This is a genomic window from Streptomyces paradoxus (assembly GCF_014202475.1).
Taxonomy (GTDB): domain Bacteria; phylum Actinomycetota; class Actinomycetes; order Streptomycetales; family Streptomycetaceae; genus Streptomyces; species Streptomyces paradoxus.
Genome location: NZ_JACHGV010000005.1, coordinates 506241 through 561610, shown reverse-complemented (window position 1 = coordinate 561610; position 55370 = coordinate 506241). Strand labels below are relative to the sequence as shown.

Below are 55370 nucleotides of genomic sequence, written 5' to 3'. Positions count from 1 at the left end.
GCCATCGGCTACGACGACCGGATCGGCAAGAAGTTCCTGCGGGCCGGGATCGGCTTCGGCGGCGGGTGCCTGCCGAAGGACATCCGGGCGTTCATGGCGCGCGCCGGTGAGCTGGGCGCGGACCAGGCGCTGACGTTCCTGCGGGAGATCGACTCGATCAACATGCGCCAGCGCGGGCAGATGGTGGAGCTGGCCCGGCAGGCGCTGGGCGGCGGGCCGTTCCTGGGCAAGCGGGTAGCGGTGCTGGGCGCGACCTTCAAGCCCGACTCGGACGACGTGCGGGACTCCCCCGCGCTGAACGTCGCCGGGCAGATCCACCTCCAGGGCGGCCAGGTCACGGTCTACGACCCGAAGGGCATGGACAACGCCCGCGGTGTGTTCCCGACGCTCGGCTACGCCGACTCGGCGCTGGACGCCGTGCGCGGGGCCGACATCGTGCTGCACCTGACGGAGTGGCGGGAGTTCCGCGAGCTGGACGCCGAGGCGCTCGGCGAGGTCGCGGCGGCCCGCCTCATCCTGGACGGGCGCAACGCCCTCGACCCGGAGCGCTGGCGCAAGGCCGGCTGGACGTACCGGGCGATGGGGCGTCCGAAGGCCTGAGCGCGCGAGGGACGCGGAGACAGGTGACGCCGGTTCGGCCGAGGCTCAGTCGGCCGAACCGGCGTCATCGTGCATTCTGCACCACCGGGCCGTGCGGCGGGGCGGGCACAGGGCTTCCGGCGGAGCTCCCTGGAAGGAGCGGCGGCGTCCGGCACGGGCTCCCGGCGGGCCGCCGGAGTGTCCTGTAGGGGAGCCACCTCGTCTTTCGTCCGCTGCGCGGCGAGTGCGGTGGCGCGGCGAGCGCGTGCCGGGCGGCGGCGGGAAGCGGACCGGCCGCGGCCGGAGGGCGTGCCGGGCGGCGGCACGAGCGCAGACCGGCTGCGGCCCGAGCGCGTGTCGGGTGGCGCAGGAACACAGGCCGGCGGTCCGCCGGAGCGCGTGCCGGGCAGCGGCGGGAACGCGGACCGGCTGCGGCCGGTGGGCGTGCCGGGCGGATGCACGAGCGCAGACCGGCGGTCCGCCGGAGCCCACGGGCGACGGCACGAACGCAGGCGCGACGGCCCGAGCATGTGCCGGGCGGTCGCCGCGCCGCTGGTCCGCCGGAAGCCTCCTATGTCTCCTTGGCCCGGTAGCGGCGCATCTTGGCGCGGGCCCCGCAGACCTGCATGGAGCACCAGCGGCCGCGGCCGGCCGGGCTGCGGTCGTAGTAGGCCCAGTGGCAATCGGCGGCCTCGCAGGCCTTGAGGCGGGTCCAGGTGCCGGCGACCAGGGCCTCGGCGACGGCGGTGGCCACGCGTGCGTGCAGGGAGCGGTCGTCGGCGGGGGCGAGGGCGGCCGAGCCGTCCGCCGCGTCGACCGTGACGAGGAGCGGGGCCTCGGCCAGGAGCGCGCCGAGGGGGGTGACCTCGTGGTGCGGCGGGTGGCCGGCGTGGGCGAGGAGGGTCGCGCGCAGCGACTCGCGCAGGGTGCGGGCCCGGTCCGTCCCGTCCGCGGTGATGCCGAGGCGCGCCCGCCCCTCGGGGGTGTCCAGCGCGTCGGCGCCGGACTCCAGGTCCAGCGTGTTCACCAGGGCCTCGACCAGGGCCAGGCCGCCGGGCGCGGGCGATCTCTCCGTCATGGCTGGACCGTACCTCTCGCGATTTCCCTTGCGAGGTTACCTCCTATGGGGGAGCATGCAGTAACGGTTACTGGTTGCCCACCTCTGTGGGTAACGGCGGCTTCAAGGAGGAAGTCATGACTCTCGCCAAGTTGGGTGTCGTCGTCCTGGACTGTCCGGACCCGCGCGCGCTGGCCGGTTTCTACGCCGAGGTGCTGGGCGGCACGCCGACGGTGGAGACCGACGGGGAGGAGGAGTGGGTCGATCTGAAGGTGCCGGGCGGCACGCCGCTGGCCTTCCAGTCCTCCCCCGGGTACGTGCCTCCGACGTGGCCGTCCCCGGACGGCGCGCAGCAGTTCCACCTCGACCTCGTGGTGGAGGATCTGGACGCGGCCGAGAAGGGCTTGCTGGCGCTCGGGGCGAAGCCGCTGGACGCCGAGGACCGGGAGCGGAGCTTCCGGGTTTACGCCGACCCGGCCGGGCACCCGTTCTGCCTCTGCGCCTGCTGACCTCCGGAGGCCCCATGTCCGCCGTGGCACGTTTCCGTTCCGTCGTAGTCGACTGCCCCGACCCCCGCGAGCTGGCCCGCTTCTACGCGCGGGTCGGCGGCGGCACGCCGGAGGACGCCGACCCCGACTGGGTGGTGCTCCGCGTCCCCGGCGGGCCCCGGCTGGCCTTCCAGCGTTCCCCCGGCCACACCCCGCCGGAGTGGCCGCGGGAGGACCGCAACTCCCAGCAGTTCCACCTGGACTTCGACGCCGGGTCGACCTGGGACGAGATCGACGCGGCCGAGGAGCGGGTGCTGGCGCTGGGCGCACGGGTGCTGGACAAGGAGGACGACGTGAAGAAGGACTTCCGCGTCTACGCCGACCCGGCGGGACACCCGTTCTGCCTGTGCCGGATCGAGTCCGGCTGATCAGAAGCCCCTAGGTGTCCAGCTCCGAGATCGTCGCCGTCGACGCTTCGCGGCGCTGCTGTGCGGCCCGGGCCGTGAAGTCGGCGCCGCGCAGCACGCGCTGGACGTTGTTCCAGGTCAGCAGGGCCACGTCGGCTTCGTCCCAGCCGCGTCGCAGCAGCTCGGCGATCAGCCGCGGGTAGCAGGAGGTGTCGCCGAGCTCCTGCGGGTGGGCGGCGCCGGAGTCGTAGGTGCCGGACAGCCCGACGCAGTGCGCCCCCGCCACGGCGCGGATGTGGTCGAGATGGTCGGCGACGTCGCGGACGGTGGGACCGGTCTGCTCGGCGGTGAGCGGCACCAGGCACAGCCCCTTGGCCGCGCCCAGCTCCGCCAGCAGGTCGTCGGGGAGGTTCGCCGGATGGGGGCGCAGAGTGCGGGCGGCGGAGCGGCTGAACAGCACGGGCGCCCGGGACAGGCTCAGGACGCGGCGGACGGTCGGGGCGGAGGCACCGGAGAGGTCGGCGATCACGCCGAGGCGGTTCATCTCGCGCACGACCTCCTCGCCGAACCGGGTCAGCCCCGCGTCGCCGGCCCAGGACACCCCGGTCAGCGTGAGGACGCGCAGGCCGAGCAGGTGCAGCTGGCGCAGGATGCCGAGCGAGTCACCGAGGGCGGGGGCCCCGGCGGGGCCGAGGAGCACGGCGACGCGGCCGCGGTTGCGGGCGTCCGCGACCTGCCCGGCCGTGCAGGCCGGCCGCAGGCCCTCCTCGCAGCTCCGGACGACGGTCTTGGCCAGGTCCAGCTGCTCCAGGGTGGCGCCGACGGCCCGGTCGCCGTCGAGGCCCTCGGGCAGGCGCAGCGACCAGAACAGGGCACCCACATGGCCGCTGCGCAGCCGGGGCACATCCGTGTCGACGGTGCTCTCGCCCTCCTCCAAGTCGTACCAGGGCAGACGCTTGAGCGCCCAGGGCAGTCCGTTGTAGCCGTCGGCGACGGGGTGCGCGGCGAGGATGGCACGGGCCCGGGTCATGGGCGCGCCGTCCGGGTCGGAGACGGGCTCGTAGAACTCCGCCGTGACGATGCCCTCGTCGGGGAACAGCGCGGCCGGCTCGTCGAAGTCGGCCGCGGCGGTGGGGCGCAGGTCGTCCTGGAGGTCTGCCATGGCGGCTCCGTACGGTCGTTCGTGAGGTACGGTCACCGTCACACGGAGCGGGATGCGGTTCCTGGTGGGCGGGGCGTTCGGAGTACGGATCCGGCCGGGCGCGCAGGTGCTCTCAGGGCAGCCGGACCGCCTCGATGACCTCGTCCAGGGTGTCCTGATCGCCCTGGGCAGGCCCTTCCTGGCCAACCCCGACCTGGTGACCCGGCTACGGCTCGGAGCGCCGCTCAACGAGCCGCGCGACCGGTATTTCATGTACGTGGGCGGGGCGGCCGGCTACACCGACTACCCCGCCCTCGACGATCAGCCGGCGGGTGCGTCCAGCGACTCGATCGTGGCGTTGGACGGCGGCCGCGTCGCCTGAAGCCCCCGGGCCACGTCCTGTGCCGCGTCCAGGACCCGGACCGCGTTCTTCCAGGTCAGCTTGGCCAGATCGGCCTTGGACCAGCCGCGGTCGAGCAGTTCCGCGAGGAGGTTCGGGTAGCCGGAGACGTCCGCGAGGCCCTCGGGGGTGAAGGCCGTGCCGTCGTAGTCGCCGCCGATGCCGACGTGGTCGATGCCGGCCGCCTCGCGCATGTGGTCCAGGTGGTCGGCGACCGTCGCCACCGTCGCGAGCGGGCGCGGCCGCCGCTCCTCGAAGGCGCGGTGGACCTTCATGGCCTCCGCGGTCGTGTCGAGGGGGTGGAAGCCGTGGGCGCGCATGTTCTCGTCGGCCGCGGCCGTCCAGTCGACCGCCGCCTGGAGCACGAACTTCGGCACGAACGTCACCATCGCGACGCCGCCGTTGGCGGGCAGCCGTTCCAGGACGTCGTCCGGGACGTTGCGCGGGTGGTCGCACACGGCCCGTGCGGAGGAGTGGGAGAAGATCACCGGGGCCGAGCTCGCGTCGAGCGCGTCCCGCATGGTCGTCGCGGCCACGTGCGAGAGGTCGACGAGCATGCCGAGCCGGTTCATCTCCCGGACGACCTCGCGGCCGAACGCGGTGAGGCCGCCGGCCTTCGGCTCGTCGGTCGCGGAGTCCGCCCAGTCCACGTTGTCGTTGTGGGTGAGGGTCATGTACCGCACGCCGAGGCCGTACAGACCGCGCAGGGTGCCCAGGGAGTTGGCGATGGAGTGGCCGCCCTCCGCCCCCATGAGCGAGGCGATGCGGCCCTCCCCGCGCGCGGCCTCCATGTCGGCGGCGGTGAGCGCCGGGTGCAGGTCCCCGGGGTGACGCGCCAGCAACTGCCGTACGCAGTCGATCTGTTCGAGCGTGGCGGCGACCGGGTCGGGCGAGTCCGTGCGGACGTACACCGACCAGTACTGCGCGCCGACCCCGCCCGCGCGCAGCCGGGGGATGTCGGTGTGCAGGTGGGCGCTCTGGTCGGCGGCGATGTCCCGCGCGTCGAGGTCGTAGCGGACCTGCGAGCGCAGCGCCCAGGGCAGGTCGTTGTGGCCGTCGACGACCGGGAACTCGCTCAGGAGTTCCCGGGCCGCCTCCAGGGAGGTCACCGTCGTCACTTCCCGGCGCCGAAGCCGAACCCGCCCGCGCCCTCGACCTTGGAGCGCAGGCGCTTGCCCTTCTCGGTGGCCTGGTCGTTGAGCTCCTGCTGGAACTCGCGCATGCGGCCGCGCAGTTCCTCGTCGTGCGCGGCGAGGATGCGGGCCGCGAGCAGACCGGCGTTGCGGGCCCCGGCGACGGAGACCGTGGCGACGGGGACACCGGCCGGCATCTGCACGATGGACAGGAGGCTGTCCATGCCGTCGAGGTACTTCAGCGGCACGGGCACGCCGATGACCGGCAGCGGGGTCACGGAGGCGAGCATGCCGGGCAGGTGGGCGGCGCCGCCCGCCCCGGCGATGATCACCTTGAGCCCGCGGGCGTCGGCCTGCTCGCCGTAGGCGACCATCTCGCGCGGCATGCGGTGCGCGGAGACGACGTCGACCTCGTAGGCGATCTCGAACTCGTCGAGGGCCTTGGCGGCGGCCTCCATGACGGGCCAGTCGGAGTCCGACCCCATGACGATGCCAACAACAGGGCTCATTCGGTGATGGTGCCTCTCAGGTAGCCGGCTGCGTGACGGGCGCGCTCCAGCACGTCGTCCAGGTCGTCGCCGTAGGTGTTGACGTGACCGACCTTGCGGCCGGGCTTCACGTCCTTGCCGTACATGTGGATCTTGAGCTGGGGGTCGCGGGCCATGCAGTGCAGGTACGCGGAGTACATGTCGGGGTAGTCGCCGCCGAGGACGTTGACCATGACCGTCCACCCGGCGCGCGGGCGCGGGTCGCCGAGGGGCAGGTCGAGGACCGCGCGGACGTGGTTGGCGAACTGGCTGGTGACGGCGCCGTCCATCGACCAGTGGCCGGAGTTGTGCGGGCGCATCGCGAGCTCGTTGACGAGGATCCGGCCGTCGCGGGTCTGGAACAGCTCGACGGCGAGGTGCCCGACGACGTCGAGCTCCTTGGCGATGTTCAGGGCCATCTCCGAGGCCCGGACCGCGAGGCCCTCGTCGAGGCCGGGGGCCGGGGCGATGACCGTGTCGCAGACCCCGTTGACCTGGCGGGACTCGACCACCGGGTAGGCGACGGCCTGGCCGTGCGGGGAGCGGACGACGTTGGCGGCGAGCTCGCGGAGGAAGTCGACCTTCTCCTCGGCGAGCACCGGGACTCCGGCCTTGAACGGGTCGGCTGCCTCCTCGACGGAGTCGACGACCCACACGCCCTTGCCGTCGTAGCCACCGCGGACGGTCTTGAGGACGACCGGGAATCCGTCGCCCTCGGCCGCGAACGCGGCCACGTCCTGCGGATCGGAGACGATCCGGTGCCGGGGGCAGGGAACGCCGATCGCGTCGAGCTTCGCGCGCATCACCCCCTTGTCCTGGGCGTGCACGAGCGCGTCGGGGCCGGGGCGCACGGGGATGCCGTCCGCCTCCAGAGCCCTGAGGTGCTCGGTGGGCACGTGTTCGTGATCGAAGGTGATCACATCGCACCCACGGGCGAACTCGCGCAGCGTGTCGAGGTCGCGATAGTCGCCGATGACGACATCGCTCACGACCTGCGCAGCGGAGTCCTGCGGGGTGTCACTGAGGAGCTTGAACCTGATGCCCAGCGGGATGCCCGCCTCGTGTGTCATACGAGCGAGCTGGCCACCGCCGACCATGCCGACTACCGGGAACGTCACTCCCCCAGGGTAATGGCCGAGCCGGAGTGGCCGGTTTCCCGTCCCTCCCCGGGGCCGCCCGGACCATCTCCGGCCGTGCCCCGGCATCCACAGGAAGATCGCGCGGGAGGGTGGTTAGCATGGCTGGGTTGACGCCGACACACGGACGGGGGCCTGCACGGCCATGGGACATGGTGCCTCTCGGCTCCGGCGGCTCGTTCACGAAGTCGCCAAATTCGGCGCGGTGGGCGGTGCCGGGGTGCTGGTCAACCTCGTCGTCTTCAACCTGGTGCGGCACACCACCGACCTCCAGGTGGTGCGCGCCAGTGTCATCGCGACCGTCGTCGCGATCGTCTTCAACTACGTGGGCTTCCGTTACTTCACGTACCGCGACCGCGACAAGAGCCGCCGTACCCGTGAGATGACCCTGTTCCTGCTGTTCAGCGCGATCGGCCTGGTCATCGAGAACGGCGTCCTGTACGCGGCCACGTACGGCTTCGGCTGGAACACCCCGCTCCAGAACAACGTCTTCAAGTTCCTCGGCATCGGCGTCGCGACCCTGTTCCGCTTCTGGTCCTACCGCTCGTGGGTCTTTCGCGCGCTCCCCGCCCGGGAGACACCGGCGGCGACGGGCCCGGCTGCCCGGGTCCCGCAGAACGACGCGGCCGGCCCCCGGAAGACGAAGCAGCAGGTCCCGTAGCCCCCTAGCGGACCATCGGCTCCTCGTCCTGGGGCTTGGGCAGTGCCGTGCGGGACAGGAACAGGCCGAAGACCGGGGGCTTGGTCTGGAGCATCTCCAGGCGGCCGCCGTCGGCCTCCGCCAGGTCACGGGCCACCGCCAGGCCGATGCCGGTGGAGTTGCGGCCGCTGATCGTCCGTTCGAAGATGCGGGCGCCGAGGTCGGCGGGGACGCCGGGGCCCTCGTCCGTGACCTCGATGACCGCCTGGTTGCCGGTGACGCGGGTGCGCAGGGCGACCGTGCCGCCGCCGTGCATGAGGGAGTTCTCGATCAGCGCGGCCAGAACCTGCGCGACCGCGCCGGGCGTGCCCACCGCGCGCAGATGCCGCTTGCCGGAGCTGACGATCGCCCGACCCGCGCTGCGGTACGCCGGGCGCCACTCGGCGAGCTGCTGCTGGATGACCTCGTCGAGATCGAAGGAGACCGCGGAGCCGGTGCGCGGGTCGCGGGAGTTCGTCAGCAGCCGCTCCACGACGTCCGTCAGCCGCTCGACCTGCGTCAGCGCGATCGTCGCCTCCTCCTTCACGGTGTCCGGGTCGTCGGTGAGGGTGATCTCCTCCAGCCGCATCGACAGCGCCGTGAGCGGGGTGCGCAGCTGGTGGGAGGCGTCCGCGGCCAGCCGGCGTTCGGCGGTCAGCATGCGGGCGATGCGCTCGGCGGAGCCGTCCAGCACGTCGGCCACCCGGTCCAGCTCGGGCACCCCGTACCGCTTGTGCCGGGGGCGCGGATCACCCGAGCCGAGCCGCTCTGCGGTCTCCGCGAGGTCGGTCAGCGGCGACGCCAGCCGGTTCGCCTGGCGGACCGCCAGCAGCACCGCGGCGATCACAGCCAGCAGCGCGACCAGCGCGATGATCAGCAGCGTCCGGCCGACCTCCCGGGTCACCGAGGAGCGCGGCTCCTGGACGGTGACCGTCTCGCCCTCCTCACCGGGGGCGGTCGCGCTGATGACGTCCCCGGCGGGCTTCGTGCCGACCTCGATCGGCGCCTCGCCGGGGAGGCGGATCACCGCGTAGTAGTGGTCCTGGGTGACCTGGTCGCGCAGCACCTCCGCGTCGACCTGCTGCGCCCCGAAGAGCCGGCTGTCGACGATGCTGGCCAGCCGCACCGCCTCGGACTCCACCCGCTCCTGGGCGCTGTTGCTGATCGTCCGGGTCTCGACGATGACGAGCGAGACGCCGAAGACGGCGATCACGACCAGCACCACGGCGAGCGTGGACTGGATCAGTCGGCGGCGCATGTCCTGTTACCCGATCGCCCGTGCCTGCCTCACGGCTCAGCTCTTCTCGAAGCGGAAACCCACACCGCGCACGGTGGCGATGTAGCGCGGGTTGGCCGCGTCGTCGCCGAGCTTCTTGCGCAGCCAGGAGATGTGCATGTCGAGGGTCTTGGTCGACGACCACCAGGTCGTGTCCCAGACCTCGCGCATCAGCTGGTCGCGAGTGACGACCCGGCCCGCGTCGCGCACCAGCACCCGCAGCAGGTCGAACTCCTTCGCGGTGAGCTGGAGCTCCTCCTCGCCCATCCAGGCGCGGTGGGACTCGACGTCGATGCGCACGCCGTGGGTGGCGGGCGGCTGCTGCGGTTCGCTGGCGCCGCGCCGGAGCAGGGCCCGCACGCGGGCGAGCAGCTCGGCGAGCCGGAACGGCTTGGTGACGTAGTCGTCGGCGCCCGCGTCGAGACCGACGACGGTGTCCACCTCGTCGGCCCGCGCGGTGAGGATGAGGATCGGGATGGCGTGGCCTTCGCCCCGCAGGCGGCGGGCCACCTCCAGACCGTCCATGCCGGGCAGGCCGAGGTCGAGCACGACCAGGTCGATGCCCCCCTGCAGTCCGGCGTCGAGAGCGGTGGGTCCGTCCTCGCGGACCTCGACCTCGTAGCCCTCCCGGCGCAGAGCGCGGGCCAGCGGCTCCGAGATGGACGCATCGTCCTCGGCGAGCAGTACACGGGTCATGAGGTGATGGTAGACCTGCGACGCCCTGAGCTGGGGTGTGACCGGAAGCCTTGATTCTTACCGTAGGCATACCCGCTTCTTACGTTGCCGGGGTAGGCACACGAACCTCTGCCTCTGGGGTGCGATCCTGGTAAAGACCATGGAAACGTGGTGTGCAGTTCCCCCTCCACCTGTGATCCGTGTCTCAAGTCCTTCCATATGCGGCGGTGTCCTGCCGTATGGTGAATCGACGCCTGTAGCACCACGGCGACCTTCGGAGGCCATGTGCCCTGGAGGTCTCTTTTGTGTGCGGGCCGGTTCCCGCCGGCCCCCGAGAGAAACGACCTGTGGCCGGGCCTCGATGTGCGGCGACGCGCGTAGAGGCGTGGATCCCGGTGGCGACCGCCCACCGCTCCGTGACCCGGAGCGGACCCCCCGCAGGCGTCGGGCGGACGGCCGTACGCACCGGTGCCGGCAGCCCCCCACCGGGCGCACCACCGCTGCCGCGGGGCGCGTCCCGAGCAGCAAGGAACGACCATGGCGTCCAGCCTGACGAAGGACTCGGCCCGACCGGGCACCCCCGGTTCCGAGAAGACCTTCTTCGGCCACCCCCGCGGACTGGCCACTCTGTTCATGACCGAGATGTGGGAGCGCTTCTCCTACTACGGCATGAGGGCCCTGCTCCCGCTGTACCTGGTGGCCCCGGGTGGCCTGCACCTGAGCGCGGGCACAGCGACGGCGATCTACGCCGTGTACCTGTCGCTGGTGTACCTGCTCACCCTGCCCGGCGGCTGGTTCGCCGACCGGGTGCTCGGCCCCCGCAAGACGGTCGCCGTCGCGGGCCTGGTCATCATGCTCGGCCACCTGTGCCTGGCGCTGCCCGCCGCCGCGAGCTTCTACGTCGGCCTGGGCCTGGTCGCCATCGGTTCCGGTCTGCTGAAGGCCAACATCTCCACGATGGTCGGCCACCTCTACGACGGCCCGGAGGACCCGCGCCGCGACGGTGGCTTCACGGTCTTCTACATCGGCATCAACCTCGGCGCCTTCATCGCGCCGCTGGTCATCGGCACCGTCGGCGAGAGCGTCGACTGGCACCTGGGCTTCGCGCTGGCCGCACTCGGCATGGCGCTGGGCCTCGTGCAGTTCCTGCTCGGCAGCCGCCACCTGGACGCGAAGAGCAGCGAGGTCCCGACCCCGCTGTCGCCCGCCGAGAAGGCGTCCACCCTGCGCAAGGGCCTGATCTGGCTGGCCGTCGCCGTGGTCTTCTACGGCCTGGTGGGCGGCACCGGCCACTTCACCCTGAACTGGGCGCTCATCCCTCTGACGCTGCTCGGCCTGATCGTGCCGATCCTGGTCATCACCCGCATCCTGCGCGACAAGGACCTGGACTCCGGCGAGCGCTCGAAGGTGTCGGCCTACATCTGGTTCTTCGTCGCCGCCGCCGTGTTCTGGATGATCTACGACCAGGGCGGCTCGACCCTGTCGCTGTTCGCCGAGAAGAAGGCCGACAACACCGTCTTCGGCTGGGAGTTCCCGGTCTCCTGGTACCAGTCGGTCAACCCGGTCCTGATCATGGCGCTGGCGCCCGTCTTCGCCTGGCTGTGGCTGTGGCTGAACCGGCGCGGCAAGGAGCCGAGCACCATCGTGAAGTTCGCCTCCGGCCTGGTGCTGGTGGGTGCGTCCTTCTTCCTGTTCCTCGCCCCGCTGTCGATCGCGGAGGGCGGTCACAAGGCGGCCGCGATGTGGCTGGTGGCGATCTACTTCGTGCAGACCGTCGGTGAGCTGACCCTGTCGCCGGTGGGCCTGTCCGTGACGACGAAGATGGCACCGGCGAAGTACGCCTCGCAGATGATGGGCGTCTGGTTCCTCGCGGTCACCGCGGGCGACTCCGTCACCGCGCTGCTGTCCAACCCGGCCGTCGGCGGGATCAACCTCGACCGGACGGGCTTCGTGGCGCTGGAGGCGGCGCTGGCCGTGGTCGCCGGCTTCGCGGTGTACATGTACCGCAAGAAGGTCAAGGCCATGATGGGCGACGTCCGCTGACGCCGGTCACCGGATCCTGACGAAGGGCCGCCGCACCCCCCGGTGCGGCGGCCCTTCGTCGTGGCCTGCGCGGTCACGGCCTTCGCGCCTCGGACCGGTCGGCTTCCGGGGTGAACCAGGGCGGGGCCGACGACCTGCGGACGGCGGGCAGCCGCGTACGGCGGGCCGGCCGGGCCGCGTGGCCGGGGCGGGGCGGGTGCACCCGGTCGACCACGGCCAGCGCGGCACGCAGCAGCGCCGCCGGGACGACCAGCAGGACGAGGGCCCAGAACAAGGTCACGCCCCACGGGCGGCCCACGCCCCAGGGGTGTTCGGCGAGCACTTTGCCGCCGTACTTCAGCGACACGGTGTAGTCGCCGTGCGCCCCGGCCGCGAGCTCCACGGGCAGTTCGATACGGGCCTTGCCGCCGGGCCGGATCGTGCCCCGCCACCGCTGGTCCTGCCACTCGGGGGCGAACACGCCGTGCGAGGTGCCGACCTGGAAGACCGGGTCGCGCACAGGGGACGTGCCGACGTTGCCGACGGTGACCACGAGCGTCCGGGAGGGCGGGGAGCCGAACCAGGTGAGCAGACCGCCGGAGCCCCGCAGCCTGGTGTCGGCGAGCAGGGACAGCCGCCCACCGGCCGCGTCCGCGGGCAGCGGCTCGACGGCGTGCCCGGCGACCTGGAGGGCCGCGTCGTCCTCGGCCCCCGCTCCCGTCACGGTCGCCACGTGCACCACGCAGGGGCACGGCACCGGCGGCTCCACGACGGGCAGTTCACGGCGGAAGCGCCCCTGTGCGTCGGTGGTGACGGCCCGGCCGTCGGCATTGGCACAGGAGTTGGTGCCGCCGGTCACCCCCCGCTTCGGCTCGGCCTGCCCGCACACGAGCAGCGTCAGCAGGGCACGGGGCCGCCAGCCGCTGCCGCTGACGGTCACCGAACCGCCCGTCCCGGCCTGGGACGCGGACAGCTCGACCACGGGCCGCTCGACCGCCCCCGCGGGCCCCGCGCCCGCCAGGACCAGCAGCAGCGCGAGCAGAACCGGCAGTGACCCGAACACAGGACGGACGGCGGGCGGCATCGGCGGCTCCAGCGGTTGTGCGCTCAGCGGTTCACCTGCCAGGAGGGGTGCGCGGCGGTCAACGGCCCGCCCGGGCTCCCTGGTGACGCCGGGTCAGCCACAGGGCACCTGCCGCTCCGGCGAGCAGGACCGTGCCGCCGAGGGTGCCGAGGGCGACGGCCGAGTCCTCGGGTCCGGTCTGCGGAAGTCCGGCACCGGTGTCCGGACCGGAGCCGCCGCCCTGGGCGGAGCCGGTGGTGCCGCCGCCGGCCGTGACGTCGAGGGTGAGGGAGGGACCCGGGTCGTTCGTCGGAGTGCACGTGGTCGTCGTGCCGAGCGCCTTGATGGTGAGCACCCCTGCCGTGAAGGTGACCTCGCCGCTCTTCTTCGGCGTGTACGTGCCGCTCAGGTCACTGATCTTGATGGGCGTGTTGGCCGGGATCGCGGCGTCGTTGGCGGGGCCGGTCACCGACAGGGTGCCGCTGTCGGCGCCACCCAGGGCGATGGTGGCACTCGGCGTCATCGCGCCCTTGCCCAGTTCGACCGGGCTGGAGGAGACGCCCTTCTGCCAGGACATGGTGATGCGGTAGCCGCCGCCGCTCCTGACGCCCTTGATGTCGATGGGCGAGACGGCGCTCTTGTCGCCGATCGGCGTCTTGCACTGGTAGTTGACGTCGACGACCTCGGCCCGGGCGACGGGGGCGGCCATCCACACCGCCGAGCCGGCCAGGGCCGCGGCGGACGCGAGCACGGCGGTTCGTTTCCGGTACGACACGGTGCCGCTCCCCTTCCTGTTCCTGACGGCGCATCAGATAGGGCCGTCAAGGTACGCCCGGGGCGTCGAGGAAGGAAGAGACAGTGCGGGCCGGATCCACGGCGGGACGGTCACCCGTTCGGACGCACCATGGGCGTCCGCACAGGCCGGGAACCCGACAGGCCCGCACAGGACCGGACAGGTATGCACATAATCAAGCTGGTATGCCTGAAACGCCAGGCAATGCCCGAAACAGGGAAAGGCGCCCGATATCAGGCAGGTGCGCCCAGTTCCGCCCAGACCGTCTTGCCGGAGACTCCCGGCGTGCGGACGACCCCCCAGTCCAGGCACAGGCGCTGGACGATGAACATGCCATGACCACCCGGGCGACCGGCGCGGTGCGGGGTGCGGGGGGCCGGCTGACCGGTGCCCCGGTCCGTGACCTCGACGCGGATCACCTTGTTGTCGCAGGTGATGCGCAGCTGGTCCGGCCCCTCGGCGTGCAGGCAGGCGTTGGTGACCAGCTCGGAGACGACCAGCAGCACGTCCTCGGCGGCGGCCCGCTGATCGGCGGAGGCGGCGGGCAGCCAGCCCCACGCGTACAGCGCCTGGCGGGTGAAGTCGCGGGCCAGCGGAACGACGCCACTCTCCCCGTCGAAGCTCAGCCGGCGCACCTGCGGGCCCCCCGGCGGCGCCACGGCCCCGGACGGCGCACCCACGCCCTCGCCGGACGCACCGGCCGCCGCTACGCCACCCTCGGACGCCCCGGAAGCGCCGCCGGGCTCCGGCCCGCGGTCGCCCGGCGAATAAGGCCGGGTGGTGCTCATCAGCGCTTCACCTCACCGATTCACCAGTTCACGATTCAAAAAATTCACTGCACAGTCGGTCACACGGTCGGTCACACAGTGCGCGGGGCGTCGGTTTCGCGGCGCCCCCGCCACCCGGACGACCGACAGGTTCAGGATGTCTCCTGCCCTGGCGGGCGGGTGGAACACCCATGTATTCCGCACGAATGACGTGACAGGCCCGACACACCGGTCACAGGGGGATGGCCGAGGCGCCGCGCACCGACACACCGCCGGTCAGCCCGACTCGTCGGCCAGGGCCGCCTCGAGCGAGTCGTGGACGCTGAAGACCGCATCCGCGCCCGTGATCTCGAATACGCGTGCCACCACCGGCTGCATGCCGGCGAGCGAGACGCCGCCACCGGCGGCCTCCGCCTTCAGCCGCGCCCCGAGGAGCACGTTGAGCCCCGTGGAGTCGCAGAACTCCAGGCGCGCGCAATCGATGACCAGGCGCTTGAATCCCTTGGCGAGGCAGTCTTCGAGTGGCTCACGCAACAGATCGGCGGTGTGGTGATCCAACTCACCCGCCGGGGTCACGACGGCACTAGAGCCCTCTTCCCGCACCTCCACCAGAAGCCGGCCAGACTGTGCGCTGCCGACCGTCCCGCGGTCCATGCCGTCTCTCTCTCCCGACGTCGAGGTGGTTGCTGACGCCCTCGAACACTACGCCTTCCCAGCACGCTTCGACACCCGAACAACTACACACAAACGGACATATGCCCACAGAACGCACTTGCGGTGGGCTCGGGAAAGCGGGTAGGCCTAGTAAGGACACGTACCCGACACGGCCGGCTTTGGAGGCGCCGCACACCGCAGTGCACCTAACGGCTCCGGCAGCCATATGCCGAGAACGATGGAGGACATCATGTCACCCCGGCTCGACGCATCGCGTACCCAGAAAGCGACGTCGACACCCCCTCCGGAACATCTGGATCCCATCGAGCAGGACGAGATGCTCGTCACACAGGCCGGCCTTCTCGCCGGACTTCCGGACATCCCCCCGTACGAGGAAGTCGACGCGGTCGACGCCCGGGCCCTGTCCAAGACCCTCTTCGAGCGTCTGGAGACGCTGGAGGAAGGGACCCACGAGTACTCGTACGTCCGCAACACGCTCGTCGAACTGAACCTCGCGCTGGTCAAGTTCGCCGCCTCCCGGTTCCGCTCCCGCAGCGAGCCGATGGAGGACATCATCCAGGTCGGCACCATCGGCCTGATCAAGGCGATCGACCGCTTCGAGCTGTCCCGCGGTGTGGAGTTCCCCACGTTCGCGATGCCGACGATCGTCGGCGAGATCAAGCGCTTCTTCCGCGACACCTCGTGGTCCGTGCGCGTACCGCGGCGGCTCCAGGAGCTGCGGCTCGACCTGGCCAAGGCCGGGGACGAGCTGGCCCAGAAGCTGGACCGCGCCCCCACGGTGGCCGAACTGGCCGAGCGCCTCGGCCTCTCCAACGACGAGGTCGTCGAGGGCATGGCCGCGTCGAACGCCTACACCGCCTCCTCGCTGGACGCCCAGCCGGAGGAGGACGACTCCGAGGGCGCGCTCGCGGACCGCATCGGCTACGAGGACCACGGGCTCGAAGGCATCGAGTACGTCGAGTCGTTGAAGCCGCTGATAGCCGAACTGCCGCCGCGCGACCGCAAGATCCTGTCCCTGCGGTTCGTCGCGGGCATGACGCAGTCGGAGATCGGCGAAGAGCTCGGCATCTCGCAGATGCACGTCTCGCGTCTGCTGTCGCGGACGCTGGTGCGGCTGCGCAAGGGGCTGACCGTCGAGGAGTGATCCCCGGCCGGGGTGTACGTGTCCCTCGGGGGCGGGCCGGACGGCCCGCCCCGGGGCGCGTGACACCCGTGGTCCCGGCGGCTCTTCAGGAGCTCAGGAACAGCGCGGCCGTCGGCAGCAGCGGGGCCGTCAGGCTCAGCGGCCGGTAGGTGTGCGGAGCGAGGGTCGTCCCGCGCCGCAACGGCCTGTTGGCGAGCCACCAGACCAGGCCGTAGAGCGTGACGACCGGGACCACGATCACGAGCCACAGGGCCATGCCGTCGTTCTCGGTCGGTTCCCGCGTGGTCCAGCCGGCCGCGGCGAGCGGCCCGTTCGCCGCGAGGTACCACAACAGCCAGAACGGCACCACGCCCGGTATTCCGAGCAGTACGTTGACCACGAGTGGTGCCGACCAGTGCTTCGTCATCCGTCCCCGCCCTCCGCTGCTGCCGGTCGTCCTGCGACGCGGCATCGCATCATCGCGGGGCCGGTGATCACATCACGCGCTCTCCGCGCCGCCACACCCCACTGACCAGCGGGACGCCGGGCCGGTAGGCCAGGTGGACGTGGCTCGGGGCGTCGAGGAGCGTCAGGTCCGCGCGGGCGCCCGGCGTGAGACGGCCGACGTCGTCGCGCCGCAGGGCCGCGGCCCCGCCCGCCGTGGCCGACCACACGGCCTCGTCGGGGGTCATCCCCATGTCACGTACCGCCAGCGCGATGCAGAACGGCACGGACGAGGTGAAGGACGAGCCGGGGTTGCAGTCCGTGGACAGCGCGACGGTGACACCGGCGTCCAGCAGCCGCCGCGCGTCCGGCCACTCGGCCCGCGTGGAGAACTCGGCGCCCGGCAGCAGGGTGGCGACGGTACGGCTGCCGGCCAGGGCGTCCACGTCGGCGTCCGTGAGGTGGGTGCAGTGGTCGGCGCTGGCGGCGTCGAGCTCGACCGCGAGCTGCACGCCGGGGCCGTACGACAGCTGGTTGGCGTGGACGCGGGGGTGCAGGCCCCGGGCCTTGCCGGCGGTGAGGATCGCGCGGGCCTGGTCGCCGTCGAAGGCGCCCTTCTCGCAGAACACGTCGATCCAGCGGGCGTGCGGGGCGCAGGCGTCGAGCATCTCGCCGGTGACCAGGGCGACATAGCCGGCCGGGTCCTCGGCGTAGTCCGGCGACACGATGTGGGCGCCGAGGTAGGTGACCTCGTCGGTGTGGGCGGCGGCGATGCGCAGGGCGCGGGCCTCGTCCTCGACGGTCAGGCCGTAGCCGGACTTGGTCTCGAAGGTCGTGGTGCCCTGGCGCAGGGCCTCGCGGAGGTAACGGGTGAGGTTGGCCTCCAGTTCCCCGTCGCTCGCCGCCCGCGTGGCCGCGACGGTGGTGCGGATGCCGCCCGCGCCGTACGGCCGCCCGGACATCCGGGCGTTGAACTCCTGCGTCCGGTCGCCCGCGAAGACGAGGTGGGAGTGGGAGTCCACGAAGCCGGGCAGGACCGCCCGGCCGCCGGCGTCGACCCGATTGTCAGTGGCGGGTGCTTTCCTGTGATCACCGGTCCACGCGATGCGGTCGCCCTCGATGACGACGGCCGCGTCCTGGATCAGTCCGAGGGGGGAATTGTCACCGAGGGAGGGGTCGTTGGTGACCAGGGCTGCGATGTTGGTGATGAGCGTGCTTGCGGTGCTCGCGGAGTGGGCGGGGCTGACGGTCGTCGCGTTGCTCATGGCGTCCTTGGTGGCCTGGTCGGCGGTGGGGGCGGGTTCGCTGCCCGGTTTCTTCGGCTTCATCCGCGCAGGGCTGCGACGGCGTCCGCGAGGGCTTTCGGCACATCCGGTACGAGGGAGTGGACCCCGTCCCGTACGACATGCCGACCTGCCACGACCGTATGCGACACGTCCGCTGCCGACGCGGCGAATACGGCCGTCTCGGCCCCGAGCCGCGGAAGCGGCCCTGCCGTCCTGACCGAGTCGAGCGCGATGGTGGTGAAGTCGGCGAGCGCGCCGGGCTGAAGGGCGCCGGCCTCGTCCCAGCCGAGGGCCGCGTGGCCGTCGGCCGAGGCCGCCCGCAGGAGGGCCGCCGCCGTCCAGTGACCGCGGGTGCGGGTGCGCAGCCGCTCGTTCAGCTCCATGGCCCGCGCCTCTTCGAGCAGGTCGATCACGGCGTGGCTGTCGGAGCCGAGACTGAGCGGCGAGCCCTCGTTCTGGAGGGCGGAGGCCGGCCCGATGCCGTCCGCGAGGTCCCGCTCGGTGGTCGGGCACATGCAGGTGCCGGTGCCGCTGCCGCCGATGAGGGAGATGTCCTCGGCGGTGAGGTGGGTGTTGTGGACGCCGGTGGTGCGCGGTCCGAGGACGCCGTGCAGGGCGAGGAGCTGGGTCGGGGTGCACCCGTGGGCCTCCCGGCACGCCTCGTTCTCGGCGGTCTGCTCCGAGAGGTGCACATGGAGCGGGGCTCGCCGCTCCCCGGCCCAGCGTGCGACGGTCTCCAGCTGCTCGGCGGGCACGGCCCGTACGGAGTGGATCGCCGCGCCGATCCGTGCGTGATCCCGTTCCTTGAGAAGTGCAGAGCGGGCGGCCCAGGCCTCGGCGTCCCCGTCGGAGAAGCGGAGCTGATGGGTGGTGGGCGGCTGCCCGAAGCCGGAGGAGAGGTAGGCGGTGTCGAGGAGGGTGATGCGGATGCCGGCTTCGGCGGCGGCCGCGATGAGGGCCTCGCCCATCGCGTTGGGGTCGGCGTAGGGGGCGCCGCCGGGGGCGTGGTGGACATAGTGGAACTCGCCGACCGCCGTGATGCCGGCCAGGGCCATCTCGGCGTACACGGCGCGGGCGAGGGCGTGGTAGCTGTCCGGGGTGAGCCGGGCGGCCGTGGCGTACATGACCTCGCGCCAGGTCCAGAAGGTTCCGGAGCCGACCTGGACGGTGCCGCGCAGGGCGCGGTGGAAGGCGTGGCTGTGGGCGTTGGCCAGGCCGGGCAGGGTGAGCCCGCGCAGCACCTCGGCGCCGGGGGGCGGGGCGGGGGTTCCGGTGCGGACGGCGGTGATGCGGCCGTCCGCGACGTCGAGGGCCACGCCCGGCTCGACATGTGCGCCGAGCCAGGCGTGCTCCAGCCAGTACGTCCACCGGGCTGCTGTCGTCACCTGCACGCCAGTCCTTCCAGTACGTCGGCCAGTGCGAGTACCCCGGCCACGCAGTCGTCCTCGCTCGCGGACTCGGCCGGGGAGTGGGAGACGCCGGTGGGGTTGCGCACGAACAGCATGGCGGTCGGGATGCTCCCCGACAGGATCCCGGCGTCGTGTCCGGCGCCGGTGCCGAGGACGGGGACGGTGAGGCCGGTGTCCGTGCCGAGGATGCGGGCGAGTTCGTCGCGCAGGGCGTGGTCGAACTCGACGACGGGGGTGAAGGACTCCCGGACGACGTCGAGGTCGATGCCGTGCGCGTCCGCGTAGCTCCGGGCCGCCTTCTCGATGCCGCCGACCACGGTGTCGAGGCTCGTCTGGTCCTCGGCGCGGGAGTCGAGCCAGCCGCGCACCAGTGAGGGGATGGCGTTGACGCCGTTGGGCTCCACGGCGATCTTGCCGAAGGTGGCGACGGCTCCGGCGAGTTCGGCCTCGCGCCGCGCGGCGAGGACGGTCTCGGCGTAGGACAGCATGGGGTCGCGCCGGTCGGCGAGGCGGGTGGTGCCGGCGTGGTTGGCCTCGCCGCGGAAGTCGAACCGCCACCGGCCGTGCGGCCAGATGGCGCTGGCGATGCCGACCCGGTCGCCGGACAGGTCCAGGGCCCGGCCCTGCTCGACGTGCAGTTCGACGAAGGCGCCGATGCCGGCGAGCCGTTCGGGGTCCGGCCCGATGGTGTCAGGGTCGTAGCCGGCCGCTTCCATGGCCCGGGGCAGCGTCACTCCGTCACCGTCGGTGAGCCGGTGCGCCTGCTCGCGGGTGAGCTGCCCGGCGGTGAGCCGGGATCCGACGCAGGCGAGCCCGAACCGGGCGCCCTCCTCGTCACCGAAGTTCACGATGCCGAGGGGCCGGGTGAAGCGGGCGTTCCTGCCGCGCAGTTCGTCCAGCGCTGCGAAGGCGGACACCACTCCGAGGGGGCCGTCGAAGGCGCCGCCGTCCGGCACGGAGTCGAGGTGCGATCCGGTGACGACGGCGTCGCCCTCGGCGGGGTCGCCGAGCCAGGCCCACTGGTTGCCGTTCCGGTCGACCTCGTGGGCGAGGCCGCGCGCGCGGGCCTGGTCCTCGAACCAGGCGCGGCAGTCGGCGTCGGCGTCCGTCCAGGCGAAACGGCGGTAGCCGCCGGACGCGGAGCTACGGCCGACCGGCAGCAGCTCCGCCCACATGCTGTGGAAACTCACGCGCCGTCACCCTCGCGCATCGGGACGCGCACGCCCCGCTCCCCCGCCACCGACTCCGCGATGTCGTATCCGGCGTCGACATGGCGGATGACGCCCATGCCGGGGTCGTTGGTGAGCACCCGGCGGATCTTCTCGCCCGCGAGCGGCGTACCGTCGGCCACGGTCACCTGCCCGGCGTGGATCGACCGGCCCATGCCGACGCCGCCGCCGTGGTGGATCGACACCCAGGACGCCCCGGACGCCACGTTCACCATGGCGTTCAGCAGCGGCCAGTCGGCGATCGCGTCGGACCCGTCGAGCATGGCCTCGGTCTCGCGGTAGGGGGACGCGACGGAGCCGCAGTCGAGGTGGTCGCGGCCGATGACGACCGGCGCGGCCAGCTCCCCGCTCGCGACCATGTCGTTGAACCGCTCACCGGCCTTGTCCCGCTCGCCGTAGCCGAGCCAGCAGATCCGGGCGGGCAGGCCCTGGAAGTGGACGCGTTCACCGGCCATCTTGATCCAGCGGGCGAGGGACTCGTTCTCCGGGAAAAGGTCGAGGATCGCCTTGTCGGTCTTGGCGATGTCGGAGGCCTCGCCGGACAGGGCGGCCCAGCGGAACGGGCCCTTGCCCTCGCAGAACAGAGGCCGGATGTAGGCGGGGACGAAGCCGGGGAAGGCGAAGGCCCGGTCGTATCCGGCGAGCTGGGCCTCCCCGCGGATGGAGTTGCCGTAGTCGAAGACCTCGGCGCCGGCGTCCATGAAGCCGACCATGGCCTCCACGTGCCGGGCCATGGACTCGCGGGCCCGGGTGGTGAAGCCGGCCGGGTCCTTGGCGGCGGCGTCGGCCATGTCCTCGAAGGCGGTGCCCAGCGGGAGGTAGGCCAGCGGGTCGTGGGCCGAGGTCTGGTCGGTGACGATGTCGATGGGCGCGCCCAGGGCGAGGAGCTGCGGCACCAGTTCGGCCGCGTTGCCGAGGACGCCGATGGAGAGGGGGCGGCGGGCGTCGCGCGCCTCGGTCGCCAGCTTCAGGGCATGGTCGAGGCTGTCGGCCTTCACGTCGAGGTACCGGTGCTCGATGCGCCGCTCGATGGCACGCGGGTCGCAGTCGATGCAGATCGCCACGCCGTCGTTCATGGTCACGGCGAGGGGCTGGGCGCCGCCCATGCCGCCGAGGCCGGCGGTCAGGGTGATGGTCCCGGCCAGCGTCCCGCCGAACTTCTTGGCGGCGACGGCGGCGAAGGTCTCGTAGGTGCCCTGGAGGATGCCCTGGGTGCCGATGTAGATCCAGGAGCCGGCGGTCATCTGCCCGTACATGGTCAGGCCGAGCTGTTCGAGGCGGCGGAACTCCTCCCAGTTGGCCCAGTCGCCGACGAGGTTGGAGTTGGCGATGAGGACGCGCGGGGCCCACTCGTGGGTCTGCATGACGCCGACCGGGCGGCCGGACTGGACCAGCATGGTCTCGTCCTGCTTCAGCCCCTTCAGCGTGCGCACCATGGCGTCGAAGGAGCGCCAGTCGCGTGCCGCCTTGCCGGTGCCGCCGTAGACGACGAGCTTGTCGGGGTGCTCGGCGACCTCCGGGTCGAGGTTGTTCTGCAACATCCGCAGGGCGGCTTCCTGCTGCCATCCCAGGGCGCTCGGTTCCGTGCCGCGCGGTGCTCGGACGGGGCGGGGTCCTGACATGGTCTGCCTCCTGGGTGGGTGCTCCCGGCGGGATGTTGCTGTTCCTATTCACATCCTGGACTCATGAATAGAGCTAGTCAATACGTCGGGGCGTCGGCGTGGCGGTGCCATGGGTGTTTGGCTGGATGCATGGGCGCACACAGCGAGGCGGCAGAGGCGGACGACAGCGGGGCCGGACGGGCGGCCCGGCGGGACGAGGCGGTGCGGGCCGCCGTGGAGCAAGGGCTGCTCGGGCCCGACAGCCCCATCGTCGGGTTGCTGGACGTCACCGGCATCCGGGAGTCGGCGGCCCGGCTGCGGGCGGCGTTCGCCGCGGTGGTGGCGCCGGGCACGCCCGTGCTGCACGCCTTCGCGGTGAAGGCGACCCCGCTGGTGCCGGTGCTGCGGCTGCTGCGGGAGGAGGGCGTCGGCGCGGAGGTGGCGAGCCCGGGTGAGCTGGCCCTGGCGCGGGCGGCGGGCATGCCGGTGGAGATGACGGTGCTCGACTCCCCGGCGAAGACCCCGGCCGAGCTGCGCGAGGCGCTGTCCCTGGGCATCGCCGTCAACGCCGACAATCCGCAGGAGCTGGACCGCATCGATGCCCTGATGCGGTCACGGACCAGCCGCTCCCCTCTGGGAATCCGGGTGAACCCGCAGGTCGGCGGGGGTTCCATCGAGGCGTTGTCCACGGCGACGGCCACCTCGAAGTTCGGCGTGGCGCTGCGCGACGAGGGGGCCCGGGAGTGGGTCGTCCAGGCGTATCTGGACCGGCCGTGGCTGACCCGGCTGCACGCGCACACCGGGTCCCAGGGGATCCCGTTGGCCCTGATGGCGCGGGGCGTGGCGGAGACGTACGCGCTGGCGGAGGAGATCAACCGGCGGGCCGGGCGGCGGCAGGTCGACACGCTCGACATCGGCGGCGGCCTGCCGGTGAACTTCGCGTCGGAGGCGACGGTCCCGACGTACGCGCAGTACGCGCGGCTGCTGGCCGAGGAGGTGCCGGGGCTGCTCGACGGGCGGTACGGGCTGGTCACCGAGTTCGGACGGTCACTGCTGGCGAAGCACGGGACGGTGGTGGCGCGCGTCGAGTACGCGAAGGCCTCCGGCGGGCGGGCGGTGGCGGTGACGCATGCCGGGGTGCAGGTGGCCGCACGGACGGTGTACGCGCCGGGGAGCTGGCCGTTGCGCATCGCCGCCTACGACGCGAAGGGGCGGCCGAAGGAGGGGCCCGACGTCGTGCAGGACGTCGCGGGGCCTGCCTGTTTCGCGGGGGACCTGCTGGCGGAGGGCCGGTCCATGCCGCTGCTGGAGCAGGGGGACTACGCGGCGGCGCTGGACACCGGGGCGTACTACTTCGCGCACCACTACGGGTACAACTCGCTGGTGCGGCCGGGGGTGTACGGCTTCGGGCCGGGCGGGCGCTTCGCGGTGGTGCGGCGGGCGCAGACCGTGGAGGAGGTCGTCGCCGAGTCGGGTGGGGCGCAGGTGGACGCGCTGACGCGAGCGCGGTGGGAGGTTCCGTAGGACCCGGCCGCGGGCGCGGTGTGGCTTGTCGCGCCCGCGCGGCGGAGCCGCACATCGATACGGCCCCGCGTCCCTGAAACGGGCGTCACACCAGCGCCGGTGACTTCCTCCGGGCTCCTCCCGGCGCCGCGTCCCCCGCCGCGATGCCGGTGCTGCGGTACGCCTTGACGCGCTTGCCGGCCGGGTGGGCCGCTCCCCCGCGCAGCCAGTCCACGCGGACCCACAACAGTGCCTCGTCGGCCTGCTCCCGGCGGCCCAGCCAGGCCGACTTCAGCCACAGCCCCGCCCCGCAGCCGGCCAGCAGCATGCCCCCGGCCGCCGGGGCCGCGAAGGCGCTGCCGAGGGCTGCGAGGAAGGCGATCAGGAGCCACCAGCGGTGGCCCCGGCGCCAGTTGCGTACCGTGACCGCGCGGTCCTGGAGCACGTCGTGCTTTCCGGCCCGGGACGCCGATGCGGCCAGGGCCGCGTAGCGCCGGCGACGGCTGTACGCCACGGCGGCCGTCGCCAGGACGAAGAGGGCCGCTCCGGCCAGGACGCCGATGCGGCGTCCGGTCAGGCCCGGTGCGAGCAGGCCGATGCCCGCCGCGAGAACGCCCAGCCACCACAGCGGGGCCGCCCCCGCCCGTACGACGACGGCCACCCGGGCCAGTCCCTGTCCTCCGCGTGTCACGCTAAGCCTCCGTCCGGTCTGCGAAGCCTTGGGAAGACGTACGGTAGCCACGCAACGTGAGACGAGTCTGAGAAGACGCCGGACGTGGCGTCAGTCGACGAACAGGCCCCGCGCCGCCGCCTTCGTGTCGAACTCCTCCAGGCGGGACTGGGCCTGGGGCAGGTCGTCGCACATGGCCTCCAGCAGGACCCGGCCGAGCAGCATCGGCGCACAGGCCGTGTCGAAGGCGAGGCCGGTGCCCACCGCGGCGGGCAGCAGCAGGTCGGACACCTTGGCGACGGGTGCGAACGCGGAGTCGGCGACCGTGACGACGGTCAGCCCGGCCTCCTTGGCGTAGGCGAGGGTGTCGACGACCTCGCGGGGGTGCCGGGGCAGCGCGAAACAGAGCAGTGCGCTCGCGCCGGCCCGGACGGCGGCGTCGATGCGGTCCTGGACCATCGTGCCGCCCTCGCCGAGCAGCCGTACGTCGGGGTGGACCTTGGCGGCGAAGTAGGCGAAGCCGTGCGCCTGGGCGGCGGCCGCCCGCAGGCCGAGGACCAGCAGCGGGCGGGAGGCCGCGAGGACCTGCCCCGCGCGCCGGACGGGCGCGGGGTCGGCCAGTGCCTCCGCCAGGTGCCGCAGGTTCTCGATCTCGGCCTCGACGGCCTGCTGGTACTCGTTGTGGGCCCCGGTCTCCGCGGCGGGCTCGGCGGGGGCGACCTCGCGCAGATGGCGGCGCAGGGCGGGGTAGCCGTCGAAGCCGAGGGCGACGGCGAAGCGGGTCACGGACGGCTGGCTGACCCCGGCCAGCTCGGCGAGCTCCACACTCGACAGGAACGGCACGTCGGCGGCGCGCCGCACCATGCTGTGCGCGATGCGCCGCTGGGTCGGCGTCAGCCGGTGGCCCTCGAAGAGCGCCTGGAGCCGCGCGGCAGGGCTGTCGGTCACGCTCATGACGTGCTCCCCCTCGCCTATTCAGTAGCTGAGGATTCTGCATGAGCATATGCAGAGCGGCAAGCCGGGCCGGAGGACGGCGGCGGTACGGAGGGTGGGCGGCCCTCCTGCACGCTCGACAACTTCATCGTGACGGACGGCTGTCAGGCCGCGTCCCAGCCGCACCGGTCAGGAGACAGGCCCCTCGGTCACGTGTACGTCGGGGTGTCCGCGGACCGGCCGGCCGTGGTCGGGGCAGGCGCCGGGCCCGCGATCAGAAGCGGCCGGCCATCCCCGGGATGCCCGGCGGTGTCGGGAGCGGCAGCCGGTTGGGGGTGTGGCGTTCGTCCGCGGCCGGAGCGGCCTTGCAGGTCACGTCTTCAGTGGGGAGTTTGCCGGTGGTCAGGTAGGTGGTGGCGGTCTTGTCGGCGCACGACTTGTTGCCGTAGATGCCGTGTCCGACACCTCCGGCGACCGTGACCATCTTCGAGCCCTTCATGGCGCGGCGCAGGCCCTGGCCGCTGGTCAGCGGCGTCTGGGAATCCCACTCGTTCTGGAGGATCAGCGCGCGCACCTTGTTGCCGATCCTGGTGGCGGGCTCACTGCCGGTCTTCTTCCAGAAGGCGCAGGGCTTGATGTGGGAGGCGAAGTCGCCGTACAGCGGGTACCTGGCCTTGTCCCGGATCGCATCCTTGCGGTACTGCTCGGGGTCGCGAGGCCAGGCGCGGGTGTCGGCGCAGACGACGGCCCAGAAGCCGGCGTCGCCGTTGTCCTCGGGCACGGTCCGGCCGAAGGCCGGCGCAACGGGCTCGGGTGTCCTGAGTTCCCGGTCGGCGGACTGGGGAGCTCCGGCGGCGGCCTTCTTGACCTCGGCGACCGCTTCGGCGGCGTCGCGCGTGCCGAAGAACATGCCCCGGAAGCCTTGGCGGATGTCGTCACCGGTCAGCAGCGTGCCGTCGAGGTCGATCGGCTTGCGGTCGGCCTGGGCGACCAGGCCGTAGAAGGTCCCCCGGACCGCCTCGGGAGTCCGGCCCAGCTTGTAGGTGCTGTGCCGCGCGGCGGTCCACTCGGTCCATCGGGTGAAGGCGGGCTCGGCGCCCTCCGCCCAGACCTGGATCATCCCGCGCCAGATGCGGGCCGGGTCGACGGCGCTGTCCAGTACGAAGCGGTCGGTGCGCTTGGGGAACATCTGCGTGTACACGGCGCCGAGGTAGGTGCCGTAGGAGTATCCGAGGTAGGAGATCTTCTTCTCGCCGAGCACGGCGCGGATGACGTCCATGTCCCGGGCGGTGTTGCGGGTGGTGATGTGGCGCAGCTTGTCGCCCTGCTTCTTGTCGCATTTCTCTGCGACGGTCCGGGCCCACTTCACGTCCTTGGTGAACGTCTCGGCTTTGTACGGCCGGTCCCAGTTCCGCTCGTCGGACGTCAGGCCACAGCCGACGGGGGAACTTAGGCCGATGCCCCGCGGGTCGAAGCCGACGAGGTCGTACTTGTTCTTCACGGCCTTGGGAAGCTCGTCGGCCATGTACTGAGGCATGTCGACTCCAGGCCCGCCCGGGCCACCGGGGTTGAGAAGAAGCACACCGCGCCGTTCCTTCTTGGTGCTCGTCTTCATCCTGGATATCGCGAGGTCGAGCTTCTTGGCGCCCGGTCTGCCGTAGTCGAGCGGCACTTTGATCGTGGCGCACTGAAGGGAGGCGGGCAGCTCCCTGTCGCAGCGGTGCCAGGCCGGTTTCTGCTGGAGGTAGGGGCGAAGGGGGTTCTCCGCGGCGGCCGCAGTGGCAGGGGCCAGCACGGGGACCAGCGGGGTGACGGCACTGACCGCGAGAAAGAGGGCTATTCGACTGTTGCGCACGCGAGTTGGGTCCTTGAGTCGATGCGTAGGGGACGCACCCACCCTGCCGCGCGCGCAATGCGGATTGATCCCTCCACGGGGCAGTGTTTCTCTCCCACCTGGGGTGTACGGGGAGTTGGGGCGGATAGTGCTGGAGTCGGACAACCGCGACCGGCTGTTTGCCATCTATCAAACTTGCTGTTCCGCAAGGAAGTTGACTCATGAGCGGCGGTGGCCGGTCGGTCGGCACCTGGGGGCTCTCAGCGGTACGACCGGTAGCCCCCCGCGGAACCGGGGGGCTAACCCCAGTGCGGCCGGTGCCGCCCCTTCCTACCGTGGACGGCATGACGGGAATGGACGCGCGGGACGCCGACCTGAAGAGGGAGCTCGACGCCACCCTGCACGCTCGCAGGGATCTGGGCGAGGAGTACGAGTCGGCGCTGGTCGACTCGTTCCTGGAGAAGGTCGACCAGCGGATCGACGGCGCGGTGGAGCGCCGGGTGCGCCGGCAGCTCGCCGAACAGCAGATGCAGCTGGCCCGGGACTCCCGGTCGCCGAAGGCCACGGACTACTGGGGCGAGCGGTTCGGCTTCGGAATCGTCTCCCTGGTCCTCGCGGTGCCGCTGTCGGCGATCGCCGGGGGTGTGGGGCGCCTGCCCGGCCTGCTCGTCGCCTGGGCGGGCATCGTCGGCGTCAACATCGTGCAGGCGGTCCGGACCGATCCGAACCTCTTCGGCCGCCGCAAGTCCTCCCAGGGCGGTGACTGGGAGGACTGAGACCCCCGTCCAGCCCGCGCCCGGGTCAGACCTGACGCGTCGGCAGCGCGACGATCTGCCGCAAATTGACCCGCCGCGGCCGGCTCGTCACGTAGGCCACCAGGTCGGCCAGCTCCTCGGCGGACAGTGCGCCCACCGCGTCGAGCATGCCCTCCACCTGCCGGGACAGTTCGGCGTCGGAGATGTGGGTGCGCAGCTCGCTCTCCACGAACCCGGGCTCGATGTTGGTGACCCGGACGTCCCGGGGCCCGAACTCCCCGCGCAGTGCTTCCGACAGGTAGGTGACCGCCGCCTTGGTCGCGCCGTACACCGCGTAGTTCGGGAAGCTGAGGTGCGCGGCGATGGACGAGATGTTCACGATGTCGGCCGTACGGCCGTCCGCGGCGGCGTCCACCAGGTCGCCGGTGAAGGCGCCGATCATCCGCAGCACCCCGGCGACGTTGGTGTCGAGCATCCGCTGCCACTCGTCGGCGCGCCGGGCGTCCACGGGGTGGGGCAGCATGACGCCGGCGCAGTTCACGACCAGGTCGGCGGTCCCGTACTCCGCGTGGACGCGGTCGGCGGCGTCCGCCACGGCCGTCTCGTCGGTGACGTCCGCGACGACGGCCAGGGCCTGTCCGCCGTCGGCCCGGATCTTCCCGGCGATCGCCGTCAGCCGTTCCGCCCGCCGGGCCACCAGGGCCACCCGGGCCCCGTGTGCGGCCAGCAGCACGGCGACGGCCTCGCCGATCCCGCTCGCGGCTCCGGTGACGACGGCGGTACGGCCGGCCAGGTTGTCGTACGACATGGGGTACCCCCTCGGTGACGGCCGGGGCGTCTCCCCGGCCTCGGCCACCACCCTCGGCGGCTTCGGCCGCGCCACCCAGGGCTGCGCTCATCCTGGGTCCGGCAGTACCAGGTTCGCCGGGCCCGGGCGGCCTAGGCTCGGACCCATGGACGGAGAACTGGGAGACTTCCTGCGCTCGCGCCGCGCCCGGATCCGGCCGGACGAGGTGGGGCTGCCCTCGTACGGCCGTCGCCGCGTCCCGGGTCTGCGCCGCGAGGAGGTGGCGCAGCTGGCCGGGGTGAGCGTCGACTACTACGTCCGCCTCGAACAGGGCAGGGGGCCCGGGGACCCCGGCCGGACCAAGTCCGGGGGTGTCTCGGACGCCGTACTGGACGCGATCGCCCGGGTGCTGCGGCTGGACGAGGCCGAGCACGCGTATCTGCGGGCGGTGGCCCGGCCGCGCCGGCAGGACGGGCACGGGCCCGCCGCGTCCCGGGTGCGCCCGGGTGTCCGGCTGCTCCTGGACGGCATGGACCGCAACCCCGCCTACGTCCTGGACCACCGCATGGAGGTCCTCGCCTGGAACGCCCTCGCCGACGCCGTGCTCGGCTTCAGCGGCCCGGGCGACCTCAGCCTGCCGCGCCGGCTCTTCCTCGACCCCGCCTCGTACGAGCTCTACCCGGACCGGCCCGCGATCGCCGCCCAGACGGTCGCGCACCTGCGCCTCCAGGCGGGCCACCATCCCGGTGACCCCGCGACGGGCGAACTCGTCGCCGAACTCACCCGCGCCAGCGAGGAGTTCCGCCGTCTGTGGGCCGACCATCTGGTCCGCCCCTGCGACCACGGCGTGAAGGTCCTCCGGCACCCGGTAGCGGGCCTGCTGACCCTCCCCTACGAGACCCTCACGATTCCGTCGGCCCCGGACCAGACGATCGTGGCTTACACGCCCGAGCCGGGCTCGGAGACGGCGGAGCGCCTGGCACTGCTGGGGAGCTGGTCCTCAGTCGTCCCCGAAGCCCCGGAACGTGCCTGAGGGGCCCGCGGCGTCGGCGTACTCGGCGAAGTCCATGTTCGCGATGCTGAGGTTGGCGGATATCTCCGGGTACCAGCGGACCGGGACGCGGAAGGTCCGCCCCGGCTCCGTGAAGAGGTCCACGGCCAGCAGCGGGTGCTCCGGGCCGGCCAGGGCCGTGGCGTCGGCGAGGAAGACCTCGCAGATCCGCTCGTCCTCCCCGGCCGCCGACTCCTCGGCCAGCAGCGCCTGAATGCCGGCGCCGGCGAAACGCGGATCGCTGACGGGGGTGGCACACGGATACGCGTCGGCCCCGTCGAGAGCGGCGCACAGCGCCTCCCACGCCGCGTCGTCGCCGAAGTCGGTGCGCAGGACGAGCGTGGTGAGGTCGTGGGGCTGGGGCAGTGGCATGCCGGGATCCTGCCATCCGCCACTGACAGCCCCGCGCCCGCAGGGCCGGGAAGGAAAATGCGCGGGGACCGCCGCACCCCCGTGAACGGGGGGCGGGACGACGGCGGTCCCCGCGAAGGACGCGGGCCCGGTCAGGGCCGGGCGTGCGCGTCCATGGCGTCCGTGGAGGTCCGGGAGCCGCTCCGGAGGTCCTGTGACGCCGTTCGGCGCCGGCCGGGGCGGGGAGCCGCTCCCGCCCTTGCCGACATCCACCAATGTGCAGGACGCGTGTTAAGCGGGTGCTGCGCGAACGTGACACCCGCGTACCGGTTCCGCGACGTCCGCGAAGATCACGGACGCCGCAAATTCACCCGGTTCACGGGCAGTTCACCGGGGGTTGGCCGTCACTTCCCCGTGCGGGCGAGGAAGGACAGCAGGTCCTGCCGGCTGACCACACCGGTCGGCTTGCCCTCGACGAGGACGATCGCCGCGTCCGCCTTGCCCAGCACGGCCATCAGGTCGGCGACGGGTTCGCCGGAGCCGACCTGGGGCAGCGGGCCGGACATGTGCTTCTCCAGCGGGTCGTCGAGCGAGGCGCTCTTGCTGAACAGCGCGTCCAGCAGCTCGCGTTCGACGACGGAGCCGACGACCTCGGCCGCCATCACGTCGGGGTGGCCGGCGCCCGGCTTGACGACCGGCATCTGCGAGACGCCGTACTCGCGCAGCACGTCGATGGCCTGACCGACCGTCTCCTCCGGGTGCATGTGGACGAGGGAGGGCATGCGGTCGCCCTCCTTGTCGTTCAGCACGTCGCCGACGCGGGCGCTGGGGCCCGCGTCCTCCAGGAAGCCGTAGTCGGCCATCCACTCGTCGTTGAAGATCTTGCTGAGGTAGCCGCGGCCGCTGTCCGGCAGCAGCACCACCACGACGTCGTCCTCGCCGAGCCGCGCGGCGACCTCCAGCGCGGCCACGACGGCCATGCCGCAGGAGCCGCCGACGAGCAGGCCCTCCTCCTTGGCGAGGCGGCGGGTCATCTGGAAGGAGTCCTTGTCGGACACGGCGACGATCTCGTCCGCGACGGTCCGGTCGTAGGCGGTCGGCCAGAAGTCCTCACCGACACCCTCGACGAGGTAGGGCCGGCCGGAGCCGCCGGAGTAGACGGAGCCCTCGGGGTCCGCGCCGACGGCCTTCACCGAGCCGTCGCTGACCTCCTTGAGGTAGCGGCCGGTCCCGGAGATGGTGCCGCCGGTGCCCACGCCCGCCACGAAGTGGGTGATCTTCCCCTCCGTCTGCTCCCACAGCTCGGGGCCGGTCGAGTGGTAGTGGGAGAGCGGGTTGTTCGGGTTGGAGTACTGGTCGGGCTTCCAGGCTCCGGGCGTCTCGCGGACCAGCCGGTCGGAGACGTTGTAGTAGGAGTCCGGGTGCTCGGGGTCGACGGCGGTCGGGCACACCACGACCTCGGCGCCGTACGCGCGCAGCACGTTGATCTTGTCGGTGCTCACCTTGTCGGGGCACACGAAGATGCACTTGTACCCCTTCTGCTGGGCGACGATGGCGAGCCCGACACCGGTGTTGCCGCTGGTCGGCTCGACGATCGTGCCGCCGGGCTTGAGCGCGCCGCTCTCCTCCGCCGCCTCGATCATGCGCAGGGCGATGCGGTCCTTCACGGAACCGCCGGGGTTGAAGTACTCCACCTTGGCCAGGACGGTCGCCCTGATGCCCTTGGTCACGCTGTTGAGCTTCACCAGCGGGGTGTTGCCGACGAGGCTGATCATCGAGTCGTGGAACTGCACCGTTGTCTCCGGATGCCGCAGAAGTGGTCTTAGTGGTGCCGCCAGCCTATGTGCTGCCGGTGGTCCGTGACGGTCGTTCACTCCCCGTTGAGATTGGACGACGGGCTGTACGGGGCAAGCACTGGGTGTACGGGTTCGAGGAGGTGGCGGCGACGCATGACGAGCATGTCGAGGGCGAGGGTGGCCCGGCGGATCGCGGCCGGCGCGGCTTATGGCGGCGGCGGAATCGGTCTGGCCGGAGCGGCCACGGTGGGGCTGGTGCTGGCGGAGGTGCAACTGGCGCGGCGCCGGGTGAGCAACGGCACGTCACCGCACGTGCCGCAGGCGGACGGGCTGTACGGCCGTATGTACGCCGGTCCGGCCGAGGCACCGCTGCGGCTGACGATGCTGGGCGACTCCACGGCCGCGGGCCAGGGCGTGCACCGCGGCGGGCAGACCCCGGGGGCGCTCCTGGCTTCGGGGCTCGCGGCGCTGGCCGAGCGCCCGGTGGAGCTGCGCACGGTGGCGACCCCGGGCGCCTGTTCGGACGACCTGGACCGCCAGGTGGCCCTGGTGCTGGCCGCTCCCGATCCCGTGCCCGACATCTGCGTGATCATGGTCGGCGCGAACGACGTCACCCACCGCATGCCCGCGACACGCTCGGTGCGCCATCTGGCCTCGGCGGTTCGCCGGCTGCGCACGGCCGGTGCGGAGGTCGTGGTCGGCACCTGCCCCGATCTCGGCACGATCGAGCCGGTGCGGCAGCCCTTGCGCTGGCTGGCCCGGCGGGCCTCGCGCCAGCTGGCGGCCGCCCAGACGATCGGAGTCGTCGAACAGGGCGGCCGCACCGTGTCGCTCGGTGACCTGCTGGGCCCCGAGTTCGCCGAGAACCCGCGCGAGCTGTTCGGCCCCGACAGTTACCACCCTTCCGCCGAGGGCTACGCGACGGCGGCGATGGCGGTCCTGCCGACCGTCTGCGCCTCCCTGGGCCTGTGGCCGGCCGAGGAGGAGCGCCCGGACGCATCCCGCCGCGAGGGCTTCCTGCCGGTGGCACGGGCGGCGGCGGAGGCTGCCTCGGAGGCGGGCACGGAGGTCGCGGCAGCGATGCCGAGCGGACCGCGCGGGCCCTGGGCCCTGCTGAAGCGCCGGCGGCGCCGGCGGGTACCCGAGCAGGAGCCGGCCCCCGCTACTCCCACGAACTAGGAGCAGACAAAGCAAGCGCTTGGAAACTGCGGCCAGGGTCACACCGCGACACCAGTGACCCAGCCCATACGTACGGGTAACTTCCCAGACAGCCCAAGCAGACCACCCGGTACGTCAATGGAGCCGTGATGCCCGAAGCCGTGATCGTCTCAGCCGCCCGCTCCCCCATCGGCCGCGCCGTCAAGGGCTCCCTCAAGGACCTCCGCCCGGACGACCTGACCGCCACGATCGTCCAGGCCGCCCTGGCCAAGGTCCCCGAACTGGACCCGAAGGACATCGACGACCTGATGCTCGGCTGCGGCCTGCCCGGCGGCGAGCAGGGCCACAACCTCGGCCGGATCGTCGCCGTGCAGATGGGCATGGACCACCTGCCGGGCTGCACCATCACCCGGTACTGCTCCTCCTCCCTGCAGACCTCCCGCATGGCCCTGCACGCCATCAAGGCCGGCGAGGGCGACGTGTTCATCTCCGCGGGCGTGGAGACGGTCTCCCGCTACGCCAAGGGCAGCTCCGACGGCCTGCCCGACACGCACAACCCGCTCTTCGCCGACGCCGAGGCCCGTACGGTCGCGACCGCTCAGTCCGAGGGCTCCACCTGGCACGACCCGCGCGAGGACGGCCTGCTGCCCGACCCGTACATCGCGATGGGCCAGACCGCCGAGAACCTGGCCCGCGCCAAGGGCGTCACCCGCCAGGACATGGACGAGTTCGGCGTCCGCTCGCAGAACCTCGCCGAAGAGGCCATCAAGAACGGCTTCTGGGAGCGCGAGATCACCCCGGTGACCCTCCCCGACGGCACGGTCGTCTCCAAGGACGACGGCCCCCGCGCCGGCGTCACCCTGGAGGGCGTGCAGGGCCTCAAGCCGGTCTTCCGCCCCGACGGCATGGTCACCGCCGCCAACTGCTGCCCGCTGAACGACGGCGCCGCGGCCCTCGTCATCATGTCCGACACCAAGGCCCGCGAGCTCGGCCTCACCCCGCTCGCCCGCATCGTGTCGACCGGCGTCTCCGGCCTGTCGCCCGAGATCATGGGCCTCGGCCCCGTGGAGGCCAGCAAGCAGGCCCTGCGGCGCGCCGGGCTGACCATCGACGACATCGACCTGGTCGAGATCAACGAGGCGTTCGCCGCGCAGGTGATCCCCTCCTACCGCGACCTGGGCATCCCGCTGGAGAAGCTGAACGTCAACGGCGGCGCCATCGCCGTCGGCCACCCCTTCGGCATGACCGGCGCCCGCATCACCACCACGCTGATCAACTCCCTGCAGTTCCACGACAAGCAGTTCGGCCTGGAGACGATGTGCGTCGGCGGCGGCCAGGGCATGGCCATGGTCATCGAGCGCCTCAGCTGAGCGGCGCACCGTAGCCGCCATAGCACCCGCTGTGAGCCCCCGGCCCAGAACCCTGAAAACACCAGGGTTCTGGGCTGTTTTGTGATCCAATCTCCCCCAGGATGTGACCTATCTCCCTCCGCCAGGGGAGAACCCCAGGTCACAGCAGCCCCACCCCCTCCCCCGGCACCGAAGCCCTGTCCGTTTCGTGACGCTACGCACTGACAGCTGGTTAGTCCGCCCTTCAAGCTGATGTAGGAAGTCGGGGGTCGACTTTGAACCGGGAGTACGTCAGTGAGCGCCATGCCGATCGCGTTGCTGGTCACCACGGCCGCCACGGGCGCCGTGGGCGTCGCCGTCCTGCGCACCGTCCTGCAGCTGCGCCGGCAGGTCGCGGCCCTGCACACCGCGCTGGCCGAGAGCCGCGCCGCCACCACCCGTGCGCTGCTGCCGGCCGCTCGTGCCACTGCCGACACCGATGAGATACGTGCCGCCGTGGCGGCCGCGCTCGCCGAGGAGCGGGAACGGGAGCTCGCCGAGGCGCGGGCGTTCTGGGCCGCCCAGGAGGTCCGTGACGCCTCCGACACGCCTTCTCTGCTGGGCCTGCCCGAGACCGATCTGTTTCTGCCCCGGCAGGCCGATTTCGCGGGTCTGGAGCCGGTGTCCGAGCCCGGCGCGGAGGCCGAGGAGCCGGCCGCCGAGTCCCCGGAGCTGGCCGCGGCCCGCCGCCGCCACCCCTCCCACCCGGACTTCGTGCCGGCGCAGTCGCCGGTCGTGAACGACCACGAGCGCACCGTCGCCACCCTGGAGGAGCTGGCCTCCTCCCGCGTCGAGCTGACGGACGTCCGCCCCGGCCCGCTGGGCACTCTGGACGTGTACGTCTTCGCCGACGGCACGACCCTGTGCATGACCCCGGGCCACCGGGAGACGGCGGAACACCTCGCGGCGGCCCTGCGCACGGGCAAGACCCCGGTCCTCCTGGGCGGCTCCGGCATCTCCGGCGCCTACACCCTGACGTTCGAGTGCGGCGAGGAGAACGTCTACATCCTGGCCGACCGGGTCATCGCGTCCCTGTAGTCAGGGGCGCGGGGAACTGCGCGAGCAACCACACGAAACCCGCACCCGCAAGCGCCGCTCAGACCCCGGCCCGCTTCTGCGCCTCCTCCACCAACGTCACCGCTTCCGCGACGTCGGCGTCACCAGGAACCACAACGGCCAGATCATGCCCGGCCACGGTGATCTGATCTGCCGCTGCAAACATCCCCGCATCCGGCATCTCCCGGGGCTCCACGCCCTCGAGGACCTGCGCCCTCCGGGCCAGCTCCCTGGCCAGCTCCAGAGCCTCGGCGGCAGCGCCCCGCTGCAACCGGCTCTGGGGCGCGGCCCTCAAACGATCGGCGAAGTGCTCCACCGCACGGGTCAGAGGCGTCGTATCAACCACGCCGCGAGCGTACGCGTCGCACCGGGACTGTTGCCAACGGGCGAACACTCAGGCACGGTGACCTGAAGGACCGGCTTACATCCCAGCGTCCGGAGGCGCCGATGTCCCAAGTCTTCTCCGAAGAGACCCATCGCAACATGCTCGCCCGCATCCCGCACTGCACCGGTCGTGAGATCTCCGACTGGTTGCGGACCGTCGAGGACGGCCCGTCACTCTTCCGCTTCGAGGAAAAAGTCAGCTGGCTCCGGCACGAACACAACCTCGCGTACGGCCACGCCAAGGCGATCATTCACGAGTACGACCTGAGGAGGGCCGCGCGCAAACTGCTCTAGGCGCGCACCGCTCCGGGCCCGTACGCCTGGACGACGAAGGGCCCCGGCCGAAGCCGGGGCCCTTCGCGCTACGACCGTCGAAGCTAGTCGTTGCTGTTGAGGATCGAGATGAGCCTCAGGAACTCCAGGTAGATCCACACCAGCGTCAGCGTGAGGCCGAAGGCCGCGAGCCAGGCCTCCTCGCGCGGGGCGCCGTAGGCGACGCCGTCCTCGACCTGCTTGAAGTCCAGGGCGAGGAAGCAGGCGCCGAGGATGATGCCGATGACGCCGAAGACGACGCCGAGGGCACCACTGCGGAAGCCGAGGCCGTCACCGCCGCCGAACACCGCGAACAGCAGGTTCACGGTCATCAGCAGGATGAAGCCGAGCGCGGCCGCCATCACGAAGCCGTAGAAGCGGCGGTTGACGCGGATCCAGCCGGCCTTGTAGGCGATGAGCACACCGGCGAAGACCGCCATGGTGCCGATCACGGCCTGCATGGCCGCGCCGTCGGCGATGCGGTTGTCGACGATGTTGGAGATGACGCCGAGGAAGACACCCTCGAACGCGGCGTACGTCAGGATCAGCGCGGGCGAGGCCTTGCGCTTGAAGGACTGCACGAACGCCAGGACCATGCCGATCAGGGCGGCGCCGATACCGATGCCGTAGCTACGGCTGATGTTGGCGTCGTCGACCGGCAGCAGGGCCCAGGAGAGCGCCGCGGTGAGGATGAGCACGCCGAGGGTGCTCGCCGTGCGCAGGACGACGTCGTCGATGGTCATCCGGCCGGTGGTGGCCGGTGCCTGCGGCGGCGCGCCGTGCTGCAGGTCCTGCTGGGCGTAAGGGTTCTGCGCGTACGGGTTCTGCGCGTACGGGTTGCCCGTGGGCTGCGCGTACGGGCTGCCCTGGGTGGCGACAGCGGGACCCCCGGCCTGCGGCGCGGTGTTGAAGCCCGCGTAGCCGTTGTCGCGGCTGAACCCCCGTCGCGAGAAGACCGGGTTTCTGCTCCTCATTTCACTCCTCCATGGCCACCAGGCGTGGCCTTGGCTCAAGAGTAATAGGTAGGCAAAGGAATGACCCTACTGCTTGGGGAGGATCTTTCCCTCGTCATGCTGCGCAACACGCTACGTGGCGTCGTGATTCCCCTCACCGGAGGGGGTCATTCACCGGCTGGCCCGAAAGGGAAGCCCGTGTACGCCTCCGCCAGGTCCGTCTCGGCGGCACGGGAGGAGGCGATCCGCTCCAGCCGGGCGAGCTGGAGCCGGTCCTCGAAGGCGGTCGCGCCGGGCGCGCGGTGCAGCAGGGTCGTCATGTCGTAGGAGAACCGCTCGGCCTGCCAGACGCGGCGCAGGCAGGTCCGCGAGTAGGCGTCGAGCAGCTCGGGCGATCCGGTCTCCTGCCGGTGGATCAGGGCCCGGGCGAAGGTGACGACGTCGCCGGCGGCGAGATTCAGCCCCTTCGCGCCGGTGGGCGGCACGATGTGCGCGGCGTCGCCGGCGAGGAAGAGGCGGCCGTGGCGCATGGGCTCGTGGACGTAGGAGCGCATGGGGGTGACCGTCTTCTGGGTGATCGGGCCGCGCTGGAGGTACCAGTCGTCGTCGGTCTCGAACCGGCGCTCCAGCTCGTCCCAGATCTCCTCGTCGTCCCACGCCCCGGGGTCGGTGCCGTCGGCCACCTGGAGGTAGAGGCGGGAGACGGCCGGCGAGCGCATGGAGAGCAGGGCGAAGCCGCGGTCGTGGCGGGCGTAGACGAGCTCGTCGTGGGAGGGCGGCACGTCGGCGAGGATGCCGAGCCAGCCGAAGGGGTACGTCCGTTCGAAGACCTGGGTGAGTCCGGCGGGGATCGCCTTGCGGGCCACGCCCCAGAAACCGTCGCAGCCGACGACGTAGGAGCACTCCAGGACGTCCTCGCGGCCCTCGTGCCGGAAGCGGATCCGCGGGGCGTCGGTGCCGGCGTCCTCCACGGCCAGCGCCTCCGCCTCGAAGAGCAGGGGCCCGCCCTCCCGGAGCTGGAGGGCGATGAGGTCCTTGCACACCTCGGTCTGGGCGTAGACCATCACGGACCGGCCGCCGGTGAGCCCGGGGAAGTCGACGCGGTGGCGCGTGCGGTCGAAGCGCAGCTCGATGCCGTCGTGGCGCAGCCCCTCGCGGTCCATGCGCTCCCCGGCGCCGGCCGCGCGCAGCACGTCCGCCGTGCCCTGCTCCAGGATCCCGGCGCGCTGCCGCCGCTCCACGTAGGCCCGGTCGCGGCTCTCCAGGACCACGGAGTCGATGCCGGCGTTGTGGAGCAGCCGGGCGAGGAGGAGGCCGGCCGGGCCCGCTCCGATGATGCCGACGGTGGTACGCATCGGGCGACCTCTTCTCATCCATCCGCGTTCGTCTGGTGAAATTTCCTTCACCATGTGTCTGTGAGTTTCCGACGGCATGCGGTCGCTGTCAACGGGCACGCCGTGAACTCTTCAATGGACCACGCAGGGATCGGAAGGTGCCCGGAGCCGGACTTGAACCGGCACGCCCGCGAAGGGGCAGCGAGGTTTAAGCTCGCCGTGTCTGCATTCCACCATCCGGGCAGGCCGTGGGCTCCGCATCGAGGTTCCGAGACTATCCGGACGGGTCCCCCGAACAGCGGAAGCGTGGACCGATGTTGTCTTATTTTATTGACGTCTGAGGGTGCATCAGCACACGGAACACGCCATCCGCACTTGCCAATAGCCTTGCGTGCGACGGTCGGCCGCGCATGCGGAATGACGGAATTTCACCGCCCGAACGAGGGCACTCCACCTGTTCTTGACACCCGGACGCATCGGTTCCCGACACCCGCGCCCCTCGGGGGTGTTCGTCATCCCCAGGTATGACACCGCCCACGCGCGGTCAGACCGCAGTCGGCCTCCGGAACCGGAGCAACGGGTGACTACACGGCGGCGTGGGACCCGGACGATGGAACACGTCCTTCCCCGAACCCAGCCGTCCGACAGGAGAGCCATCCCGTGACCACCGCACCCCTCACCGACCGGGCCACCACCGCGGCCGCGCGCGCCACGGATCTTTCGAAGATCTACGGGCAGGGTGAGACCCAGGTGGTCGCCCTGGACCGCGTCTCCGTGGACTTCCGGCAGGCGGAGTTCACCGCGATCATGGGCCCCTCCGGCTCCGGCAAGTCCACGCTGATGCACTGCGTGGCCGGTCTCGACTCCTTCTCCTCCGGGTCGGTGCGCATCGGCGACACCGAGCTCGGCTCCCTGAAGGACAAGCAGCTGACCAAGCTGCGCCGGGACAAGATCGGCTTCATCTTCCAGGCGTTCAACCTGCTGCCGACCCTGACGGCGCTGGAGAACATCACCCTCCCGATGGACATCGCGGGGCGCAAGCCGGACAAGCAGTGGCTGGACTCCGTCATCCGGATGGTCGGTCTGGCGGACCGGCTCGGCCACCGCCCGTCCCAGCTCTCCGGCGGCCAGCAGCAGCGCGTCGCCGTGGCCCGGGCGCTCGCGTCCCGGCCCGAGATCATCTTCGGGGACGAGCCCACCGGAAACCTCGACTCGCGCTCCGGCGCCGAGGTGCTGGGCTTCCTGCGCAACTCCGTGCGGGAGCTGGGCCAGACGGTGGTGATGGTGACGCACGACCCGGTGGCCGCGGCCTACGCGGACCGGGTGATCTTCCTGGCGGACGGCCGGATCGTCGACGAGATGCACGGGCCGACGGCCGACTCCGTGCTCGACCGCATGAAGGCGTTCGACGCCAAGGGCCGCACCAGCTGATCCCCCGTCAGGACCGACAGGACTGAGAAGAAGAACCCATGTTCCGTACCGCCTTGCGCAACGTGCTCGCGCACAAGGCCCGGTTGCTGATGACCGTGCTCGCCGTGATGCTCGGCGTCGCGTTCGTCTCCGGCACCCTGGTCTTCGCCGACACCCTCTCCAACGCCTTCCGCAACCAGTCGGCGAAGAGCTATGACGACGTCGCCGTCTCCGTCAGCTCGTACGCCGACCCGGACAACCCCGAGGAGGTGCCCGGCCTGACCGGCAAGGACCTCGACCGGATGTCGGCCGTGGACGGCGTCGCCGGGGTGTACGGCCGCGTCGAGGGCTTCGCCGGGGTCGCCGACCCAGACGGGAAGCTGATCGGCGTCGGCTGGTCCAACAAGGGCTCCAACTTCGCCCCCGGCAAGGACGGCAAGGACCCCGCCTACACCTTCACCGACGGCTCGGGCCCGGTGCGGGACGACCAGATCGCCCTGGACAAGGACTCCGCGGCCAAGGGCGAGTACCGGGTCGGCGACCGGGTGCGCGTCGCGACCAACGGCCCGGTGAAGGAGTACACCCTCAGCGGGGTGTTCACCACCGAGGACGGCGCCGTGAACGCCGGCGGCAGCCTCGTCCTCTTCGACACCGCCGTCGCCCAGAAGCAGTACCTGAAGCCGGGCTACTTCGAGAGCGCCACCGTCACCGCCGCCCCCGGTGCGAACGACACGGCGATCCTGGACGCGGTCAAGCCGCTGCTGCCCGGCACCGCCGAGGCGCAGACCGGCCAGGCGCTCGCCGACGAGCAGGCCGAGCAGATCGAGCAGGGCATGGGCAACCTCAAGCAGGTCCTGCTCGGCTTCGCGGGCATCGCGCTCTTCGTCGGGATCTTCCTGATCTCCAACACCTTCACGATGCTGGTCGCCCAGCGCACCAAGGAGATCGCCCTGATGCGTGCCGTCGGCGCGTCCCGCAGGCAGATCACCCGCTCGGTGCTCGCCGAGGCCGCGCTGGTGGGTCTGGTCGCCTCGGCCGTCGGCTTCGTCCTCGGCATCGGCCTGGCGGTCGGGCTGCGCTCCGGCATGGCCGCCTTCGACATGAAGATGCCGGACGGTCCGCTGGTGCTGTCCGCCACGCCGGTGATCGCGGCGTTCGCGGTGGGCGTGCTGATCACGACGTTCGCCGCCTGGCTGCCCGGCCGCCGGGCCGCGAAGATCCCGCCGGTGGCGGCCATGAACAGTGTCCACGCGGTGGCCACCACCAAGTCCCTGGTGCTGCGCAACTCCATCGGTGCGGCGGTCACCGCCCTCGGCGCGGTGGGGATCGTGGCGGGTGCATCGACCGGCGGCGACGACGGCCGGATGTACATCGGGGCGGGCGCGTTCCTGGCGCTGATCGGCGTGATCATCCTGATCCCGCTGCTGTCCCGGCCCGTGATCGCGCTCGTCCGCCCGCTGCTCGTCGGCCCCTTCGGGGTGGCGGGCAAGCTCGCCGGCCAGAACGCCGTCCGCAACCCGCGCCGCACCGGAGCCACCGCCTCGGCGCTGGCCATCGGACTGACGCTGGTGACCGGTCTGTCGGTGCTCGGCGTCACGGTCGGCACGGCCATCGACAAGATGACCACCGACAACATCAAGGCCGACTACATGGTCTCGATGGCCAACGGCGGTGGCCTCGACCGGTCCGCGCTGTCGGCCCTGGAGAAGGCGAAGGGCGTGTCCGCGGTCTCGCCGCAGCAGGACGCCTACTTCAAGGTCGACGGCGACGACTTCGTGTCCGCCTCGGCCGTCACCCCGGGCGACATCGAGAAGGTCCTGACCGTCGACGTCGTCAGCGGCAGCGCCGCCTCGCTCGCCGAGGGCCGGATCGCGGTCGCCGAGAAGACGGCGAAGAACAGGGGCTGGAAGACCGGCGACAGGCTCCCTGTCACCTTCGGCGACGACAAGAAGGCCACGCTGACGGTCGGCGCCGTCTACAAGGACAGCGAGTTCCTCTCCCCCGTCCTCGTCGACCGGAAGGTCGTGGACCGGCACGAGACCAAGCCGTCCATCATGCAGATCTTCGTGAAGATCGACGGCGGCCAGTCGGCAGCGAACGAGAAGGTCCTCGTCGACGCCCTGGGCGACAACCCGGCGATCACCGTGATGGACAAGCAGGACATCCGCAACGAGTTCGGCGGCGCCATCAACACCCTGCTGAACGTCATGTACGGCCTGCTGGCGATGGCCCTGATCATCGCGGTGCTGGGTGTCGTCAACACCCTCGCCATGTCGGTCTTCGAACGGCAGCAGGAGATCGGCATGCTGCGCGCCATCGGTCTGGACCGGCGCCGGGTGAAGCGGATGGTCCGGCTGGAGGCCGTGGTCATCTCGGTGTTCGGCGCGGTGGTCGGCATCGGTCTCGGGGCGTTCCTCGGCTGGGCCATCGGTGAGACCTTCGCGGACCAGATCCCGGGCTACGCGCTGGTCCTGCCCTGGGACCGGATCGGGATCTTCCTGGTGCTGGCCGGTTTGGTGGGTGTCTTGGCCGCGATGTGGCCGGCCCGCAACGCCGCCCGGCTCAACATGCTGAACGCGATTAAGGCCGAGTGACCCGGCCGCGCCGCGGCACACCGAAGGGCCGGCTCCCCCGCTGCGGGGAGCCGACCCTTGCCGTCGGTACGGGTCAATCGCGGCCGGCCGCACCCCAGGTGCGGGCCCGCAACGGCATCCCGGAGGCGCCCGACTCCGGGGTCCGGACGGCCAGGACCTGGTTGACGCCGATGCGGTTGCGTTCGAAGGCCAGCGCGGACGCCGCCATGTACAGGCGCCAGACGCGGGCCCGGCCGGGGCCGGCCAGCTGGGCGGCACGCTGCCAGTCGGCCTCCAGGCGGGACACCCACTGGCGCAGGGTGAGGGCGTAGTGCTCGCGGATCGCCTCGACGTCGCGCACCTCGAACCCGGCGCGCTCCAGCTGGGCCACCGTGCCGCCGATCGGCTGGAGCTCGCCGTCGGGGAAGACGTAGGAGTCGATGAACGCGTCGACGCTGTACGACGACTCGTCCCGCTGGGGGCGGCGGGCGATCTGGTGGTTCAGGAGCCGCCCGCCGGGCTTGAGCAGGTTGAACAGGTCGTCGGCGTACTCCAGGTACCGCTCGGCGCCGACGTGTTCGGCCATGCCGATGGAGGAGATCGCGTCATAGGGGCCGTCGCGGACGTCGCGGTAGTCCTGGACGCGGATCTCGACCTTGTCGGTGAGGCCCTCGCCGGCGACGCGCTTGCGGGCGTAGGCGGCCTGCTCCTGCGAGAGCGTGACGCCGACGACGCGCACGCCGTGCTCGCGGGCGGCGTGGATGGCCATCGAGCCCCAGCCGCAGCCGACGTCGAGGAGCCGCAGGCCGGGTCTCAGACCGAGCTTGCGGCAGACGAGTTCGAGCTTGTCCCGCTGGGCCTGCTCGAGGGTGCTGTCCGGGGTGGGCCAGTAGGCGCAGGAGTACACCATGGACGGGCCGAGGACGATCTCGTAGAAGTCGTTGCCCACGTCGTAGTGGTGGCTGATGGCGCGCCGGTCGGTGCGCTTGGTGTGCAGGTGGCGGCGGGGGCTGCGGGCCTCTTCGCGGGGCGGGGCGGGCGGCAGCGGGGGTCCGGCGAGTCTGACCAGCCCGCGGACGGCGGCGCGGACCTCGGGGTCGCGCAGGGCCTGGGCGAGGGTGCGGGCGTCCTCGCCGCGCTCCCAGATGAGACCCGCCAGCAGATCGAGGGCCGCGTAGAGGTCGCCCTCGATGTCGAGGTCCCCCGCCACCCAGGCGCGGGCCAGGCCCAGTTCGCCCGGCTTCCACAGCAGGCGACGCAGCGCTCGCCGGTTGCGTACGACCAGGGCCGGGGCGCCCGGCGGGCCGGCCTGCGAACCGTCCCAGGCGTGGATGCGCACCGGCAGCGGTGCTCCCAGCAGCTGTGTGAAGAGGCCCTGCAGCCGCGGCGCGGCGTCTGCCATGGTGTACACCTCCGTGACAGGTAATCCCGGAATGTCGGACACCACGTAAACACCTGTGGGGCTTCGGCGCAGTCCCCGGCACGCGTCATGTCTGGGCAAAACACGCCGAAGGGCCTCCCGCACCACGGATGGCGGGAGGCCCTTCGTCAGGCGGATGACCGACCGGAGGTCAGGAGGCCTTGGCCTTCTCCTCGGTCTTCTCCTTCGGCGCGGCGGCGACCGGGGCCGGCTTGGCGGCCTCGTAGAACTCCTCGCGCGGCGTCTCCATCGCGCCGAGCGAGACGACCTCGCGCTTGAGGAACATCGCCAGGGTCCAGTCGGCGAAGACGCGGATCTTGCGGTTCCAGGTCGGCATCGCCAGGCCGTGGTAGCCACGGTGCATGTACCAGGCGAGACGGCCCTTGAGCTTGATCTTCATCTTGCCCATGACGATCATCGCGACGCCCTTGTGGAGGCCGAGACCGGCCACCGCGCCCTTGTTGGCGTGGGCGTAGTCCTTCTGCGGGAAGCCCCGCATGCCGGACACGACGTTGTCGCCGAGGACCTTGGCCTGGCGCAGCGCGTGCTGGGCGTTCGGCGGGCACCAGGCGTTCTCGTTGCCCGCCTTGCGGCCGACGAGGTCCGGGACCTGGGCGTTGTCGCCGGCGGCCCAGATGTAGTCGGTGCCCTTGACCTGGAGGGTCGGCTCGCAGTCGACGTGACCGCGGGGGCCGAGGGGCAGGCCGTAGCGGGCCAGGGCCGGGTTCGGCTTGACGCCGGCGGTCCAGACGATGGTGCTGGAGTCGACCTCCAGGCCGTTCTTCAGCACCACGTGGCCGTCGACGCAGGAGTCCATGGAGGTGGACAGGTAGACCTCGACGCCGCGGCCCTCGAGGTGCTCCTTGCCGTACTTGCCGAGCTTGGGACCGACCTCGGGGAGGATCTTGTCGGCGGCGTCGACCAGGATGAAGCGCATGTCCTCACGGGACACGTTCTTGTAGTACTTCGAGGCGTCCCGGGCCATGTCCTCGACCTCGCCGATGGTCTCCGCACCGGCGAAACCGCCGCCCACGAAGACGAAGGTGAGCGCCTTGCGGCGGATCTCCTCGTCGGTGGTGGAGTCGGCCTTGTCGAGCTGCTCGAGGACGTGGTTGCGCAGGCCGATGGCCTCCTCGACGCCCTTCATGCCGATGCCCTGCTCCGCGAGGCCGGGGATCGGGAAGGTGCGGGAGACCGCGCCGAGCGCGATCACCAGGTAGTCGAAGGGCAGCTCGTAGGCCTCGCCGACCAGCGGGGAGACCGTGGCGACCTTGCGGTCCTGGTCGATGGTGGTGACCCGGCCGGTGAGAACCTCCGCCTTGGGCAGCACGCGTCGCAGCGGGACGACGACGTGGCGCGGGGAGATGTTGCCGGCGGCGGCTTCGGGGAGGAAGGGCTGGTAGGTCATGTACGACCGGGGGTCGACGACCGTGACGGTCGCCTCGCCGTAGCGCATCTTCTTCTGGATGCGCCGAGCTGCGTACAGGCCTACGTACCCACCGCCTACTACGAGGATCCTGGGACGCTCCGTGGTGCTCATGCCATCGAGTATCCACCCGTCTCAGGGGGGTGGCTCGTGCGCCCCTTCACAAGCTCGGGTGGGGTGTGTGTTATCCTCCGCGACCCGCGTGATCCATGTCATGGTGACAACCGGGCCGCTTTATGCACCGCGGAGGGTTGTCAATGGCGCGTGAGCTGCCTCTCTGTGCCCGAGGAGCCGCCGTGAGGACCTTCGGAGCGTCACCGCGAGCCTCTCCCCGGACACCTCCATACCATGCTTCTGAACATGTTCAAGGGCCTGTTCAGCCCCCGGACGGGTCAACGGGACCCCTCTCTTCGCCCGGGAGGGCCGAATTCCTTGTGAAGAACTTCACGAACTTTTCCGACGGGCTGTCTCCCGGGGGTCGTCCGGACCCCCGGGAGACGCTCATTCGTGATCCATGCCTGCTCAGAAGCGGGCTACGCGACCGACCACGCAATGCCGTCGAGGATGTCGTGCTCGCTCACGACGACCTCCTGAGCGCCGATCCGCTCCATGATCGACAGGAGGACGAGGGCCCCCGCCCCGATCACGTCGACCCGGCCCGGGTGCATGGAGGGCACGGCCGCGCGCTCGGCGTGGGTGGAGCGCAGCAGCCACTCGGTGATCTCGCGGACCCGGTCGTGGGAGACACGGGAGTGGTGGATGGCCCGCGAGTCGTACTCGGGCAGTTCCTGGGCGATGGCCGACACGGTCGTCACCGAACCTGCGAGGCCGACCAGCGTGCGCGCCTCGCGCAGCGGGACCGTCTGCTCGGCGAGGTCGAGGGCGGCCTCGATGTCGGCCCGCATCGCCGCGATCTGCTCCGTGGAGGGCGGGTCGCTGACCACGCCGTCCCGGACGAGGTGCCGCTCGGTCATGCGGACGCAGCCGATGTCCACCGAGCGGGCCGCGCGGACCCGGTCGCCGCCCACGACGAACTCGGTCGAGCCGCCGCCGATGTCCACGACCAGGTAGGGCTTGGGGAGGTGGTCGGCCCCTGCGAGCTCCTTGGTGGCACCGGTGAAGGAGAACGCGGCCTCCTGGTCCCCGGAGATCACCTCGGGCTCGACGCCCAGGATGTCCAGCACACCGCGCACGAAGTCGTCCCGGTTCTCGGCGTCCCGGGATGCCGAGGTCGCCACGAACCGCAGCCGCTCCGCCCCGTGCTCCTTGATGATCCCGGCGTACTCGCGGCACGCCGCGAAGGTCCGCTGCAGCGCCTCGGGAGCGAGCCGGCCGGTGCGGTCGACGCCCTGCCCGAGCCGCACGATCGTCATCCTGCGGTCCAGATCGATCAGCTCACCGGTGGCGGGGTCGGCGTCGGCGACCAGCAGCCGGATGGAGTTCGTACCGCAGTCCACGGCGGCGACACGGGTCACTGGGCGTCCTCCTCGACGGCCGTCACGCACGGGCCCTTGCGCCACCACTCGGGCAGCATCGCGATCGCCTCGTCGCCGAGCGGGTTCACCCCGGGACCCGCGGCCAGCGAGTGGCCCACCAGCACGTGCAGGCACTTCACCCGGTCCGGCATGCCGCCCGCGCTCGGGAAGTTCTTCAGCTCCTCGATCTCGTCACGGCGCCGGATGTAGTCCTCGTGCGCGGCCCGGTACGCGGCCGCCAGCTCCGGGTCCGAGCCCAGCCGCTCGGTCATCTCCTTCATCACGCCGTTGGCCTCCAGCGTGCCGATCGCCGAGGCGGCGCGCGGGCACGTCAGGTAGTACAGCGTGGGGAACGGCGTCCCGTCCGGCAGCCGCGGGGCCGTCTCGACGACGTCCGGCTGTCCGCACGGGCAGCGGTGGGCGATCGCGCGCAGACCGCGCGGGGGCCGGCCGAGCTGCTGCTTGAAGGCCTCGACGTCCGCGTCGGTGGGCTCGGTGCGCGGGGTGGTCGGCGGGGGCGTTTCCATGACTGTCTTCAGGCTGTCTTTCTCTGATCGCCGGCTGGGAGGCCAGGTCACTGGCCGGAGGCGTCGGACTTGTCGACGCCGTCCCAGACGTTGGAGTACCAGGGGCGGTCCGCCGCCCCCAGGTCGGTGCGCGACTGCTTCGCCGCGTGCGGGTCGATGACGATGAAGCCCGTCTCCCCCGGCATGACGTAGTGCAACCGCTTCCGGATCTGCTGCTCGGCGTACGCGTCGTCCTGCCAGCGTGCCTTCAGGTCGCGCAGCCGTTCGACGCGCTCACGGGTCTGCCGCTGTTCGCGCTGGAGGTCGTCGATCTCGGCGCGCTGCGAGACGTACTCGCGCATCGGGTAGGCCAGGGCCACGATCAGCGAGCACATCACCAGGGCGAGCAGCGCGGCCCGGCCGGTCAGCCGCGAGCGGCGGGCCTGGCGCCTGGTCTGGGAGCGGTACACCCGCGCCGCGGTCTGCTCGCCGAGCAACCGGATCCTGGTCGCGGTGGAGAACCGGTCCCGGTCCTTCACGGCCATGTGTCCGCCTCCGCTCCGCCGTCATACGCGCGTACGTCCCCGGACACGGTACGGGACCGGGTACGGGGACGTACGTACGACTGGCTCAGGCTTACCCGGGTGAGGGTCAGCCCTTGAAGCGCGGGAAGGCGCTGCGGCCGGCGTACACCGCGGCGTCGTCGAGGATCTCCTCGATGCGCAGCAGCTGGTTGTACTTGGCGACGCGCTCGGAGCGGGCCGGGGCACCGGTCTTGATCTGGCCGCAGTTGGTGGCGACGGCCAGGTCGGCGATGGTGACGTCCTCGGTCTCGCCGGAGCGGTGGGACATCATGCACTTGAAGCCGTTGCGCTGGGCCAGCTCCACGGCGTCCAGGGTCTCGGTCAGCGAACCGATCTGGTTGACCTTGACCAGCAGGGCGTTGGCCGCGCCCTCCTCGATGCCGCGGGCGAGGCGCTCGGGGTTGGTGACGAACAGGTCGTCGCCGACGAGCTGGACCTTGTCACCGAGCTTGGCGGTGATGGTCTTCCAGCCCTCCCAGTCGTCCTCGAACAGCGGGTCCTCGATGGAGACGAGCGGGTACGCGTCGACGAGCTCCGCGTAGTACTCGGTCATCTCGGCCGCCGAGCGCTCCTTGCCCTCGAAGGTGTAGACGCCGTCCTTGTAGAACTCGGACGCGGCGACGTCGAGGGCGAGGGCGATCTGCTCGCCGGGGGTGTAACCGGCTTCCTTGATCGCTTCCAGGATGAGGTCGAGGGCCTCGCGGTTGGAGCCGAGGTTCGGGGCGAAGCCGCCCTCGTCGCCGAGGCCGGTGGCCAGGCCCTTGCTCTTCAGGACCTTCTTCAGCGTGTGGTAGACCTCGGCGCCCCAGCGCAGGGCCTCGGAGAAGGACTCCGCGCCGATCGGGGCGATCATGAACTCCTGGATGTCCACGTTGGAGTCGGCGTGCGAGCCGCCGTTCAGGATGTTCATCATCGGCACCGGAAGCAGGTGCGCGTTGGGGCCGCCCAGGTAGCGGAACAGCGGCAGGTCGCTGGCCTCGGAGGCGGCGTGGGCGACGGCGAGGGAGACGCCGAGGATGGCGTTGGCGCCGAGGGAGCCCTTGTTGTCGGTGGCGTCCAGGTCGAACATGGCCTGGTCGATCAGGCGCTGCTCGGTGGCGTCGTAGCCGACGAGCTCCGGGCCGATCTGCTCGATGACCGCGAGGACGGCCTTCTCCACACCCTTGCCGAGGTAGCGGTTCGAGTCGCCGTCGCGGAGCTCGATGGCCTCGAAGGCGCCCGTGGAGGCGCCGGACGGGACGGCGGCACGACCCGTGCTGCCGTCGTCGAGGCCGACCTCGACCTCGACCGTGGGGTTGCCTCGGGAGTCCAGGATTTCCCGGGCTACGACGACGTCGATGGACGGCACGAGCATCTCCTTCTTATGTGACGCGGGTACGCGGGCCGCGTGGGCCCGGCGAGGTGCGGAGCCTCGGTGGCTCGCGACATGAGCCTAACCGGCTCCGGGCGATCGGCCACCGGGTCGCCCACCCCATGGACAGAACCGAGAGTAAATTGTTTCCGAACGGAACAAAGCCGGTTCGCGAAGTACGGCAGAAAAAACCCCGCTCCGGTGCGTACGGGGGATGACGCACCGGAGCGGGAGCTGGTGGGCCCTGTGCGGGCCCGGGGGGCGCTGCTTACTTCAGGTGCAGCTGCTGGCCCGGGTAGATGAGGTTGGCATCGTCGATGATGTCCTTGTTCAGCTGGTACAGCTTCTCCCAGCCGCCCTTGACCTTCTCCTCGGCCGCGATCGAGCTCAGGGTGTCGCCCTTGACGACCTTGTACTCGCCGTCACCCTTCTCGACCTTCTTGCCGGTCGGGGTGGTGACGGTCTTCTTGGCCGCCGGGCGCTCGTCGGAGCGGGAGGCGGGCTGCTGCTGGGTCTCGCGGGACTCGGTGCTCTGCTGGCTCTGCGCGGAGCTGCCGGAGTCGCTGGAGCCGCCACCGGTGTAGGCGGCGCTCGACAGGCCCTTGCCGCAGACCGGCCAGGCACCCTTGCCCTGGCTCGCGAGGACCTTCTCGGCGATCTCGATCTGCTGCGCCTTGGTGGCCTGGTCGGCGGTGGAGGCGTACTTGGTGCCGCCGTAGCCGGACCAGGTGGAGGCGGAGAACTGCAGACCGCCGTAGTAGCCGTTGCCGGTGTTGATGGACCAGTTGCCGCCGGACTCGCACTGGGCGACCGCGTCCCACTCGGAGGCGGTGGCGGCGGAGGCGTTGCCGGCCGCCATCAGCGGGGCGGCGACGGCGGCGCCGGTGACACCGGCGATGGCGATGGCGCGACTGGCCTTGGACGGACGGCGGTGCGTGCCCTTGCCGGAAAACAGCATGGAGAGATCCCCTCACCGACGCCTGCGAGGTGAGCTGTCGGGTTCGGGCCGGTTGAGTTGCCCGGCCGCGCCCCTCCTGGGACGCGGCTTCACCCCAAGCCCTTCCGGCACAACCGGCCGGTCGGGCACCTACCTTGGGTCCCCCGCTCCTGCCTACGGCGCTTGACGCGACGACTGTTCCCGTACGGCCGCTGGCAGGATTCGGCGTTGCGGCAGCCGGGGCTCGTGGTGACGAGCGGTCACGACCGTAGACACGCGATCCGCGGAATTTCAAAGACGATCAGGGCTTCTGAGATCTATCTCTCACCGGGCTCATACGGGACATTCGGCGCGAAACGTGACGTGAACTCACCCGGTTTCGGGGCGACTTCGACCGCCGTTTCCGCACTGCCCGAACAGCTACTTCTCGTCCGCTTCGCCCTCGACCGCGAGCGTCTGACCGGGGTGGATGAGGTCCGGGTCGGCGCCGACCGCCTTCTCGTTGCCCTCGTAGAGCTCGTGCCATCCGCCGCTGACCCGAAGGGCGTCGGCGATGGACCAGAGACTGTCACCGACACCCACGATGTAGGCACCTTCGGACGCGTCGCCGGAACTCTCGTCAGCGGGCGCGGAGTGACGCCCCGTGGACTTCTGCGCACCGTCGCTCCCGGGCGCCTGGGTTTCGTCGGCACTGGGGCCGCGATGACGGCCGGAGCCGGTCTCGGCCGACGCCGAGGAGTCGTCACCTTGCCGCGATTTATCCGACTTGCCGCCCTCGGGGGTGGCGGACGGAGAGGCGCCGGGCTTCCGGTCCCGCGACGAGTCATCCGATTCAGGCGACTTGTCGGACTTGGCCGTTTCATCCCCCGACGGCGACGAGGCGTCGGGCGACGGGGAGGAAGAAGAGCCCTCAGAAGGGGACGAACCCAGCGAGTCGAGCAATCCGGGCGAGTCCACCTCACCGGAGGATTCGGACGAGTCGGATGATTCCGACCCCTCGTCCTGCTGGAGCCCCGAGAGCAGTCCGCAGGTACGCCACGCGCCGACCCCCTGGTCGGCGAGAATTCTCTCGGCCACGGCTATCTGCTGGGAGCGGCTGGCCAGGTCGGCGCTCGCGGCATAGTCGAGGCCGCCGTGCTTCTCCCAGTCGTCCTGGGACAACTGCAGGCCGCCGTAGTAGCCGTTGCCGCTGTTCTGGCTCCAGGCGCCGCCGGTCTCGCAGTCCGCGACCCGGTCCCAGGTCGTGCCGTCGGCCGCGCTGGCACCGGAGGCCCCAAGGAGCGGGATCGCGATCGCGGAGCCGGTCACTCCGGCCGCCACGAGGAGTGCCGGAGCCTGGCGGGGGCGGCGGTGCCGACCGTTCCCGGAGAGCATACGGAGACCTTTCACGAGACAGCAGTGACCGACGCGGCGCGATTCCCCGCCGCGTTGATGGGTGAACGTATCGGCAGTCGATCACTTGTCACAAGTTCATGCCGCGCAGATCACGTGAAGATCACAGCTCTGATGTTTCGTCACGTCCGGCGGGTGCGAACTCCACCGGCAGCGTGCGCAGGCCCCGCATGATGAGGCCGCCGCGCCATCTCAGCTCGGCGGGGTCCGCCGCGAGCCGCAGGTCCGGGAGGCGGGTCAGGAGCGTGGCGAGCGCGGTCTGGCCCTCCAGCCGGGCCAGCGGGGCTCCGAGGCAGTAGTGGATGCCGTGGCCGTACCCGAGGTGCTGATTGTCACGGCGGGCGAGGTCCAACGCGTCCGGATCGGCGAACCGTTCCGGGTCGCGGTCCGCTGCGGCCAGGACCACGAGGACGGGGTCACCCGCCTCGATGCGCTGCCCGCCGAGGGTGAGGGGCTGGGTGGCGAAGCGCCAGGTGGCGAGCTCCACGGGGCCGTCGTAGCGCAGGAGTTCCTCGACGCCGGTCTCCAGGAGGCCCCTCTCCCCCGCCGCGAGGGACGTCTGGAGCCGGGCGCGCTGCCCGGGGTGGGTGAGCAGGGCGTAGGTGCCGTTGCCGATGAGGTTCACGGTGGTCTCGAAACCGGCGAACAGCAGGATGAAGGCCATGGCCGCCGCCTCGTTCTCGGTGAGGTGCTCACCGTGGTCGGAGGCGCGGATGAGACCGGAGATGAGGTCCTCACCGGGGGCGGGCTCGGTGGGCAGCGCCTCGCGCTTGCGGTGGATGAGGTCGGCGAGGTAGCCGCGCATCTTCTTCACCGACCGGGCCACGCCGCCCCGGGGACCGCCCTGGTGACGGATCATCATGCCCGCCCAGTCGCGGAAGTCGTCCTGGTCCTCGCGCGGGACGCCGAGCAGGTCGCAGATGGCGTAGATGGGGAGCGGGAAGGCGAAGTCGTGGATCAGGTCGGCGGATCCCTTCCGCGCGAACCCGTCGATGAGGGTGTCGGTGAGCTCCTGCACCCGTGGCGCGAACTCGGCGACCCGGCGCGGGGTGAAGGCCTTGGACACCAGCCGCCGCAGCCGGGTGTGGTCCGGCGGGTCGATGTTGAGCAGATGCGTCATCAGCTCGGCCTTGCGCTCGCCGGGGATCCCGGTCTTGCCCTTGGCGTGCGCCGGCTCGTCGTGATGCGCGGGGTTCTTGGAGAGCCGGTTGTCGGCGAGCGTCTGCTTGGCGTCGGCGTACCGCGTGACCAGCCAGGCCTCCACCCCGCTGGGGAGCCGCGTCTTGTGGACGGGGCTGTGCTCGCGGAGCCAGGCGTAGGCGGGGTAGGGGTCGCTCGCGAACTCCCAGGTGAAGAGGTCGGGAGCGGTCGCGGGTGTGCTGGGCTGGGGCTGGTCGGTCACGCCTCGACCGTATCCGGCTTCCGTGGGCACTCCTGCCTCCGCTACGGCTGGGCCGAGCTCCCCGGCCGCCGTGCGGCGTCCGGCTCCCGGGAGGGGCCGGCCCCCCCGGCCGCTCAGCCCTCGGCGTCCCTGATCGCGTCCCGGTACGCGCGGGCCGCCGCTCTCAGGGCCGCCTCCGGGTCGACGCCCTCCGACTCGGCGCGGACGGCCAGGGCCAGGAGGTCGTAGCCGATGCCCTCGACGGGCGGGAGCGGTACGTCCAGGCTCGCCGTGCGGACACGGGAGGCCAGTTTGGCGGCGAGGGCCAGGCCGGGCTGGCCGAGGGGTATGCCCTCGGTGATCGAGGTGCGCTGTTTCTCGACCGCCTTGGTGCGCAGCCAGTGCTCCTTGACCTCCTCGGGGGTCGTGGCCGTCGCATCTCCGAAGACGTGCGGGTGGCGGTGGATCAGCTTGGCGACGATGCCGCCGGCCACGTCGTCGATGGAGAAGGGGGTCTCCCCGTCCTCCGGGCGGGCCTCTTCGGCGATGCGGGCGTGGAACACGACCTGGAGCAGGACGTCGCCGAGCTCCTCGCGCAGTTCGTCGCGGTCGCCCTCCTCGATCGCCTCGACGAGTTCGTACGCCTCCTCGATGCCGTACTTGGCCAGGCCCTCGTGGGTCTGCCGGGAGGACCAGGGGCACTCGGCGCGGATGCGGTCCATGACCTGGACGAGGTCGAGGAGCCGGGCGCCCGGAAGGTCGTAGGAGGCGGGCAGCAGCTCCAGCTCGGGCATGGCGACACGGCCGCTGCCGGCGAGGCGGGCCAGGCCGTCCGTCAGGACCGGTTCGCCCTCGCCCGTCGCCACCACGACCACCGTGTGTCCGCCGGCGCAGGCGTCGACCAGCTCCTGGGCGGACGGGGAGGCCTCGGCGACGGTGATGCCCGCTTCGCGCAGATACGGCAGCTGCGGATGGGCGCCGTCCGCGCACAGCACCCGGTCCGCCGCCCGCAGTGCCTGCCAGGCGGGCCAGGAGAGCAGGCCGGGGGCGACGCGGTGGCTGGTGGTGAGCAGGACGATGCGGCCGGGGGCGGCGGCCGCGTCGGGAGCGGTCCGCTCGGGGCCCGGGGTGGCTTCGGGGCTGTTGGCGTTCACGGTTCGAAGCTATCCCACGCCGCCGACAGCGCCCGAAGTTATCCACAGGGCCTGGCCGGGCCGCGGCCTGGCTGGGCTGCGCGGCCTGGCCGGGCCGCGGGCCCGGAGGGGGTGCCGGGCCCGGCGGGATCTACATGCCCTGCTGGTTCTGTGCCGTCGTGACGTCCCGCACCCATGGCGTCTTGGCGTCCGCGCGGCTGCTCTTCTGCACGTCCCAGGTGCCGTAGCGGGGGTTGAGGTCGATGTTCAGGTCCTTGGAGGCCTCGGAGAGGGCCTTCCAGAACTCGGGGCGGCCGGTGTCCGTGCCGAGCTTCTCGGCGAGTTTCTGGGCCTCCAGCTGGAGGCGGAGGTTCTCGTCGAGGCGCTGCGGGGGGATGCCGTACTGCTGGAGCCAGGTCCTCTCCAGCGCCTTGGCGCCGCCGGCCTGCTGTTCCAGGCCGGACCGCATCGCCTGGATCTCCTTGCGGGAGACGGTCACACCGGCGTCCTCGGCGGCGCGGTGCAGCACCCGGTCCAGGACCATGGTCTGCAGGGTGTCGCGCGTGAGGGTGCCGGTTCTGGCGATGGCCTGCTGGTACTGGGCCTCGTCCTGCACGGCCGCCCGCTGGGCCGCGCGTACCTCGCCGACCCGCTCGTCGAGCTGGGAGACGGTGATCCGCTGGCCGCCCACCACGGCTGCCGCGCCGGGATGCGCGTCGTTCCCGCAGGCGGTGAGCAGGGGCGCCGCGGCGGCGATCGCGGCGGTGAGGACGAGCGCGGTGCGACGGCGGCGGTGCAAGGAGACCTCCCGAGGAGATTGTGCGACGGTGCACAAGGTCTTGCGGTGATCGATGGTAGGCAGTGGGCAGGCTCTGGCCAACCCATTCGACCAACGATTCACCGGGACTTCCGGCACCGCCGCGCCGCCCGCGGACCGGTCCTCAGCCCCGGACCTGCCCCAGCCACTGGAGCGTCCTGCGGATCTCCGCCCCGAGCGGGTGGCCGTGACCGTGGGTGCGTTCGACGTCGTGCAGCAGCCGGGCCAGGGTGTCGTGGGCGGCGCCGCGGTCGCCGAGGGCGAGCAGCAGGTGCCCGATGCGGCGGCGGACGTCGTGCGCGAGCTCCGGGCCGCCGGCGGCGACGTACTGGTTCTCGTAGTACGGCAGCACGGCCCGGTACTCGGCGAGCGCCGCGGCCGGCTCGCCCAGCTGTTCCAGGCACTGGGCGGCCTCGTAGCGGTGGCGCAGGGCCTGCGGGTCGGCCTGGCCCGCCTCGGCGGCACGTTCGTCGGCGAGGCGGCGCAGCTCGGGCAGGGCGCGCCGGTACTGGCCGTCGTCCAGCAGCGTGGCGGCGTACTGCTTGCGCAGGGTGCGCACCACCGGGGAGTGCGCGCCGTGCTGTTCGGCGGCGGCGGGCAGGATCGCCCCGAGGATGTCGACGGCCTGGGTGACACGGCCCTCGCCGAGCAGCCGTTTGACCTCGTCGACGGCGCGGGCGATGTCCGTCTGCCCCGGCGTCCCCGTGACGGGGGTGGCCGGAGTGGGCTGGGGCGCGGGGGTGCGCGCGCGGTCCGGCCAGGGGGCGTGCGGGCGCAGGAACGGGCGGGT

Annotated in this window: 52 protein-coding genes, 1 tRNA gene, 1 pseudogene and 1 riboswitch (2 of these 55 cut by a window edge); of the genes and pseudogenes, 16 read left to right on the top strand and 38 right to left on the bottom strand. The window is 71.6% G+C overall.

All coding sequences use genetic code 11. The features are described from left to right. Positions 1-600: the end of a UDP-glucose dehydrogenase family protein gene (locus HNR57_RS20210; RefSeq protein WP_184561395.1), read on the top strand. The gene continues 744 nt to the left of window position 1, outside the view; only the last 600 of its 1344 coding nucleotides appear in the window; its start codon lies beyond the left edge, outside the window; its stop codon occupies positions 598-600. Positions 601-1150: 550 nt separating this feature from the next. On the opposite strand, the gene HNR57_RS20205 is transcribed toward HNR57_RS20210, so the two are convergent. Further along, a complete protein-coding gene (locus HNR57_RS20205; protein ID WP_184561394.1) occupies positions 1151-1657 on the bottom strand; it encodes a CGNR zinc finger domain-containing protein in 507 nt (168 codons plus the stop codon). Positions 1658-1773: 116 nt separating this feature from the next. On the opposite strand from HNR57_RS20205, the gene HNR57_RS20200 reads away from it, so the two are divergent. Further along, positions 1774-2145: a VOC family protein gene (locus HNR57_RS20200; RefSeq protein WP_184561393.1), complete on the top strand. Its 372-nt coding sequence runs from the start codon at positions 1774-1776 to the stop codon at positions 2143-2145. Positions 2146-2159: 14 nt separating this feature from the next. Further along, positions 2160-2552 carry a VOC family protein gene (locus HNR57_RS20195; RefSeq protein ID WP_184561392.1) on the top strand — a complete coding sequence of 131 codons (393 nt, stop codon included), beginning with the start codon at positions 2160-2162 and terminating at the stop codon, positions 2550-2552. Between the two features lie 10 nt (positions 2553-2562). On the opposite strand, the gene HNR57_RS20190 is transcribed toward HNR57_RS20195, so the two are convergent. Beyond that, the gene (locus HNR57_RS20190) at positions 2563-3693 is read right to left on the bottom strand and encodes a dipeptidase (RefSeq protein WP_184561391.1); all 1131 of its coding nucleotides are present in this window, start codon (positions 3691-3693) and stop codon (positions 2563-2565) included. Between the two features lie 154 nt (positions 3694-3847). On the opposite strand from HNR57_RS20190, the pseudogene HNR57_RS20185 reads away from it, so the two are divergent. Continuing rightward, positions 3848-4054: pseudogene (locus HNR57_RS20185) on the top strand (alkene reductase); the annotation flags it as partial. Here the strand turns inward: HNR57_RS20185 and HNR57_RS20180 are convergent. The 3 genes from HNR57_RS20180 to HNR57_RS20170 are packed head-to-tail and all read right to left on the bottom strand — an operon-like array spanning position 3994 to position 6850. Further along, on the bottom strand, positions 3994-5181 hold the full coding sequence (locus tag HNR57_RS20180) for a dipeptidase (protein ID WP_184561390.1): 1188 nt from the start codon (positions 5179-5181) through the stop codon (positions 3994-3996). The pseudogene HNR57_RS20185 and the gene HNR57_RS20180 sit on opposite strands and share 61 nt — an antisense overlap. Positions 5182-5186: 5 nt before the next feature. Further along, positions 5187-5714, bottom strand: coding sequence for a 5-(carboxyamino)imidazole ribonucleotide mutase (purE, locus tag HNR57_RS20175; RefSeq protein ID WP_106974440.1), 528 nt, complete (start codon positions 5712-5714; stop codon positions 5187-5189). Beyond that, positions 5711-6850 carry a 5-(carboxyamino)imidazole ribonucleotide synthase gene (locus HNR57_RS20170; protein WP_184561389.1) on the bottom strand — a complete coding sequence of 380 codons (1140 nt, stop codon included), beginning with the start codon at positions 6848-6850 and terminating at the stop codon, positions 5711-5713. The genes purE and HNR57_RS20170 overlap by 4 nt, the downstream gene beginning before the upstream one ends. Positions 6851-7013: 163 nt before the next feature. Here HNR57_RS20170 and HNR57_RS20165 point away from each other — a divergent pair, with 163 nt between their 5' ends. Further along, the gene (locus tag HNR57_RS20165; RefSeq protein WP_221342697.1) at positions 7014-7529 is read left to right on the top strand and encodes a GtrA family protein; all 516 of its coding nucleotides are present in this window, start codon (positions 7014-7016) and stop codon (positions 7527-7529) included. Positions 7530-7533: 4 nt separating this feature from the next. On the opposite strand, the gene HNR57_RS20160 is transcribed toward HNR57_RS20165, so the two are convergent. Both HNR57_RS20160 and HNR57_RS20155 read right to left on the bottom strand, forming a co-directional pair. After that, a complete protein-coding gene (locus tag HNR57_RS20160; RefSeq protein ID WP_184561388.1) occupies positions 7534-8805 on the bottom strand; it encodes a sensor histidine kinase in 1272 nt (423 codons plus the stop codon). A 36-nt stretch (positions 8806-8841) separates the two neighbouring features. After that, entirely contained in the window at positions 8842-9519 is a 678-nt protein-coding gene (locus HNR57_RS20155) for a response regulator transcription factor (protein ID WP_062927250.1), read from the bottom strand. 516 nt (positions 9520-10035) lie between these two features. Here HNR57_RS20155 and HNR57_RS20150 point away from each other — a divergent pair. After that, positions 10036-11541, top strand: coding sequence for a peptide MFS transporter (locus HNR57_RS20150; protein ID WP_184561387.1), 1506 nt, complete (start codon positions 10036-10038; stop codon positions 11539-11541). A gap of 73 nt (positions 11542-11614) precedes the next feature. On the opposite strand, the gene HNR57_RS20145 is transcribed toward HNR57_RS20150, so the two are convergent. The 4 genes from HNR57_RS20145 to HNR57_RS20130 form a co-directional block, all read right to left on the bottom strand. Next, a complete protein-coding gene (locus HNR57_RS20145) occupies positions 11615-12604 on the bottom strand; it encodes a hypothetical protein (RefSeq protein ID WP_184561386.1) in 990 nt (329 codons plus the stop codon). A 58-nt stretch (positions 12605-12662) separates the two neighbouring features. Then, a complete protein-coding gene (locus HNR57_RS20140; RefSeq protein ID WP_184561385.1) occupies positions 12663-13358 on the bottom strand; it encodes an LPXTG cell wall anchor domain-containing protein in 696 nt (231 codons plus the stop codon). Positions 13359-13609: 251 nt separating this feature from the next. After that, positions 13610-14164, bottom strand: coding sequence for an ATP-binding protein (locus tag HNR57_RS20135; protein ID WP_184561384.1), 555 nt, complete (start codon positions 14162-14164; stop codon positions 13610-13612). 255 nt (positions 14165-14419) lie between these two features. Then, complete coding sequence (locus HNR57_RS20130; protein ID WP_031102780.1) at positions 14420-14797, bottom strand: STAS domain-containing protein; 378 nt, start codon at positions 14795-14797, stop codon at positions 14420-14422. Positions 14798-15035: 238 nt separating this feature from the next. Here HNR57_RS20130 and HNR57_RS20125 point away from each other — a divergent pair, with 238 nt between their 5' ends. Further along, positions 15036-15962: an RNA polymerase sigma factor SigF gene (locus HNR57_RS20125; protein WP_184561383.1), complete on the top strand. Its 927-nt coding sequence runs from the start codon at positions 15036-15038 to the stop codon at positions 15960-15962. 85 nt (positions 15963-16047) lie between these two features. On the opposite strand, the gene HNR57_RS20120 is transcribed toward HNR57_RS20125, so the two are convergent. The 5 genes from HNR57_RS20120 to hutU all read right to left on the bottom strand — a co-directional run bounded on the left by HNR57_RS20120 (position 16048) and on the right by hutU (position 21931). Next, positions 16048-16368, bottom strand: coding sequence for a hypothetical protein (locus tag HNR57_RS20120; RefSeq protein ID WP_184561382.1), 321 nt, complete (start codon positions 16366-16368; stop codon positions 16048-16050). Positions 16369-16435: 67 nt separating this feature from the next. Further along, entirely contained in the window at positions 16436-17713 is a 1278-nt protein-coding gene (hutI, locus tag HNR57_RS20115) for an imidazolonepropionase (protein ID WP_184561381.1), read from the bottom strand. Beyond that, positions 17710-19062, bottom strand: a complete 1353-nt coding sequence (locus HNR57_RS20110; protein WP_184561380.1) for a formimidoylglutamate deiminase — start codon at positions 19060-19062, stop codon at positions 17710-17712. The genes hutI and HNR57_RS20110 overlap by 4 nt, the downstream gene beginning before the upstream one ends. Beyond that, positions 19053-20270 (bottom strand): allantoate amidohydrolase, encoded by a 1218-nt coding sequence (locus HNR57_RS20105; protein ID WP_184561379.1) that lies wholly within the window; start codon positions 20268-20270, stop codon positions 19053-19055. The genes HNR57_RS20110 and HNR57_RS20105 overlap by 10 nt, the downstream gene beginning before the upstream one ends. Then, entirely contained in the window at positions 20267-21931 is a 1665-nt protein-coding gene (gene hutU / locus HNR57_RS20100; RefSeq protein ID WP_184561378.1) for a urocanate hydratase, read from the bottom strand. Before hutU ends, HNR57_RS20105 begins: the two co-directional genes overlap by 4 nt. A 129-nt stretch (positions 21932-22060) precedes the next feature. Here hutU and HNR57_RS20095 point away from each other — a divergent pair, with 129 nt between their 5' ends. Further along, positions 22061-23434, top strand: coding sequence for a type III PLP-dependent enzyme domain-containing protein (locus HNR57_RS20095; protein WP_184561377.1), 1374 nt, complete (start codon positions 22061-22063; stop codon positions 23432-23434). Between the two features lie 85 nt (positions 23435-23519). Here HNR57_RS20095 and HNR57_RS20090 read toward each other — a convergent pair whose 3' ends face one another. From HNR57_RS20090 to HNR57_RS20080, 3 genes are all read right to left on the bottom strand, one after another. Further along, on the bottom strand, positions 23520-24104 hold the full coding sequence (locus tag HNR57_RS20090; RefSeq protein WP_184561376.1) for a hypothetical protein: 585 nt from the start codon (positions 24102-24104) through the stop codon (positions 23520-23522). Positions 24105-24194: 90 nt separating this feature from the next. Beyond that, positions 24195-25037: a MurR/RpiR family transcriptional regulator gene (locus HNR57_RS20085; protein WP_184561375.1), complete on the bottom strand. Its 843-nt coding sequence runs from the start codon at positions 25035-25037 to the stop codon at positions 24195-24197. Positions 25038-25290: 253 nt separating this feature from the next. Further along, positions 25291-26871, bottom strand: coding sequence for an alpha/beta hydrolase (locus HNR57_RS20080; protein WP_184561374.1), 1581 nt, complete (start codon positions 26869-26871; stop codon positions 25291-25293). Between the two features lie 332 nt (positions 26872-27203). Here HNR57_RS20080 and HNR57_RS20075 point away from each other — a divergent pair, with 332 nt between their 5' ends. Beyond that, positions 27204-27626 carry a hypothetical protein gene (locus HNR57_RS20075; RefSeq protein WP_184561460.1) on the top strand — a complete coding sequence of 141 codons (423 nt, stop codon included), beginning with the start codon at positions 27204-27206 and terminating at the stop codon, positions 27624-27626. Positions 27627-27651: 25 nt separating this feature from the next. On the opposite strand, the gene HNR57_RS20070 is transcribed toward HNR57_RS20075, so the two are convergent. Beyond that, positions 27652-28413 (bottom strand): SDR family oxidoreductase, encoded by a 762-nt coding sequence (locus HNR57_RS20070; RefSeq protein ID WP_184561373.1) that lies wholly within the window; start codon positions 28411-28413, stop codon positions 27652-27654. A 145-nt stretch (positions 28414-28558) separates the two neighbouring features. Here HNR57_RS20070 and HNR57_RS20065 point away from each other — a divergent pair, with 145 nt between their 5' ends. Further along, complete coding sequence (locus tag HNR57_RS20065) at positions 28559-29425, top strand: helix-turn-helix transcriptional regulator (protein WP_184561372.1); 867 nt, start codon at positions 28559-28561, stop codon at positions 29423-29425. On the opposite strand, the gene HNR57_RS20060 is transcribed toward HNR57_RS20065, so the two are convergent. Next, on the bottom strand, positions 29393-29815 hold the full coding sequence (locus tag HNR57_RS20060; protein WP_184561371.1) for a DUF6924 domain-containing protein: 423 nt from the start codon (positions 29813-29815) through the stop codon (positions 29393-29395). The two genes, HNR57_RS20065 and HNR57_RS20060, sit on opposite strands and share 33 nt — an antisense overlap. 383 nt (positions 29816-30198) lie before the next feature. Further along, entirely contained in the window at positions 30199-31587 is a 1389-nt protein-coding gene (locus tag HNR57_RS20055) for a cystathionine beta-synthase (RefSeq protein WP_184561370.1), read from the bottom strand. 156 nt (positions 31588-31743) lie between these two features. Between HNR57_RS20055 and HNR57_RS20050 the strand changes: the two genes are divergently transcribed. The 3 genes from HNR57_RS20050 to HNR57_RS20040 all read left to right on the top strand — a co-directional run bounded on the left by HNR57_RS20050 (position 31744) and on the right by HNR57_RS20040 (position 35174). Beyond that, entirely contained in the window at positions 31744-32769 is a 1026-nt protein-coding gene (locus HNR57_RS20050) for an SGNH/GDSL hydrolase family protein (RefSeq protein WP_184561369.1), read from the top strand. Positions 32770-32897: 128 nt separating this feature from the next. Beyond that, positions 32898-34118, top strand: a complete 1221-nt coding sequence (locus HNR57_RS20045) for an acetyl-CoA C-acetyltransferase (RefSeq protein WP_161364366.1) — start codon at positions 32898-32900, stop codon at positions 34116-34118. Between the two features lie 273 nt (positions 34119-34391). Beyond that, entirely contained in the window at positions 34392-35174 is a 783-nt protein-coding gene (locus HNR57_RS20040; RefSeq protein ID WP_184561368.1) for a hypothetical protein, read from the top strand. Between the two features lie 58 nt (positions 35175-35232). On the opposite strand, the gene HNR57_RS20035 is transcribed toward HNR57_RS20040, so the two are convergent. Next, positions 35233-35538 carry a hypothetical protein gene (locus tag HNR57_RS20035; protein ID WP_184561367.1) on the bottom strand — a complete coding sequence of 102 codons (306 nt, stop codon included), beginning with the start codon at positions 35536-35538 and terminating at the stop codon, positions 35233-35235. Positions 35539-35639: 101 nt separating this feature from the next. Here HNR57_RS20035 and HNR57_RS20030 point away from each other — a divergent pair, with 101 nt between their 5' ends. After that, positions 35640-35870, top strand: a complete 231-nt coding sequence (locus HNR57_RS20030) for a DUF4287 domain-containing protein (RefSeq protein WP_033312036.1) — start codon at positions 35640-35642, stop codon at positions 35868-35870. Between the two features lie 83 nt (positions 35871-35953). Here the strand turns inward: HNR57_RS20030 and HNR57_RS20025 are convergent, their stop codons facing one another. The 3 genes from HNR57_RS20025 to HNR57_RS20015 all read right to left on the bottom strand — a co-directional run bounded on the left by HNR57_RS20025 (position 35954) and on the right by HNR57_RS20015 (position 38418). Further along, on the bottom strand, positions 35954-36862 hold the full coding sequence (locus tag HNR57_RS20025; protein ID WP_184561366.1) for a Bax inhibitor-1/YccA family protein: 909 nt from the start codon (positions 36860-36862) through the stop codon (positions 35954-35956). A 146-nt stretch (positions 36863-37008) separates the two neighbouring features. Then, positions 37009-38196, bottom strand: coding sequence for a 4-hydroxybenzoate 3-monooxygenase (locus HNR57_RS20020; protein ID WP_184561365.1), 1188 nt, complete (start codon positions 38194-38196; stop codon positions 37009-37011). Between the two features lie 138 nt (positions 38197-38334). Beyond that, positions 38335-38418, bottom strand: a tRNA-Leu gene (locus HNR57_RS20015). A gap of 417 nt (positions 38419-38835) precedes the next feature. Between HNR57_RS20015 and HNR57_RS20010 the strand changes: the two genes are divergently transcribed. Further along, positions 38836-39606 carry an ABC transporter ATP-binding protein gene (locus tag HNR57_RS20010; protein WP_033312039.1) on the top strand — a complete coding sequence of 257 codons (771 nt, stop codon included), beginning with the start codon at positions 38836-38838 and terminating at the stop codon, positions 39604-39606. A gap of 38 nt (positions 39607-39644) precedes the next feature. Next, on the top strand, positions 39645-42179 hold the full coding sequence (locus HNR57_RS20005) for an ABC transporter permease (RefSeq protein WP_184561364.1): 2535 nt from the start codon (positions 39645-39647) through the stop codon (positions 42177-42179). A 73-nt stretch (positions 42180-42252) separates the two neighbouring features. Here the strand turns inward: HNR57_RS20005 and HNR57_RS20000 are convergent, their stop codons facing one another. The 12 genes from HNR57_RS20000 to HNR57_RS19945 form a co-directional block, all read right to left on the bottom strand. Then, positions 42253-43560, bottom strand: coding sequence for a class I SAM-dependent methyltransferase (locus tag HNR57_RS20000; protein ID WP_184561363.1), 1308 nt, complete (start codon positions 43558-43560; stop codon positions 42253-42255). A 169-nt stretch (positions 43561-43729) separates the two neighbouring features. Further along, positions 43730-45118, bottom strand: a complete 1389-nt coding sequence (locus HNR57_RS19995) for an NAD(P)/FAD-dependent oxidoreductase (protein WP_161364351.1) — start codon at positions 45116-45118, stop codon at positions 43730-43732. A 419-nt stretch (positions 45119-45537) separates the two neighbouring features. Further along, positions 45538-46479 (bottom strand): Ppx/GppA phosphatase family protein, encoded by a 942-nt coding sequence (locus HNR57_RS19990; protein ID WP_184561362.1) that lies wholly within the window; start codon positions 46477-46479, stop codon positions 45538-45540. After that, entirely contained in the window at positions 46476-47006 is a 531-nt protein-coding gene (locus HNR57_RS19985) for a DUF501 domain-containing protein (RefSeq protein ID WP_184561361.1), read from the bottom strand. Before HNR57_RS19985 ends, HNR57_RS19990 begins: the two co-directional genes overlap by 4 nt. A gap of 47 nt (positions 47007-47053) precedes the next feature. Continuing rightward, positions 47054-47530 carry an FtsB family cell division protein gene (locus tag HNR57_RS19980; RefSeq protein ID WP_184561360.1) on the bottom strand — a complete coding sequence of 159 codons (477 nt, stop codon included), beginning with the start codon at positions 47528-47530 and terminating at the stop codon, positions 47054-47056. 106 nt (positions 47531-47636) lie between these two features. After that, positions 47637-48917, bottom strand: a complete 1281-nt coding sequence (gene eno / locus HNR57_RS19975) for a phosphopyruvate hydratase (RefSeq protein WP_106974449.1) — start codon at positions 48915-48917, stop codon at positions 47637-47639. Positions 48918-49188: 271 nt separating this feature from the next. Next, positions 49189-49878 carry a LysM peptidoglycan-binding domain-containing protein gene (locus HNR57_RS19970; RefSeq protein ID WP_184561359.1) on the bottom strand — a complete coding sequence of 230 codons (690 nt, stop codon included), beginning with the start codon at positions 49876-49878 and terminating at the stop codon, positions 49189-49191. A 4-nt stretch (positions 49879-49882) separates the two neighbouring features. Continuing rightward, positions 49883-50049, bottom strand: a riboswitch (cyclic di-AMP (ydaO/yuaA leader). 228 nt (positions 50050-50277) lie between these two features. Next, positions 50278-51231 (bottom strand): LysM peptidoglycan-binding domain-containing protein, encoded by a 954-nt coding sequence (locus HNR57_RS19965; protein WP_184561358.1) that lies wholly within the window; start codon positions 51229-51231, stop codon positions 50278-50280. Positions 51232-51352: 121 nt separating this feature from the next. Continuing rightward, the gene (locus HNR57_RS19960) at positions 51353-52651 is read right to left on the bottom strand and encodes a cytochrome P450 family protein (RefSeq protein ID WP_184561357.1); all 1299 of its coding nucleotides are present in this window, start codon (positions 52649-52651) and stop codon (positions 51353-51355) included. Positions 52652-52764: 113 nt separating this feature from the next. Next, a complete protein-coding gene (locus tag HNR57_RS19955; RefSeq protein WP_184561356.1) occupies positions 52765-53784 on the bottom strand; it encodes a nucleoside triphosphate pyrophosphohydrolase in 1020 nt (339 codons plus the stop codon). A 130-nt stretch (positions 53785-53914) separates the two neighbouring features. Beyond that, positions 53915-54562, bottom strand: coding sequence for a SurA N-terminal domain-containing protein (locus HNR57_RS19950; RefSeq protein ID WP_184561355.1), 648 nt, complete (start codon positions 54560-54562; stop codon positions 53915-53917). 142 nt (positions 54563-54704) lie between these two features. After that, a protein-coding gene (locus HNR57_RS19945) for a serine/threonine-protein kinase (protein WP_221342779.1) crosses the window boundary here: on the bottom strand, positions 54705-55370 show its 3' end. It continues 831 nt past the right edge of the window; the window shows 666 of its 1497 coding nt (coding positions 832-1497); its start codon lies beyond the right edge, outside the window; the stop codon is at positions 54705-54707.

What these genes read in the sequence shown, in the direction of transcription:
- HNR57_RS20205 (WP_184561394.1), bottom strand. Translation starts at nt 1,657, where the DNA reads ATGACGGAGAGATCGCCCGCGCCCGGCGGCCTGGCCCTGGTCGAGGCC.
- HNR57_RS20200 (WP_184561393.1), top strand. Translation starts at nt 1,774, where the DNA reads ATGACTCTCGCCAAGTTGGGTGTCGTCGTCCTGGACTGTCCGGACCCG.
- HNR57_RS20195 (WP_184561392.1), top strand. Translation starts at nt 2,160, where the DNA reads ATGTCCGCCGTGGCACGTTTCCGTTCCGTCGTAGTCGACTGCCCCGAC.
- HNR57_RS20190 (WP_184561391.1), bottom strand. Translation starts at nt 3,693, where the DNA reads ATGGCAGACCTCCAGGACGACCTGCGCCCCACCGCCGCGGCCGACTTC.
- purE (WP_106974440.1), bottom strand. Translation starts at nt 5,714, where the DNA reads ATGAGCCCTGTTGTTGGCATCGTCATGGGGTCGGACTCCGACTGGCCC.
- HNR57_RS20165 (WP_221342697.1), top strand. Translation starts at nt 7,014, where the DNA reads ATGGGACATGGTGCCTCTCGGCTCCGGCGGCTCGTTCACGAAGTCGCC.
- HNR57_RS20160 (WP_184561388.1), bottom strand. Translation starts at nt 8,805, where the DNA reads ATGCGCCGCCGACTGATCCAGTCCACGCTCGCCGTGGTGCTGGTCGTG.
- HNR57_RS20155 (WP_062927250.1), bottom strand. Translation starts at nt 9,519, where the DNA reads ATGACCCGTGTACTGCTCGCCGAGGACGATGCGTCCATCTCGGAGCCG.
- HNR57_RS20150 (WP_184561387.1), top strand. Translation starts at nt 10,036, where the DNA reads ATGGCGTCCAGCCTGACGAAGGACTCGGCCCGACCGGGCACCCCCGGT.
- HNR57_RS20145 (WP_184561386.1), bottom strand. Translation starts at nt 12,604, where the DNA reads ATGCCGCCCGCCGTCCGTCCTGTGTTCGGGTCACTGCCGGTTCTGCTC.
- HNR57_RS20135 (WP_184561384.1), bottom strand. Translation starts at nt 14,164, where the DNA reads ATGAGCACCACCCGGCCTTATTCGCCGGGCGACCGCGGGCCGGAGCCC.
- HNR57_RS20130 (WP_031102780.1), bottom strand. Translation starts at nt 14,797, where the DNA reads ATGGACCGCGGGACGGTCGGCAGCGCACAGTCTGGCCGGCTTCTGGTG.
- HNR57_RS20125 (WP_184561383.1), top strand. Translation starts at nt 15,036, where the DNA reads ATGGAGGACATCATGTCACCCCGGCTCGACGCATCGCGTACCCAGAAA.
- HNR57_RS20120 (WP_184561382.1), bottom strand. Translation starts at nt 16,368, where the DNA reads ATGACGAAGCACTGGTCGGCACCACTCGTGGTCAACGTACTGCTCGGA.
- hutI (WP_184561381.1), bottom strand. Translation starts at nt 17,713, where the DNA reads ATGAAGCCGAAGAAACCGGGCAGCGAACCCGCCCCCACCGCCGACCAG.
- hutU (WP_184561378.1), bottom strand. Translation starts at nt 21,931, where the DNA reads ATGTCAGGACCCCGCCCCGTCCGAGCACCGCGCGGCACGGAACCGAGC.
- HNR57_RS20095 (WP_184561377.1), top strand. Translation starts at nt 22,061, where the DNA reads ATGGGCGCACACAGCGAGGCGGCAGAGGCGGACGACAGCGGGGCCGGA.
- HNR57_RS20085 (WP_184561375.1), bottom strand. Translation starts at nt 25,037, where the DNA reads ATGAGCGTGACCGACAGCCCTGCCGCGCGGCTCCAGGCGCTCTTCGAG.
- HNR57_RS20075 (WP_184561460.1), top strand. Translation starts at nt 27,204, where the DNA reads ATGGACGCGCGGGACGCCGACCTGAAGAGGGAGCTCGACGCCACCCTG.
- HNR57_RS20070 (WP_184561373.1), bottom strand. Translation starts at nt 28,413, where the DNA reads ATGTCGTACGACAACCTGGCCGGCCGTACCGCCGTCGTCACCGGAGCC.
- HNR57_RS20065 (WP_184561372.1), top strand. Translation starts at nt 28,559, where the DNA reads ATGGACGGAGAACTGGGAGACTTCCTGCGCTCGCGCCGCGCCCGGATC.
- HNR57_RS20060 (WP_184561371.1), bottom strand. Translation starts at nt 29,815, where the DNA reads ATGCCACTGCCCCAGCCCCACGACCTCACCACGCTCGTCCTGCGCACC.
- HNR57_RS20050 (WP_184561369.1), top strand. Translation starts at nt 31,744, where the DNA reads ATGACGAGCATGTCGAGGGCGAGGGTGGCCCGGCGGATCGCGGCCGGC.
- HNR57_RS20045 (WP_161364366.1), top strand. Translation starts at nt 32,898, where the DNA reads ATGCCCGAAGCCGTGATCGTCTCAGCCGCCCGCTCCCCCATCGGCCGC.
- HNR57_RS20030 (WP_033312036.1), top strand. Translation starts at nt 35,640, where the DNA reads ATGTCCCAAGTCTTCTCCGAAGAGACCCATCGCAACATGCTCGCCCGC.
- HNR57_RS20025 (WP_184561366.1), bottom strand. Translation starts at nt 36,862, where the DNA reads ATGAGGAGCAGAAACCCGGTCTTCTCGCGACGGGGGTTCAGCCGCGAC.
- HNR57_RS20020 (WP_184561365.1), bottom strand. Translation starts at nt 38,196, where the DNA reads ATGCGTACCACCGTCGGCATCATCGGAGCGGGCCCGGCCGGCCTCCTC.
- HNR57_RS20005 (WP_184561364.1), top strand. Translation starts at nt 39,645, where the DNA reads ATGTTCCGTACCGCCTTGCGCAACGTGCTCGCGCACAAGGCCCGGTTG.
- HNR57_RS20000 (WP_184561363.1), bottom strand. Translation starts at nt 43,560, where the DNA reads ATGGCAGACGCCGCGCCGCGGCTGCAGGGCCTCTTCACACAGCTGCTG.
- HNR57_RS19995 (WP_161364351.1), bottom strand. Translation starts at nt 45,118, where the DNA reads ATGAGCACCACGGAGCGTCCCAGGATCCTCGTAGTAGGCGGTGGGTAC.
- HNR57_RS19985 (WP_184561361.1), bottom strand. Translation starts at nt 47,006, where the DNA reads ATGGAAACGCCCCCGCCGACCACCCCGCGCACCGAGCCCACCGACGCG.
- HNR57_RS19980 (WP_184561360.1), bottom strand. Translation starts at nt 47,530, where the DNA reads ATGGCCGTGAAGGACCGGGACCGGTTCTCCACCGCGACCAGGATCCGG.
- HNR57_RS19970 (WP_184561359.1), bottom strand. Translation starts at nt 49,878, where the DNA reads ATGCTGTTTTCCGGCAAGGGCACGCACCGCCGTCCGTCCAAGGCCAGT.
- HNR57_RS19965 (WP_184561358.1), bottom strand. Translation starts at nt 51,231, where the DNA reads ATGCTCTCCGGGAACGGTCGGCACCGCCGCCCCCGCCAGGCTCCGGCA.